Source organism: Ramlibacter rhizophilus (genome assembly GCF_004681965.1).
GTDB classification, from domain to species: Bacteria; Pseudomonadota; Gammaproteobacteria; order Burkholderiales; family Burkholderiaceae_C; genus Ramlibacter; species Ramlibacter rhizophilus.
Genome location: NZ_SMLL01000010.1, coordinates 1 through 52334, shown reverse-complemented (window position 1 = coordinate 52334; position 52334 = coordinate 1). Strand labels below are relative to the sequence as shown.

The following is a 52334-nucleotide window of genomic DNA, read 5'->3' as shown; positions in this document are numbered from 1 at the left end:
GGCGGTACCCGAGCGAAGAGGACGCGGCAGCACTGTACGCCGCGCTGCACGAGCCGCCGCAGGACGCTCCAGCCTGGACACTGGACCTGCTGCACGCCCGGCTGGCACGCCCGCGCAACAAGCTGCAGGTGACGCTGGGCCTGCTGCGCCGGCGCGGCATCGTGCGCGTCGACGCACAGGGGCAGGTACTGCTGCGCGACCGCGGGCTGGCCGAGGACGTGCTGCGCGAGCTGATGACGGCCTACCGCGACAAGCGCGAGCAGGACCGCCAGACGCTGGAGCGCATGGTCTTCTACGCCCAGACCGGCCAGTGCCGCTGGCGCCTGCTGCTGGAGCACCTCGAAGGCGAGAGCGAGATCGAGCACTGCGGCCATTGCGACAATTGCCTGCGCATCCGGCAGTTGCAGGAGCGCGAGGAGGAGGAGGACGCGCACCGGCAAACGCCCGCGGTGCCCGAGCCGCCGCCCGCGCGGCAGCCGATCTTCGCGCCCGGCGAGCTGGTGCAGGTGAAACGCTACGGCCGTGGCGAGGTGCGGCAGGCCAGCACGGCCGAGATCACGGTGGTGTTCGCCGACGGGAGCGTTCGCAGCTTCCAGCCCGACTTCGTGGCCCGGCCGCGTGCCGGCCGCAGCCGGGCCAGCGCCACTGGGTGAACCGCGCCGATCACCGAACCAGCGTGGAGGCGCCGAAGAGGCTGTGGATGAATTCCACCGCCAGTTCGGCCGTGCGATTGCGCACGTCCAGGGCGGGATTGATCTCCATCACGTCCAGCGAGCCGAGCCGGCCGGTGTCGGCGATCATCTCCATGCACAGCTGCATCTCGCGGTAGGTGGGTCCACCGCGCACGCCGGTGCCGACGCCTGGCGCGTCGGCCGGGTCCAGGCAGTCGAGGTCGAAGCTCACGTGCAGGTGCGTGTTCTCGTGCACGTCGTGCAGGGCCTCCGACATCGTGTTGCGCATGCCGTGCTCGTCGATGTGGCGCATGTCGAAGACCTGCAGGCCCAGGGTGTGGATGGCCTGTTTCTCCTCGGCATCGACACTGCGGATGCCGATGAAGTCGATGTCGCCGGCCCCCAGCGCCGCGCGCTCGCCACTCCATCCCACCAAGGGCGCCGGACCGTGCCCGAGCAGGCATGCGACGGGCATGCCGTGCAGGTTGCCGCTGGGGCTGATGGTCTCGGTGTTCACGTCCGTATGGGCGTCCAGCCAGATCACGCGCAGCTCGCGCCCCTGCCGGCGGCAGTGCCAGGCGATCGCGCTGATCGAGCCGATGGCCAGGCAATGGTCTCCGCCCATGAGCAGCGGCAGGTCCCCGCGCCCGAGCGCCTCGTCCACCGCGTCATAGACGAGCCGGTTCCAGGCGACCACCTCCGGCAGGTGGCGCAGCCCGTTGTGCGCCGTCTGGCCGGGGTTGGGAGGCCCGGCCAGGTTGCCGCGGTCGGTGACGCCATAGCCGCGCGAGCGCAGGACCTCCACCACGCCGGCGACCCGAAGTGCATCCGGCCCCATGCTGGCCCCGCGCACGCTCGCGCCGACGTCGGTCGGCGCACCGATGAGGGCGATGCTTCCCTTGCTGGTCATGCAGGCATTGTGCTGCGGGCCCCGCATTTCGTGGGGCCGGGCGCGGCACGCCGTTTGCCCCTGCTGCATCGACACCAACCCCAACCTGGAGCAGACCTGATGCTGGCAATGAACTACCGCGGCCCGTACCGCGTTCGCGCGGCGCAGAAAGCCGAACCCGACATCGAGCACCCCAACGATGCCATCGTGCGCGTCACGCGCACCTGCATCTGCGGCTCGGACCTGCACCTGTACCACGGCCTCGTGCCGGACACGCGCGTGGGCAGCACCTTCGGGCACGAATTCACCGGCGTGGTGGAGGAGGTCGGCTCGTCGGTGCAGAACCTCAAGAAGGGCGACCACGTCCTGGTGCCCTTCAACATCTTCTGCGGCACCTGCTTCTTCTGCCGCAAGGAGCTCTACTCCAACTGCCACAACACCAACCCGGGCTCGACCACCGTGGGCGGCGTCTACGGCTATTCGCACACCGCCGGCGGCTACGACGGCGGCCAGGCCGAGTACGTGCGCGTGCCGCTGGCCGACGTCGGCCCGACCGTCCTTCCCCAGGACCTCGACCTGGACGACGCCGTCCTGCTCACCGACGTGGTGCCCACCGGCTACCAGGCCGCTGAAATGGGCGACATCGACGAGGGCGACACCGTGGTGGTCTTCGGCGCCGGGCCGATCGGCCTCATGGCCGCGCGCTGCGCGTGGCTCTTCGGCGCCGGGCGCGTCATCGTGGTGGACCACGTCGAATACCGTCTCGCCTTCGCCCGTGATTTCGCGCACTGCGAGACGGTGGACTTCAAGGACGTGCGCGACATGGCCATGCACCTCAAGAAGATGACGGGCGACCTGGGGCCTGACGTGGCCATCGACGCCGTCGGCGCCGAGGCCGCGGGCAACGCCATGCAGCGCCTCTCGGGCGTGTCGCTCAAGCTGCAGGGCGGTTCCGCCACCGCGCTGCACTGGGCCGTCAACTCGGTGCGCAAGGGCGGCACGGTCTCGATCGTGGGCGTCTACGGGCCCACCTTCAACGCGGTGCCGATCGGCAATGCCCTGAACAAGGGGCTGACGATGCGGATGAACCAGGCAAGCGTCAAGCGCCACCTGCCGCGGCTGATCGAACACATCCAGGCAGGGCATATCCGACCGAGCGAGATCATCACCCACCGCCTGCCGCTGGAGGACGTGGCCGATGCCTACCACCTCTTCTCCAGCAAGCTGGACAACTGCATCAAGACCGTGCTGATCCCGCCCTCGGTCCGGGCGCATTGAAGGGGAACGCCATGGACACCACGCAGACGCCTTCGAGCCGCTACCACGCGCCGACCGTGGCCGAGCGCACCGACCCTGCCGAGCGACAGCAGCACGGAGACATGTCGCACATCCCCGGCTGGGGCGCGGACCTGGACCGCGCCATGCGGCCGGCGGTGCCCATGGAACGCACGCCGCCGCGCCTGGACAACGTGCACTGGGACTCGCCCGCGCACCAGCAGCCCCGCGTCGAGGTGCTGCATTCGATCGAGCGGCCGGGCCTCACCCCGGTGTTCGGCACCTCGGCGCCGCCCTCCGGCCTGAGCGGGCGGCTGCGCCACATGGCGTATCGCTGGAGCGAGAACGACCTGCGCCACTGGATGACGCTGCTCCTGGCCGACCGCATCAACGTCGGCGAAGGCCTGATCGACGACCTCGCGCACGGCCATGTGCCGAACGTGCTGGCGGAGATGGGCGCGCGCGCCGAGTGGAAGCACAACCGCGCGGGCTTCGTGCGCAAGGCGCTGGTGTTCTCGGCCCTGGTGGCGGCGACGGCCTATCTGTTGCGGGAGCGGCGCGATTGAGCGAGCGCGAGCGTCTCAGGCCGCCGTCACCAGCAGCAGCGCGGCCTCGACCCGCGCAAGTTCGGGGGTGAGGTCATGCAGGTGCACCGGGGGCTGCGGCGGGTGCTGCAGCATGCCGCCTTCGACCGCCTGCAGCACGACACGCGCATCCAGCAGGGCGTGCAGGATGAGCTTCAGTTCGGCGGCGGTGAACTGCGGCGAGACGACCGGGGTCATGGCAGCCAGTCTGCGCCCACGGCCCGGCACGTTGAATAGCCCCCTTGGGCCATTCTGGTGAGCAGCGGTAACGGAACCGGCTCAGCCGGCGAGGCGGCGCAACGTGAACGCCGACTTGCGCTGGCCCACCTGGGTCCCACGCGCATTGGCGATGGCCTCGGCCCGCCAGGGACGCAGTTCTTCGCGCTGGCGCGCGTCCAGCCAGCCGAGCTGGTCCAGCACCGCCACCGTCGCAGCCTGCACGGCGACCGGGCTGCCGTCGGCGATCTTCAGGGCAATGGCCTGGCCGCGGCTGCGGCTGGCCAGCGCCTGCACGCCGTCCGCGCCGCCCTTGCAGATCCAGTCGCCGCGGCCGGCCTGCATGAAGGCCAGGTCGGCGCGGCCGGTGCCGGAGACCAGTTCGGGGTGCCGCACCATGGCCCCGCCGAGCGCGGCGAAGCTGGCGCCGAACTCCGCATCCTGCGTGCCCAAGGCAAGGCGGGCATAGGCGCGCGCCAGGCGCGACAGGGGCATGGCCAGGTTGGGCGCGGAGCAGCCATCGGTCGCAGTCTTGAGCTGCTCGGCCGACAGGCCGGTGACTTGGGCCACGCCCCGGCGGATGGCAAGCTGCAAGGGGTGCCCAGGGGCCAGGTAATTCGCCGTCGGCTGGCCGTGCTGCACGCACCAGAGCAGAAAGCCGGCGTGCTTGCCGCTGCAGTTGTGGTGCCGCTCGTCGACCTGCTCGGGAGGCTGCGCGCCGGGCAGGGTCGCGAACATCGGCACATGGCAGCCGCACTGCAGGGCCTTCACGCCCAGGCCGGCCCGCTGCAGCAGCGTGTCCACCTGCGCCACGTGCATGGGCTCGCCGCTGTGGCTGGCACACAGCAGGGCCAGCTGCTCGCTGGCCAGCGAGAACTGGCGCGCGCCGCCCGATTCGAGCAGCGGCAAGGCCTGGAAAGGCTTGAGAGTGGAGCGGCTGAAGCTCAGCCAGTGCGGGTCGCCGGCACAGGCCAGCAGCTCACCGCGCGCATCGCAGACGGCGACGGCGCCATGGTGCAGGCACTCGAGCGTGCCGCCGCGATAGGTTTCGATGAGGGGAAGCAGGGCCGACATGCCGGCATTGTCGCCGGCTGGCGGGGCGGCCAACCCGACCGAGGGGCGGGGCGACTGGCCGGCTGCGAAGGAAGGAAAACGTTCAGCGACGGTGGCCGCCGCCAGGCGCGCCGGGCGGGCGGCGGTCCGGCAGGTGCCGGAACATGATGCGGCCCTTGTTGAGGTCGTAGGGCGACAGCTCCAGGGTGACGTCATCCCCCGCGATGATGCGGATGTGGTTCTTGCGCATCTTGCCGCCGCTGTACGCGACGAGCTCGTGCCCGTTCTCCAGGATGACGCGGTAGCGCGAGTCCGGCAGCACCTCGGCCACGCGCCCGCGCATTTCAATCAACTCTTCCTTGGCCATGACAACCTTTGCTTGCGTCCCGGCGTCCCGCCGCCGGGCCTCGAAGCTGCGCCCGGGGCACGGCTTCCAAACGATGTGAGATGAACGAGCCGCCGGCCTTGCCCCTACCACAGCGGCTCCCCCTGCCGGCCCAGGGAGGGCCGGAGCGCGAAACCTTCGCTCGAAGCGGGGATTGTAGGCAATTCGAGCCAGCAGCCCGCACTACTTCATCAGGGCGACGGCGGCTGAAAAGGAGAAGAAGGACGCGGCCGTGGTCAGCAGGATGATGCGGGCGATCCGGCCGGTGTCGGCGCCGTAGCGCTCGGCCAGCATGGCCACGTTGCTGGCGCTGGGCAGGGCGGCCACCAGCACCAGCACCCCGAGCGAGAAGGCATCCAGCGGCAGGCCCAGCCAGCGCGCGAGCGCGCCCACGCCCAGCACGAGCAGCGGATGCAGCAGGAGCTTGGCCAGCGCCACCGGCAGGAATTCACGCGCCTGTGGCGCCTGCCGCTCGGCTTCGGCCGCGAGCAGCTGCGAACGCGCCAGTACGGCACCAATGGTGAACAGCGCCACCGGCGAGGCCGCGTCCGCCAGCAGTTCGATCGTGCCCATGATGGGCGCCACCGGCCGCAGCGCGAGCGCCGAAGACAGGCCGCCCAGCAGGATGGCCCAGGGCAGCGGGTTGAGCGCCACGCCCTTGAGCGCCTTGCGCGCGGCCTCGGCGGCGCCGCGCTGGCCGGCACCGTCCAGGCGCGACAGCGCCACGCACACCGAGGTGGTGATGACCATGTCGATCAGGATCGTGGCGATGGTCGGGCCCGCGGCCGCCGCGCCGAGCAGCGCGATCAGCAGGGGCACGCCCATGAAGCCGGTGTTGGGGAATGCGGCGACCAGGGCGCCGAAGGCAGCGTCGTTCCAGACGAGGCCGCGTCCGCGGCTGAAACGCACCGTGATGGCCACCATCAGCAGGGCGCAGGGCAGCCAGACGGCGAGCACGGCCGGATCGAAAAGGCGCGCGATGGGCGTTTCCGCGCCGAAGCGATACAGCATGGCCGGCAGGGCGAAGTACAGCACGAAGCCGTTGAGGCCACCGATGGCCTCCAGCGGCAGCATGCGGCGGCGGGCCGCCACGTAGCCGCACAGGACGAGCGCGAAGAACGGGAAGGTGACCTGCAGGATGTCAAGCACCGCCGTATTGTCGGCGTAACTCAGCGGGACTCTTGCGCAGCGCGAGGAAAGGCGTCGCTATGATTCGCCGCTTTGCGCCGAACCGCTCCGTCTCCATGTCAGGCCTGAACCTCGCGCAGCAGGAAGCGGTCAACTACCTGCACGGTCCCTGCCTGGTGCTCGCCGGCGCCGGCTCCGGCAAGACCCGCGTCATCACCCACAAGATCGCGCGCCTCATCCAGGCGGGCCTTGCGGCCAAGCGCATCGCCGCCATCACCTTCACCAACAAGGCCGCCAGCGAAATGCGCGAGCGGGCCAAGGGCCTGATCGGGCGCGAGGCCAAGGACGTGGTGATCTGCACCTTCCACGCCCTGGGCGTTCGCCTGCTGCGCCAGGACGGCGCCTCGCTGGGCCTCAAACCCCAGTTCTCCATCCTGGACAGCGACGACGTGGTGTCCATCCTCAAGGATGCCGGCGGCACCACCGACGCGGCCACGGCGCGCCAGTGGCAGTGGGCCATCAGCCTGTGGAAGAACATGGGCCTGAACGCCGCCCAGGCCGAGGCGCAGGCCAAGGACGACAACGAGCGCGTCACCGCGCGCATCATGGCGCGCTACGAGGAGCGCCTGGCCGCCTTCCATAGCGTGGACTTCGACGACCTGATCGGCCTGCCGCTCAAGCTGCTGCGGGACCACGAGGACGTGCGCGCGAAATGGCAGCAGGCCATGGGCCACGTGCTGGTGGACGAGTACCAGGACACCAACGCCACGCAGTACGAACTGCTCAAGCTCATGGTGGGAGAGCGCGGGCGCTTCACGGCCGTGGGCGACGACGACCAGTCCATCTACGGCTGGCGCGGCGCCACGCTGGACAACCTGCGCAAGCTGCCGGTGGACTATCCGCAGCTCAAGGTCATCAAGCTGGAGCAGAACTACCGCTCCACCAGCGCCATCCTGCGCGCGGCCAACAACGTCATCCAGCCCAATCCCAAGCTCTTTCCCAAGACGCTCTTTTCCGAGCTGGGCGAGGGCGAGCCGGTGCGCGTGGTGGACTGCGACAACGAGGAGCACGAGGCCGAGCGCGCCGTCGCGAGGTTCCAGTCCATCCGCGCCGCCGGCGCGGGCAAGGACTGGAAGGATTTCGCCGTCCTCTATCGCGCCAACCACCAGGCGCGCGTGTTCGAGCAGGCGCTGCGCAAGGCACAGATCCCCTACAAGGTCTCGGGCGGCCAGAGCTTCTTCGACCGCGCCGAGATCCGCGACCTGTGCGCGTGGCTGCGCCTGTGGGTCAACAACGACGACGACCCCGCCTTCCTTCGCGCCGTGACCACGCCCAAGCGCGGCATCGGCCACCAGACGCTGGCGAGCCTGGGCACCTTCGCCAGCCAGTACAAGCTGAGCCTGTTCGAGTCGCTCTTCTCCTCGTCCCTCGGCTCGGTGCTCAACGCGCGCGCGGTGGGCAGCCTGCACGAGTTCGGCCGCTACGTGAACGACCTGGAGTACCGCGCCCGCCACACCGAAGGCGCGGAGGCGGCCCGGGCCTTCATCACCGACTGGCTCAAGGACATCGGCTACGAGAAGCACCTGTACGACAGCGAGGACAGCGAGAAGCTCGCCGCCTCGCGCTGGACCAACGTGCTGGAGTTCTGCGACTGGATGGCCAAGCGCTGCGGCGGCGAGATCGACGACGCGTCCGGCGCCAACATCGCCAGCGAGAAGAAGACGCTGCTGGAAGTGGCGCAGACCATCTCCCTGCTGTCCACCATCAGCGAGCGCGAGCAGGACCAGAACGTGGTCACGCTCTCCACCCTGCACGCCTCCAAGGGCCTGGAGTGGCCACACGTGGTGCTGGCCGGCTGCAACGAGGGCCTTCTGCCCTTCAAGCTCGATGACGACAACGGCAAGGCCGGCCAGGCCAACGAAGGCATCCTGCAGAAGCTGCAGGAGGAACGCCGCCTCATGTACGTGGGCATCACCCGCGCCCAGCGCTCGCTGGCCGTGAGCTGGGTCAAGCGGCGCAAGAAGGGCCGCGAAGTCGTGGCGGGGGTGCCGAGCCGCTTCATCGCCGAAATGGCCCTGGACAAGGCCACGGTCAAGGAAGACCCGCGCGAGAAGCTCAGGGCGCTGCGGGCGGAGTTCGCGGCGCGCAAGGCGCAGGCGGACGGGGCCGCGGCGGCCGGCGTCTGAAGCACGTCCGTAGACCGCGCCATGACCCGCATCCGCGTCGACAGGCGCCCGCTCTCCTACCGCGGCGCAGGCCTGCCGCGCGGGTACTTCTGCTCGGTGACGCCGCCCTGAGGGGCCGTCCGCCGCTGCCTCCCCTTCTTCCACAGAACGCCGCGCCGCCGCGGCGCCCGTTCCAGATTCCCCCAGGCCGCCCCCGGTGGGCCTGACCCTTGCTTTTCTTCTTTCCAATGCACTTCCAACACATCCGGCAGGACTGGTTCTCCAATAGCCGCAAGGACCTGCTCGCCGGCCTGGTCGTGGCCCTGGCGCTCATCCCCGAGGCCATCGCCTTTTCCATCATCGCGGGGGTGGACCCGGCCGTCGGCCTCTACGCGTCCTTCTCCATCGCCACGATCATCGCCTTCACGGGCGGCCGCCCCGGCATGATCTCCGCGGCCACCGGCGCCATGGCGCTGGTGATGGCCTCGCTGGTCAAGGAGCACGGGCTGCAGTACCTGCTCGCAGCCACCGTGCTCACGGGGGTGCTGCAGATCGCGGCCGGCTGGCTGAAGCTCGGCCGCCTCATGCGCTTCGTTTCGCGCTCAGTGGTCACCGGCTTCGTGAACGCGCTGGCCATCCTCATTTTCCTCGCGCAGCTGCCCGAGCTGACCAACGTCACCTGGCACGTCTATGCCGTGACCGCCGCGGGCCTGGCCATCATCTACGGCCTGCCCCGCATCACACGCGCGGTGCCCTCGCCGCTGGTGGCCATCGTGGTGCTCACCGGCGTCGCCCTGGCCCTGGACCTGGACATCCGCACCGTGGGCGACATGGGTGCGCTGCCCGACAGCCTGCCGGTCTTCCTGCTGCCCGACGTGCCGCTGACCTGGCAGACGCTGCAGATCATCCTGCCCTACTCGCTCACGCTCACCGTGGTCGGGCTGCTGGAGTCGCTCATGACCGCCACCATCGTGGACGACATGACCGACACCCGCAGCGACAAGAACCGCGAATGCGTGGGCCAGGGCGTGGCCAACCTCGCCACCGGCTTCATCGGCGGCATGGCCGGCTGCGCCATGATCGGCCAGTCGGTCATCAACGTGAAATCGGGCGGGCGTGGGCGCCTGTCCACCCTGACGGCCGGCGTGGTGCTGCTGGTGATGGTGGTCTTCCTCGGGGAATGGGTCAGTCGCATCCCGATGGCCGCGCTGGTGGCGGTGATGATCATGGTCTCCATCGGCACCTTCGACTGGAACTCCGTGCGCCGGCTGCGCCAGACGCCGCGCAGCTCCAGCGTGGTGATGCTGGCCACGGTGGCCGTGACGGTGGCCACGCACGACCTCGCGCAGGGCGTGCTCGTGGGCGTGCTGCTCTCGGGCGTGTTCTTCGCGGGCAAGGTGGACCGCCTGCTGCAGGTGCGCGCGCTGGACACCGGCGCCAGCCGTCACTACGAGGTCAGCGGCCAGGTGTTCTTCGCGAGTGCCGAACGCTTCGCGAACGCGTTCGACTTCTCCGAACCGGTGGACGTGGTGAGCATCGACGTGAGCCGGGCGCACCTGTGGGACATCACCGCCGTCGCGGCGCTGGACAAGGTGGTGCTGAAGCTACGCCGCTCGGGCGCACAGGTGCAGGTGCTGGGGCTGAACGAGGCGAGCGCAAGCCTGGTCGCGCGCTTCGGCGTGCACGACAAGCCGCTCGCGCAGCTGGCGCCCGGTCACTGAGCGCCTTGCGGCGCCCACTGCGGCTTCAGACCACGCCCTGCGCCAGCATCGCGTCGGCCACCTTCACGAAGCCCGCCACGTTGGCGCCGTCCACGTAGCTGACGCTGCCGTCGGCACGCGTGCCGTGGCGCACGCACATCGCGTGGATGCTGCGCATGATGGAGTGCAGGCGCGCGTCCACCTCTTCCCGCGGCCAGGACAGGCGCATCGCGTTCTGGCTCATCTCCAGGCCCGAGGTGGCGACTCCGCCCGCGTTGCTGGCCTTGCCCGGCGCGAAGAGCACGCCGGCTTCCTCGAACACCTTCACGGCCTCCAGGGTGGAGGGCATGTTGGCACCCTCGGCCACGCATTTCACGCCATTCTTCACGAGCGTGCGCGCATCGTCCTGGCCCAGCTCGTTCTGGGTGGCGCAGGGCAGCGCAACGTCCACCGGAACGTTCCAGGGACGCAGGTCCGCATGAAACGCCACGCCGGCGCGCTGCGCATAGTCGCTCACGCGGCCATAGAGGTGGTTCTTGACCTCCATGAGCTCGGCCAGCTTGGCCGGCGTGAAGCCCGCTTCGTCGACCACCGTGCCGCTGGAGTCGGACACGGTGACCACCCTGGCACCCAGGGCCATGGCCTTTTCCACCGCGTACTGCGCCACATTGCCCGAGCCGGAGACGCTCACGCGCAGGCCCTCGAAACTCATGCCCTTCTGCCTGAGCATCTCCTCGGCGAAATAGACGGTGCCGTAGCCCGTGGCCTCCGGCCGGATCAGGGAACCCCCGAAGGACAGGCCCTTGCCGGTGAAGACGCAGTCGGCGCGGTTGGTGAGCTTCTTGACCATGCCGGCGATGAAGCCGACCTCGCGCCCGCCGACGCCGATGTCGCCGGCTGGCACGTCCGTGTCGGCGCCCACGTGGCGGAACAGCTCCGTTGCAAAAGCCTGGCAGAAGCGCATCACCTCGCCGGGGCTGCGCCCCTTGGGGTCGAAGTCGGCGCCACCCTTGCCGCCGCCCATGGGCAGCGTGGTCAAGGCGTTCTTGAAGGTCTGCTCGAACGCCAGGAACTTGAGGATGGAGAGATTGACCGAGGGGTGGAAGCGCAGGCCGCCCTTGTACGGGCCAATGGCCATGCTGTGCTGGATGCGATAGCCGCGGTTCACCTCCACCTCGCCCCGGTCGTTGACCCAGGACACGCGGAACATGACGACCCGCTCAGGCTCGATCAGCCGGTCCAGCAGGCCGTGCTCGGCGTATTTCGGATGCTCGGCGATGAAGGGCCAGAGGCTGTCGATGACTTCGGAGACGGCTTGCAGGAATTCCGGCTGGCCCGGGTTGCGATCGGCGACATGGGCCAGGAAGTCGTGGCTGGAGGCGTATTTCATCGTTGGTGGGTTGCTGGGGCGTGGTCGAAAGCACGCGATCTTGCCCTAACCCGGTGCCATCCCGATCCGTTTCCGTGCAGGTGCGCACCATAGATGCCCCATCAGCACCGAATTAGTGCAACGACGGCCGGCCACTCGCGCCATTCAGGAACGCGAAGGGAATGTCGCCAGAAGGTGCTTACGCTGCGCGTCCGTTCCAGCTCATCCGTAAGCGATCCCTCCGATGTTGCTTTCCCCTTTGGCCGCTCCGGCCGCACGACGTCTAGCCCCTTGCCTCCCTTCCGAAAAGAAGGCCGGCACGCCGCCCCGCCGAACGGCCTGTGGCCAGGGCACGGCGTCATCGACCAGCATCAAGCATTTGTTCAGCCGCACGGCGACCATTGCAGCCGCAGGCGCAGCGAATTCCAAGCGCACAAGCGTGTCCCCGGTCGCAACGGCCTCACCCGTGGACCAGGTCTACCATCTCGTAACCCTCGCGAACCAACGTCCGCGCGACGCCGCAGCCGTGGCCGCCTCCATCGACCAGCTCACGGCCTTGCAGCGCCGCCACCCCGACCGGCTGCAGCCGCTGCACGTGCTGTCGGCCGCGGCAGGACTGGGCCTGGGGGCGCTGCCGCCGGCGACCCGCGAGGCCGTGGAGACGCTGGGTGCGCAGATCGTCCGCCTGGGCGAGACCTGCGGCTATCCCTGGGACGAATGCGCCCTGGCCCTGCTCGAACTCGCTCGCCTGGCGCCGCCGCGGCTTTCGCTGGCCGAGCGGATCAATGTCACGCTGGCCTTCAAGCGGCGCTTCGATGCCTTGGGCGAAGCCAGCCAGGGGAAGTTCACGGCGCCCCAGGTCAGCGCGTACAAGGACAAGCTCGGCTCGATCGCGGAACTGGCCCTGGACGATTCCGACCACGCGCTCGAAACGCGTGCGTCCGTGCCGAACACCGCCATCCAGCTTCAGAGGGTGAGCTCGTAGCCGATGGTGATCGGCGCGTGGTCGGAGAACCTTTCCGCCTTGTAGATGGCCTCGGCACGCGCCAGCGCGCCGAGGGCCGGCGTGGCAAGGTGGTAGTCCAGCCGCCAGCCCACGTTCTTGGCATAGGCCTGGCCGCGGTTGCTCCACCACGTGTAGCAGGCCTCGGTGGTGTCCGGCTGCAGGCGCCGGTACACGTCCACGAGGCCGGTATCCGACAGCAGCCTGGACATCCAATCGCGCTCCTCGGGCAGGAAGCCGCTGTTCTTCTGGTTGCCGCGCCAGTTCTTCAGGTCTTCCTTCCGGTGGGCGATGTTGATGTCGCCGCAGAGGATGAACTCGCGCTGTGACTTCAGGCGCGCCAGGTGCGGCTCGAAGCCGGCGAGGAAGCGGAACTTGGCCTGTTGCCGCTCCTCGCCCGAGGAGCCGGAGGGGAAGTAGGCGCTGATGATCGACAGGCGGCGTGCCGGCGTGTCGAAGCGCAATTCCACATAGCGACCCTCGGCGTCGAACTCGCCGCCGTCCCAGCCGACGACCACGTCGCTGGGCTCGCGGCGGCTGTAGATGCCGACACCCGAATAGCCCTTCTTCTCGGCGCAGTGGAAGTGCCCGCGCAAGCCCGCCAGCTCCTCGAAGCGGCCTTCCAGGTCGCAGGCCTGGGCCTTGACCTCCTGCACGCAAATACAATCGGGCCGGCTCTTGGCCAGCCAGGCCTCCAGCCCTTTGCTCGTGGCCGAACGGATGCCGTTCAGGTTGAGGCTGGTGAGCGTGAACAAGGAATCTTTTCCCATGGCGGCAGGTGAGGGCCAGGACGCGCTGGCGCAGGAGTTCGTGCAGTTTGCGGTGGAGGCCGGCGTACTGCGCTTCGGGCAGTTCCGCACCAAGGCGGGCCGCGATTCGCCCTATTTCTTCAACGCCGGGCTCTTCGACGACGGCGCCAAGCTCGGCCGGCTGGCGCAATTCTATGCACGCCGCATCGTGGCTTCGGGCGTCGAGTTCGACATGCTGTTCGGCCCCGCCTACAAGGGCATCCCGCTGGCCGCGGCCGTGGCGATCGAGCTCGCGCGCCTGGGGCGCAACGTGCCCTTCGCCTACAACCGCAAGGAAGCCAAGGACCACGGCGAAGGCGGCACGCTGGTGGGCGCGCCCCTGCGCGGGCGGGTGCTGATCGTGGACGACGTCATGTCGGCGGGCACGGCGGCACGCGAGTCCATCGCCCTCATCCAATCGGCCGGCGCGACGCCCCACGCCATGGCCATCGCGCTGGACCGCCAGGAGAAGGCGACCGAGGACGGCCGCGACGTGGACCACAGCGCCGTGCAATACGTCCGCGACCGGCTGGGGCTGCAGGTCTGTGCGATTGCCAGGCTGGCCGACCTGCTGGACTATCTGCAGCGCCAGGCCGCCGACGCGCTGGGCACGCACCACGCCGCGGTGCTGGCCTACCGCGAACGGTACGGCGTCATCGACTGACCTGCCACGAAGCATGCGCTCCCCAACCTCCGCCGCCCTCATCACCGCTGCCGTCCTGGGCGCCGCGAACACCGCCGGGGCGCAGCAGATCTTCAGCTGCGTGGACGCGCAGGGCCGCACCCTGACCTCGGACCGGCCGATCCTCGAATGCATCGACCGCGAGCAGCGCGTGCTGTCCCCGAACGGCACGGTCAAGCGCCGGCTGCCGCCGTCCTACACGGCGCCGGAACGTGCCGCCCTGGAAGCCAAGGCCCGGGCCGAAGCGGAGGAACGCCAGCGCCAGGCCGACGAGCGCCAGCGCCAGCGGGCCCTGCTGGTGCGCTTTCCCAACCCGGAATCACTGGACCAGGAACGCCTCGCCACGCTCGCCCGCGTCGACGGCATCATCGCGAGCGCCCGTGAGCGGATCGCCGCCCTCGCCGCCGACCGGCGCCGCCTGGAGGCCGAGGCGAATGCAAAAGCCGGCGAGCGCGCGCGCGTCCCCGGCAGCCTGCAGTACGCCCTGGAGGAGAACGAGCGGCAACTGGGCGCGCAGCAGCGTTTCCTGGCCAGCCAGCAGCAGGAGCACCAGCGCCTGCAACAACAGTTCGAGCAGATGCGAAGCCAGTTGCTCGCGCTGTGGCGGCAGCCGGGCGCCAGCACCGACTAGGCGATAGCAGCGCCCCTCAGCCCGCCAGCTTGCTGCGCAGCAGCTCGTTGACCTGCCCGGGGTTCGCCTTGCCCTTGCTCGCCTTCATGACCTGACCCACCAGGGCGTTGAAGGCCTTGTCCTTGCCGGCCTTGAACTGGGCGACGTTGTCGGGGTTGGCGGCGATGACCTCGTCCACGATCTTTTCCAGAGCGCCGCTGTCGTTCATCTGCTTGAGGCCCTTGGCCTCGATCAGCGCATCGACATCGCTGCCCTCGCCCGCCCACAGCCCCTCGAACACCTGGCGCGCGGCGTTGTTGGAGATGGTGCCGTCGGCGATGCGCCCGATCAGCGCAGCCAGCGTGGCGGCATCCACCGGCGCCTCTTCGATGCCGATCTCCTGCGCGTTCAGCCGCCGCGAGACCTCGCCCATGATCCAGTTGCTCGCGAGCTTGGGCTGGCCGCAGGCCTTGGCCGCCTGCTCGAAGTAGCCGGCCATGGCCTTGCTCTGCGTGAGCGTGGTGGCGTCGTACTCGGGCAGGCCGTAGTCGGCCACGAAGCGGACGGCCAAGGCGCGCGGCAGCTCGGGCATGTCGGCGCGCACGCGCTCCACCCACTCGGGCGCGACCAGCAGGGGCGGCAGGTCCGGGTCGGGGAAGTAGCGGTAGTCGGCGGCGTCTTCCTTGGTGCGCATGGCGCGGGTTTCGCCCGTGTCGGGGTCGAAGAGCACCGTGGCCTGCTGGATGGCGCGGCCGTCCTCCAGTTCCTCGATCTGCCAGCGCACCTCGAAATCGATGGCCTGCTGCATGAACTTGAAGCTGTTCAGGTTCTTGATCTCGCGCCGCGTGCCCAGCGGCCCGCCGGGGCGGCGCACCGACACGTTGGCGTCGCAGCGGAAGCTGCCTTCCTGCATGTTGCCGTCGCAGATGCCGATCCAGGTGACGATCTTGTGCAGCTCCCGCGCATAGGCCACGGCCTCGTCGCTGGAGCGGATGTCGGGCTCGGTCACGATCTCCAGCAGCGGCGTGCCGGCGCGATTGAGGTCGATGCCGGACTGGCCGACGAAGTCCTCGTGCAGCGACTTGCCCGCGTCTTCCTCCAGGTGGGCGCGCACCAGGCGCACCGACTTCTTTTCTTCACCCAGGAAGAACTCGACGACGCCGCCCTGCACCACCGGGATCTCGTACTGGCTGATCTGGTAGCCCTTGGGCAGGTCGGGATAGAAGTAGTTCTTGCGCGCGAAGACGCTGCGTGGCGCGATGGCCGCGCCCACGGCCAGGCCGAAGCGGATGGCGCGCTCGACGGCACCCTTGTTCATCACCGGAAGCGTCCCCGGCAGCGCCAGGTCCACGGCACTGGCTTGCGTGTTGGGCTCGGCGCCGAAGGAGGTGGCGGCGCGGCTGAAGATCTTGCTGCGGGTGGACAGCTGGGCGTGCGTCTCGAAGCCGATGACGACTTCCCAGCCCTGGACGAGTTTGGCGGTCATGGCTTCAGAACCCTTCGGGGCGGCGCGCGTGGAAGTCGGTGGCCTGCTGGAAGCGGTGGGCCGCGTTGAGGAGCTTGGCTTCGCCGAAGTAGTTGCCGATCAACTGCAAGCCCACCGGCATGCCGCCCTCGCCGAAGCCGCAGGGAATGCTCATGCCCGGCAGGCCCGCAAGCGAGCCGGGCAAGGTGAAGATGTCGGCCAGGTAGTCGGCCAGCGGGTCGTTGCCGTGCTCGCCGAGCTTCCAGGCCACCGTGGGCGCCACGGGGCCGGCGATGAGGTCGCAATTCGTGAACGCTGCCCGGAAGTCGTCCGCGATCATGCGGCGGATCTTTTGCGCCTGCAGGTAGTAGGCGTCGTAATAGCCGTGCGAGAGCACGTAGGTGCCGATCATGATGCGGCGCTTGACCTCGTCGCCGAAGCCCTCGGCGCGGGTCTTCTTGTACATGTCCAGCAGGTCCGTGTACTCCTTGGCGCGGTGTCCGAACTTCACGCCGTCGAAGCGCGAGAGGTTGGACGAGGCTTCGGCCGGCGCGATGATGTAGTACACCGGGATGGACAGTTCGGTGCGAGGCAGCGAGATGTCCACCAGCCTGGCGCCCAGGCGCTGGTACTCGGCCAGCGCCGCGTCGATGGCGGCGCGCACGTCGACCGCCAAGCCTTCGCCGAAGAACTCGCGCGGCACGCCGATGCGAAGCCCTTCCAGCGAATCGCCCAGCGCGCGGCCGAAGTCCTCCGCCGGCACGTCCAGCGAGGTCGAGTCGCGGTCCGGATCGGGGCCGCAGAGGGCCGAGAGCAGCACCGCGCAATCCTGCGCCGACCGGGCCATCGGCCCCGCCTGGTCGAGGCTGGAGGCGAAGGCCACCATGCCGTAGCGCGAGGCGCGCCCGTAGGTGGGCTTGATGCCGGTGATGCCGCAGAAGGACGCCGGCTGGCGGATGGAGCCGCCCGTGTCCGTGCCGGTGACGGCGGCGGCCAGGCCGGCGGCCACCGCGGCGGCGCTGCCGCCGGAGGATCCGCCCGGAATGCGGCCCGTGTCCCAGGGGTTGCGCACCGGGCCGAACGCCGAGTTCTCGTTGGCCGAGCCCATGGCGAACTCGTCGCAATTGAGCTTGCCCAGCGTGACCGCGCCGGCCTCGGCCAGGCGGGTGACCACGGTGGCGTCGAAGGGCGAGCGGTAGCCGGCCAGCATGCGCGAGCCGGCGGTGGTGGGAAAGTCGCGGGTGACGAAGATGTCCTTGTGCGCGATGGGCACGCCCAGGAGCGGCGCGGTGTCGCCGGCCGCGATGCGGCGGTCGGCCTCGGCGGCCTGCGCCAGGGAGACTTCCGGGTCGGTGGCGAGGAAGGCGCCGAGGTCCTGGTGGCGCGTGATGCGGTCCAGGAAATGCTGCGCAGCCTCCACGGCCGAGACCTCGCGCTTCGCGAGGGCCGCCGCCAGCGCCGTGACGCCAAGGTGGTGCAGTTCGCTCATTCGATCACCTTGGGCACGAGAAAGAGGCCGCGCTCGACGGCCGGGGCGCTGCGCTGGTTGGCCTCGCGCTGGTCGGACTCGCTCACCACGTCCTCGCGCAGGCGCAGCGAGACCTCCTCCAGGGCGTCCAGGGGGTGGGCCAGCGGCTCCACGCCGCTGGTGTCGACCGCACGCATCCGCTCGACGATGTCGAAGAAGCCGTTGATCTGCGCCAGCATGCGGGCCTGCGCGTCGGGATCGAGTTCGAGCCGCGCCAGGTGCGCGATGCGGCCGATGTCTTCGGGGGTCAGTGCCATGGGCAACAAGCCAAGGAAATAGTGCCGTCGCGGCGCAGCGCAGGGCTCGCGCGAAAGGCGGTTGCTGACAGGGGATCAGGTATTATCGGCGCCTTCGGGAGAACCGGCCGAGGCCGCGCTTGGCCACGGCACCCCGGCGATCCCCTGCAACGGCCGCGACAGCGGCCGCTTTCGCAAAATCACGAGGAATTCCCTGATGTTCGGAGCTTTCCGACGCTACTTTTCCACGGACCTGGCCATCGACCTGGGCACGGCCAACACCCTCATTTACGTCCGCGGCAAAGGCATCGTGTTGGACGAGCCCTCGGTGGTGGCGATCCGGCACGAAGGCGGCCCGCAGGGCAAGAAGACCATCCAGGCCGTGGGTCACGAGGCCAAGGCCATGCTGGGCAAGGTGCCCGGCAACATCGAGGCCATCCGGCCCATGAAGGACGGCGTCATCGCCGACTTCACCGTCACCGAGCAGATGCTCAAGCAGTTCATCAAGATGGTCCACCCGCGCTCGGTGCTCAAGCCCAGCCCGCGGATCATCATCTGCGTGCCCTGCGGCTCCACCCAGGTGGAGCGCCGCGCCATCCGCGAGTCGGCCCTGGGCGCCGGCGCCTCGGAGGTGTACCTGATCGAGGAACCCATGGCCGCGGCGATCGGCGCGGGCCTTCCGGTGTCGGAAGCCTCCGGCTCCATGGTGGTGGACATCGGCGGCGGCACCACGGAAGTGGGCGTCATCTCCCTGGGCGGCATGGTCTACAAGGGCAGCGTGCGCGTGGGCGGCGACAAGTTCGACGAGGCCATCATCGGCTACATCCGCCGCAACTACGGCATGCTGATCGGCGAGCCCACCGCCGAAATGATCAAGAAAAGCATCGGCTCGGCCTTCCCCGGCAGCGAGGTCAAGGAGATCGAGGTCAAGGGCCGCAACCTCTCCGAGGGCGTGCCGCGCTCCTTCACCATCTCGTCCAACGAGATCCTGGAAGCCCTGACCGATCCCCTGAACAACATCGTCTCGGCCGTGAAGAACGCGCTGGAGAGCACGCCGCCCGAGCTGGGCGCCGACATCGCCGAGCGCGGCATGATGCTCACCGGCGGCGGCGCGCTGCTGCGCGACCTGGACCGCCTGCTGGCCGAGGAGACCGGCCTGCCCGTGCTGGTGGCCGAGGACCCGCTGACCTGCGTGGTGCGCGGCTGCGGCACCGCCCTGGAGCGCATGGAGCGCCTGGGCTCGATCTTCACCAGCGAGTAAGCCCCCTACCGCGCAAGGACAGCGATGCCGCTCGGTACGCTGGACAGAACCCCCCCGCCGTTCTTCAAGCAGGGCCCCTCGGCCCTGTCCAAGCTGATGGTGTGCAGCGCCCTGGCGCTGTTCCTCATGGTGGCCGACACCCGCTTCAAGGTGACCGGCCCGCTGCGCTCGGCGGTGGCCACCGTGCTCTACCCCGTGCAGTGGGTGGCGATGCGCCCCGTGCTGGCGGTGCAGTACGCCGGCGGCTATTTCCAGTCCTTGCGCAGCGCCCAGGCCGCCGAGACCGAGGCCCGCGCCCGCCTGGCCGAGCAGTCCCTGCGCGCGCACCAGGTCGAGCAGCTCGCACAGGAAAACGAGCGCCTGCGCAAGCTGCTCGAGCTGCGCGAACGCCTCCAGGCGCCCGCCGTGGCCGCCCAGGTCCTCTACGACGCACCCGACCCCTACACCCGCAAGGTGATCATCGACAAGGGCGCGGCGCAGGGCATCGCGCCCGGCTCGCCGGTGATCGACGAAGGCGGCGTGCTCGGCCAGGTGACGCGGGCGCACGGCATGGTCAGCGAGGTCACGCTGGTCACCGACCGCGACCACGCCACACCCATCCTGAATGCCCGCACCGGCGTGCGCGGCGTGGTGTACGGCGAGCCGTCCGGCAGCCAGGTCGGCTCGCTGGAGCTGCGCTTCATGCCTGCGGGCGCCGACGTGAAGGCCGGCGACCTGCTCACCACCAGCGGCATCGACGGGGTCTATCCGGCCGGCCTGCCGGTGGCGCGGATCGACAAGGTCGAGCGCCGCGCGGACACCGCCTTCGCCCGCATCCACGCCACGCCGCTGGCCCTGGCCGCCGGCGCCCGCCACGTGATGGTGCTGCAGCCCACCGCCTCGCTGCTGCCGCCGCGCCCGCCCGCCGACGACCCGGTGCCCGGCGCCAAGGGAGGCCGCCGATGATCATGCGCCCCGGCCAGCAGCTGCTGCTGCCGGCCAATCCCCTGTTCATCTGGAGCAGCCTGCTGGTCGCGCTGCTGGTGAACATGCTGCCGCTCGGGCGCGTGGCCTGGATGCCGGACCTGCTCGCGCTGGTGCTGGTCTTCTGGAGCGTGCACCAGCCTTTGCGCGTGGGGATCGTGACCGCCTTCGTCTTCGGCCTGGCCATGGACGTCCACCAGGCCGGCCTGCTGGGCCAGCATGCGCTGGCCTACACCACGCTCAGTTACTTCGCCATCACCATCCACCGGCGCCTGCTGTGGTTTTCCGTGCCCTCGCAGGCAGTCCAGGTGCTGCCCCTTTTCGCCGCCGCCCACGCCATCGAGCTGGCCCTGCGCCTGCTGGCCGGCGGCATCTTCCCCGGGCCGGAGATCGCGCTCGCGCCCGTGATCGAATCCCTGCTTTGGCCGGTGGTGAGCGTACTGCTGCTGGCCCCGCAGCGAAGGGCGCCGGACCCGGATGAGAATAGGCCGCTGTAGCCGCCCTCCCCTCAGTGACAGAACTCCGCAACATCGAAGCCGACCTTTCGCGGTTCCGCCTGCGCGTGCTGGTGGCCAGCGTGGTGGTGCTGGTGTGCTTCCTGCTGCTGGTGGCGCGGCTGGTCTGGCTGCAGGTGGTGCGGCACGAGCAGTTCAGCGAACGGGCCGAGGCGAACCGCACGGCGGTCGTGCCGGTGGTGCCCAACCGGGGGCTGATCCTGGACCGCAACGGCATCGTGCTGGCGACCAACTACTCGGCCTACACCCTGGAGATCACGCCTTCGCGCCTGCAGGCGCCGCTGGAGGACACGATCAACGCGCTGTCCAGGATCGTAGAGATCCAGCCCCGCGACCGCCGACGTTTCCGCAAGCTGCTGGACGAGTCCAAGAGCTTCGAGTCGCTTCCGATCCGCACCAAGCTGAACGAGGAGGAAGTCGCCCGCTTCACCGCGCAGCGTTTCCGCTTTCCCGGCGTGGACATCCGGGCCCGGCTGTTCCGCAACTACCCCTGGGGTGAGCTGGGCAGCCATGTGATCGGCTACATCGGCCGCATCAACCAGGCCGAGAAGAAGGCCATGGAGGAGTGGGACGAGGAGGTCCAGGCCAACTACCGGGGTACCGAGTACATCGGCAAGCTCGGCGTGGAGCAGAGCCTGGAGCAGCGCCTGCACGGGACCACCGGGGTGGAGGAGCTGGAGACCTCGGCGGGCGGGCGCGCGGTGCGCAAGCTGGCGAGCCTGCCCGCCACGCCCGGCGACACGGTGATGCTCTCCATCGACATCAAGCTGCAGCACCTGGTGGAGCAGATGTTCGGCCCCCGCCGCGGGGCGCTGGTGGCGCTGGACCCCAAGTCGGGCGAGGTGCTGGCCTTCGTCTCCAAGCCCACCTTCGATCCCAACCTCTTCGTCGATGGCATCGACAGCGAGAACTGGCAGGCGCTGAACGAGTCGCTGGACAAGCCCCTGCTCAATCGCGCCCTGCGCGGCACCTACCCGCCGGGCTCGACCTACAAGCCCTTCATGGCGCTGGCAGCCCTGGAGACGGGCAAGCGCACCGCGGGCCAGATCATCCAGGACAACGGCTCCTGGTCCTTCGGCGGCCACGTGTTCCGCAGCCACGGCGACCACGGGCTGGGTCCGGTGGACCTGCACGTGAGCATCGTCAAGTCGAGCAACGTGTACTACTACTCCCTGGCCAACGAGATGGGGGTGGATGCGATGCACGACTTCATGAAGCCGCTGGGCTTCGGCCAGCTCACGGGCATCGACATCCCCGGCGAAGTGCGCGGCATCCTGCCCAGCCAGGAGTGGAAGCGCAACTACTACCGCCGGCCCGAGCAGAAGAAGTGGTTCGCGGGCGAGACCATCTCGCTGGGCATTGGCCAGGGCTACAACAGCTTCACCATGCTGCAGCTCGCGCACGCCACGGCCACGCTGGTCAACGGCGGCATCAAGCACAAGCCGCGACTGGTGATCGCCACCCAGGACCCGGTGAGCCACCAGACCGAGCCGCTGCCGCTGGAGCCGGGCGTGAACCTCAACTACAAGCCGCAGCACGTGGAAGCGGTGCGCCGGGCCATGGTCGGGGTGACCCAGGGCGGCACCTCCACGCGGGTGTTCGCCGGCTCGCCCTACCTCAGCGGCGGCAAGACCGGCACGGCGCAGGCGGTCACCATCGGCCAGCGGCAGAAGTACGACGCGGCCAAGCTGGAGGAGCACCAGCGCGATCACTCGCTCTACATCGCCTTCGCGCCGGCCGACGACCCGAAGATCGCGGTGGCGGTGGTCGTGGAGAACGCCGGCTTCGGCGCCGCGGCTGCCGCGCCGATCGCGCGGCGTGTCTTCGACTACTGGCTCGCCGGCCTCTACCCGAGCGAGGAGGATCTCGCCGCCGTGCAGAAGGGACAGGCCGCGGCGCCGGTAGGCAAGCAGCGCCCTGCCGCCGAGGTGGCCTGGCCACCGGGAGCGGCGGCGGCGGAAGCCGCTGCGGCAGCCGCGAGGACGCCCGCACCCACCGCCGCGGCTGCAACGACGGCGCCGCGCAGCGCCCTTGTCCCTACCGCCGCACGGCGCGCGCCCCGGCAGCCGGCACGCTGAAGCCTTCTCAAGGCAGCGCGGCCAGCAGCCAGCGTCCCACCTGCTCGGGCATGAAGCGCACGTGGCCGCGCGGCTGGCCGCTCGGGAATCCCACGTGGCCGCCCTCGGCGGGCTGCCAGAGCGTCACCCAGGCGCCGGCCTCCTGCGCCCGCGGCAGGCTGGCGGCGGGCACGAAGGGGTCGTTGCCCGCATTGAGCGCCAGCGCCGGAATGCGGATGCGTTGCAGGTGCGGCTTGGCCGAGGCGCGGGCGTAGTAGTCGTCGGTGTCCCGGAAGCCGTGCAGGGGCGCGGTGAAGATGTTGTCGAAGGCGTACAGGTCGCGCGCGGCCAGCAGCGCCTCGCGGTCGAACAGGCCCGGGTGCTGCGCCAGCTTCTTCAGCGCCTTGGGCTTCATGCTGCGCAGGAACATGCCCGTGTACACCAGCCGGTTGAAGCCGCGCCCGATGGCCCGACCCCCGGCGGCGAGATCCAGCGGCGAGCACACCGCCGCGACCGCGCGGACGACCTGCCGCGCCTGGTCGCCCGCCTCGGCCGCCCAGCGCAGCAGCGCGTTGCCGCCCAGCGAAATGCCGACCGCCAGCACGGGGCCCGGGTGCGCCTGCCGCAGCCCCGCCAGGATCCAGCCGACCTCCTCGTAGTCGCCCGAGTGGTAGGCCCGCGGACCCAGGTTGATCTCGCCGCTGCAGCCGCGAAAGTGCGGCACCGCGAAATGCAGGCCCTGGCTGCGCGCGAAGTCGGCGAAGGCCTCGGCATAGTGGCTGCGCGAAGAGCCCTCCAGGCCGTGGAACAGCACCAGCAGCGGCGCCTCCGGCGGCGGCCGGTGGCCGGCGGACTCCAGCCAGTCGAGGTCGATGAAGTCGGCATCGGGCGTGGTCCAGCGCTCGCGCCGGTACACGACGGGGCCGTCCCAGGTGCGACGGCCGAAGAGCGCCGGCCAGATGGTCTGCAGGTTGCCGCCGGGAAGCCACCACGGTGCGCGGTAGTCCAGGCGCGAGGCACCGTTGCGTGCGGGCAAGGCCATCCCCACGCCGGACGCCTGTCCACCCGCCATGCAGCGGCTCCTCAGTGCAGCACGGAGGGCCGGTCCGACACCTCCTGCAGTTCGCCGGCCGTGCCGGGGCTGGCATGGTGGGCCACGAGCCGCCAGCCCTGCGCGGTCTTGAGATAGACGTTGGTGGCGATCACCCAGGCCTGGCGCGGGCCGGCCGGTGTCTGCACCTCCACCCGCTCGACCAGGTGATGCACGCAGCTGCCCACGGACTCCAGTTTGCGCACCTGCTGCGGATGGGCGCTGATGCTGCCGTTGGCGAACATGGCCTCGAAGGTGGCGCGGATGGCCACGGGCCCGACCACGCGTGGCCCACCGGGGTGCACGCAAACGATCTCGTCCTCGTCGGCCCAGCAGGCCATGAGCTGGTCGATGTCCCCGTGCTGCAGGGCGTCGTAGAACGCCGCCTCCACGTCGTCGGCATTGCCTTCGAGGTTGGCGGCCTGGAGCTTGTTTCGGGTCATGGCCGGCCGATTGTGCCGGCAACGGCGCCCCGGGCCGGCGTCGCTGTGCTACTGTTTTCGCCCCGATCCGCTTCCCGAGAGTTCGTCGCATGAAACGCTGGTTTGCCCTCCTCGTGGCCGTCCTCGCCCTGAGCGGCTGCGGCTACAACGATTTCCAACGCCTGGACGAGCAGACCAAGTCCGCCTGGAGCGAGGTCCTCAACCAGTACCAGCGCCGCGCCGACCTCGTACCCAACCTGGTGGAGACCGTCAAGGGCGAGGCGAACTTCGAGCAGGAGACGCTCAGCCGCGTGATCGAGGCGCGCTCGCGCGCCACCAGCATGCAGGTCACGCCCGAGACGCTGAACAACCCGCAGGCCTTCGAGCGCTTCCAGCAGGCGCAGGGCGAACTGTCCTCCGCGCTCAGCCGCCTGATGGCGGTGAGCGAACGCTACCCCGACCTGAAGGCCAACCAGGGCTTCCGCGACCTGCGCATCCAGCTGGAGGGCACCGAGAACCGCATCACCGTGGCACGCAACCGCTACATCCAGGCGGTGCAGCAGTACAACGTGCTGGCACGCAGCTTTCCGACCAACCTCACGGCCATGGTCTTCAGCTACGACCCCAAGCCCACCTTCGCGGTGCAGAACGAGGCGCAGATCGCCACACCGCCGCGCGTGGACTTCGGCACCGGGGCGCCCCCGGCCAATCCGAACGCCACCACGCGCTGAGGGCTCGCGGGGCATGCTGTCCGCCGCGCGCCGCTGGCCAGCGTTCATCGCGCTGGTCCTCGCGCTGCTGGGCCTGTGGGTGCCGGCCGGCGTCCTGCGTGCGCAGGAGCTCCAGCCCGTTCCGGCACTCACGGCCCGGGTCATCGACCAGACCGGCACGCTGGCGCCCGAGGCGCGCTCGGCGCTGGATGCACAGCTCGCGCAGCTGGAGCGGGAGACCGGCGCGCAGGTGGTGGTGCTCATGGTGCCGGGCACCGCACCCGAAGACATCTTCAGCTACGCCAACCGGGTGGCCAACGACTGGAAGATCGGCCGCCGCGAGGTGGGCGACGGCGTTCTGATCGTCGTCGCCAAGGACGACCGGCGGGTGCGCATCGAAGTGGCCAAGACGCTGGAAGGTGCCATCCCCGACCTGCGGGCGCGGCAGATCATCGAGGAGGCGATCACGCCGCGTTTTCGCCAGGGCGACTTCGCGGGCGGCCTGCAGGCGGCCATCGAGCGCATCGGCGCGCTGGTGCGCGGCGAGGCTCTGCCGCCGCCGCGCAGCGAGGGCCGGGGCGTTCCGGGTGATCCCGGCTTCGACTTCTTCGAGCTGCTGATCCTGCTGTTCATCGCCGTGCCGGTGGCTGGCGGCCTGCTGCGCCGCCTATTCGGTCGGCCGCTGGGATCCGTGCTCGCCGGTGGCGCCGTGGGCTTCCTGGCCTTCGTGGTCACGACAAGTTTCGTGATTGCCGTGCTGGCTGGGCTCGTCGGCCTCTTCGTCGCGCTCATCGGCGGCATGGGCGGCGGGCTCGGGGGCCGGGGCATCGGGCGGCACCGCGGCTGGGGCGGGGCTCCGCCGGTTACGGGCGGCTGGGGCAGCGGTCACCACGGCAGCTGGGGCGGCGGCGGCTTCGGCGGCGGCTTCGGCGGCGGCTTCGGTTCGGGCGGCGGGGGCGACTTCGGCGGTGGCGGCGCCTCGGGAGACTGGTGATGGGAAAGCTCATTCGTCGCATCGGGCGCCTCATGCGCCACCGCTGGCAGGACGACACGACCCTGCGGCGGGCCATGTCGCCCGAGCTACTGCAGCGCCTGGAGCAGCGCGTCGCAGCCAGCGAGCGGCGGCACACGGGCGAGATCCGCATCTACGTGGAAGGGGGTCTGCCCAACAGCTACATCTGGCGTGATGCCTCGGCGCGTGAGCGCGCGATTTCCATCTTCGGCAAGCTGCGCGTGTGGGACACCGAGGACGACAACGGGGTGCTGATCTACCTGCTGCTGGCCGAGCACGCGATCGAGATCGTGGCCGACCGGGGCCTGGCGCGGCACGTGGATGCGGCGCGCTGGCAGCAGGTGGTGGGCCGCATGCGCGAAGCGTTCCGCGCCGGGCGCTTCGAGGACGGGCTCACGCAGGCGCTGGAGGAAGTGTCGGCGCTGCTGGTGGAACACTTCCCCGCCGAGCCGGGCCGCGCGAGCCCCAACGAATTGCCGGACGCGCCGGTGCTGGGGTGATGGGTGGCGCGTGGGCGCTCGTCGCTGCGCTCCCGCGCCCAAGGGGCGCACACAAAAGAGCCCCGCTCTTTCGAGCGGGGCGCTCGTCGCTGCGCTCCCGGCGCCCAGGGGCGGTACGTAAAAAAGCCCCGCTCTTTCGAGCGGGGCGCTCGTCGCTGCGCTCCCGGCGCCCAGGGGCGGTACATAAAAAAGCCCCGCTCTTTCGAGCGGGGCTAGTGCGCGGGTTTTTAGCGCGTTCTTGTTGCGGGGGGCCGGTCAGCGCTTCTGGCGGTACTTGCGCAGGGCGGCGATCTGGGCGGCCATGACGGCGAGTTCGGACTGGGCCTTGGCCAGGTCGATGTCGCTCTTGGCGTTCTTCAAGGCTTCTTCGGCGGCGCGGCGCGATTCGTTGGCCTTTTCCTCGTCGAGGTCCTTGCCGCGGATGGCGGTGTCGGACAGCACGGTGACGGTGTTGGGCTGCACTTCGAGCACGCCGCCGGCGACGAAGACGAACTCCTCGGTGCCGTCGGCCTTCTCGATGCGCACCGAGCCGGGCCGGATGCGGGTGATCAGGGGCGTGTGCCGGGGGTAGATGCCCAGCTCGCCGGCTTCACCCGGCAGCGCCACGAAGCGGGCCTCGCCGGAGAAGATGGACTCCTCGGCGCTGACCACGTCCACGTGGATGGTGTGGGTGCTGTCCACCATGGCTTAGCCCGCCAGCTTCTTGGCCTTCTCGAAGGCTTCGTCGATGGTGCCGACCATGTAGAAGGCCTGCTCGGGCAGGTGGTCGCATTCGCCGGCGGTGATCATCTTGAAGCCGCGGATGGTCTCGGCCAGCGGCACGTACTTGCCGGGCGAGCCGGTGAAGACCTCGGCCACGTGGAAGGGCTGCGAGAGGAAACGCTGGATCTTGCGCGCGCGGGCCACGGCCAGCTTGTCTTCCGGCGCCAGTTCGTCCATGCCCAGGATGGCGATGATGTCGCGCAGCTCCTTGTAGCGCTGCAGCGTGCCCTGCACGGCGCGGGCCACGGCGTAGTGCTCCTCACCGACGACCAGCGGGTCGAGCTGGCGGCTGGTGGAGTCCAGCGGGTCCACGGCGGGGTAGATGCCCAGGGCCGCGATGTCACGCGAGAGCACCACGGTGGAGTCCAGGTGGGCGAAGGTGGTGGCGGGCGAGGGGTCGGTCAGGTCGTCCGCGGGCACGTACACGGCCTGGATGGACGTGATGGAGCCGACCTTGGTGGAGGTGATGCGCTCCTGCAGGCGGCCCATTTCCTCGGCCAGCGTGGGCTGGTAGCCCACGGCGGAGGGCATGCGGCCCAGCAGCGCAGACACTTCCGTGCCGGCCAGGGTGTAGCGGTAGATGTTGTCCACGAAGAACAGCACGTCGCGGCCTTCGTCGCGGAAGGACTCGGCGATGGTCAGGCCCGTCAGCGCCACGCGCAGGCGGTTGCCGGGAGGCTCGTTCATCTGGCCGTAGACCATGGCCACTTTCGATTCGGCCAGGTTGTCCAGCTTCACGACGCCCGAGTCGGCCATCTCGTGATAGAAGTCGTTGCCCTCGCGGGTGCGCTCACCGACGCCCGCGAACACCGACAGGCCCGAGTGCGCCTTGGCGATGTTGTTGATCAACTCCATCATGTTCACGGTCTTGCCCACGCCGGCACCACCGAACAGGCCCACCTTGCCGCCCTTGGCGAAGGGGCACACCAGGTCAATCACCTTGATACCCGTCTCCAGCAGCTCCTGCGAGGGCGAGAGCTCCTCGTAGGAAGGCGCCTTGCGGTGGATGGAGGCGGTGAGGGCGTTGTCCACCGGACCACGCTCGTCGATGGGGTTGCCCAGCACGTCCATGATGCGGCCCAGCGTGGCCTTGCCCACCGGCACCGTGATGGGGTTCTCGGTGTTGTAGACCATGTTGCCGCGGCGCAGGCCGTCGGACGAGCCCAGCGCGATGGTGCGCACGACGCCGTCACCCAGCTGCTGCTGCACTTCGAGGGTCAGCGCGGTGCCTTCCATCTTGAGCGCGTCGTAGACCTTGGGCATCCGGTCGCGCGGAAACTCGACGTCCACGACGGCGCCGATGCACTGGACGATCTTTCCCTCGACGCGTCCGTTCACTTGAAGATTTTCTTGGGCCATGTCTTGCTCCAATCTCGATTTCTTTAAACAGCCGCGGCGCCCGCGACGATCTCCGAAAGCTCTTTCGTGATCGCGGCCTGGCGCGTCTTGTTGTAGACCAGCTTGAGTTCGGCGATGACGTTGCCGGCGTTGTCGGTGGCCGCCTTCATGGCCACCATGCGCGCGGACTGCTCCGACGCCATGTTCTCGGCCACGGCCTGGTAGACCAAGGCTTCCACGTAGCGCAGGAGCAGGTCGTCGATGACGGTCTGGGCGTCCGGCTCGTAGATGTAGTCCCAGGAGTGCTGGCCTTCGTCGGCCTGCATGCGCTCGGAGGTGAGCGGCAGCAGCTGCTCGACCACCGGCTCCTGCTTCATCGTGTTGATGAACCGGGTGTAGCACAGGTACACGGCGTTGAGCTTGCCCTCGGCGTACTGGTCCAGCAGCACCTTCACCGGGCCGATCAGCTTGTCCAGGTGCGGCGTGTCACCCAGCTGTGTGACGTGCGAGACCACCTTGGCGCCGATGCGGTTCAGGAACCCCAGGCCCTTGTTGCCGATGGCGACCGCCTGCGTGTCCACGCCGGCGCCCTGCAGCTCGCGCAGCTTGCCGGTGACGGCGCGCAGCACGTTGGTGTTCATGCCGCCGCACAGGCCCTTGTCCGTGGTGACGACGATGAAGCCGGCAGCCTTGGACTCGTTGGCCTGCATGAAGGGGTGCGTGTACTCCGGGTTCGCCTTGCCGAGGTTCACCGCGATGTTGCGCACCTTGTCGCTATAGGGCCGGGCCGCACGCATGCGGTCCTGCGCCTTGCGCATCTTGGAGGCGGCGACCATTTCCATGGCCTTGGTGATCTTCTTGGTGTTCTCCACCGATTTGATCTTGCCGCGAATCTCTTTTCCTGCAGCCATGCGACTCCCCTGCGCCTTACGCGAAGGTCTTCTTGAAGGCCTGGATGGCGGATGCCAGTTCGCCTTCGGCGTCCTTGTCCATGGCCTTGTCGTTCTCCAGCTTGGCGAGCAGGGCGGCGTGCTTGTCCTTCAGGTAGGAATGCAGGCCGGATTCGAAGGCCAGGACCTTCTTGACGTCCACGTCGTCGAAGTAGCCCTTGTTCACGGCGTACAGCGACGCGGCCATCAGCGAGATGGGCAGCGGGCTGTACTGCGGCTGCTTGAGCAGTTCGGTCACGCGGGCGCCGCGGTCCAGCTGCTTGCGGGTGGCTTCGTCGAGGTCCGAGGCGAACTGGGCGAAGGCCGCGAGTTCGCGGTACTGCGCCAGGTCGGTACGGATGCCGCCGGAGAGGCTCTTGATCAGCTTGGTCTGGGCCGCGCCACCGACGCGCGACACCGAGATACCCGCGTTGATGGCGGGCCGGATGCCGGCGTTGAAGAGGCTGGTTTCCAGGAAGATCTGGCCGTCGGTGATCGAGATCACGTTGGTCGGAACGAAGGCGGACACGTCGCCGGCCTGAGTCTCGATGATGGGCAGCGCGGTGAGCGAGCCGGTCTTGCCCTTGACTTCACCCTTGGTGAAGGCTTCGACATAGTCGGCGTTTACGCGGGCGGCGCGCTCCAGCAGGCGGCTGTGGAGATAGAACACGTCGCCGGGATAGGCTTCACGGCCCGGCGGGCGGCGCAGCAGCAGCGAGACCTGGCGGTAGGCGACGGCCTGCTTGGACAGGTCGTCATAGATGATGAGCGCGTCCTGGCCGCGGTCGCGGAAGTACTCGCCCATCGTGCAGCCCGAATAGGCCGAGACGTACTGCATGGCAGCCGACTCGGAGGCCGAGGCGGCCACGACGATGGTGTAGTCCATCGCGCCGGCCTGCTCCAGCGAGCGGACGATGTTCTTGATCGTGGACGCCTTCTGCCCGATGGCGACGTACACGCAGGTCATGTTCTGACCCTTCTGGTTGATGATCGCGTCGACGGCCACGGCGGACTTGCCGGTCTGGCGGTCGCCGATGATCAGCTCGCGCTGGCCACGGCCGATGGGGACCATGGAGTCGATGGACTTGAGGCCCGTCTGCACCGGCTGGTCCACCGATTTACGGGCGATAACGCCGGGCGCGACCTTCTCGATGACGTCCGTGAGCTTGGCGTTGATGGGGCCCTTGCCGTCGATGGGCTGGCCCAGGGCGTTGACCACGCGGCCGATGAGTTCGGGGCCGACGGGCACTTCCAGGATGCGGCCCGTGCACTTGACGGTGTCGCCTTCGGAGATGTGCTCGTACTCGCCCAGGATCACGGAGCCGACGGAGTCACGCTCGAGGTTCAGCGCCAGGCCGTAGGTCGGCTGGCCGCCGGGCGTGGGCGGGAATTCCAGCATCTCGCCGGCCATGGCATCGGACAGGCCGTGGATGCGGACGATGCCGTCGGTCACGGAGATGACGGTGCCCTGGTTGCGGATGTCGGCGCTGGCACCCAGGCCCTCGATCCGGCTCTTGATCAGTTCGGAGATTTCAGCGGGATTGAGTTGCATGACTCTTTCCTTTGGTAAGGGTTGCGGGCTGCGAGCGGCACGTGGCGGCCCGTGGGATCAGGCCGTGAGGGCGGCTTTCATCTGTTCGAGGCGGGCCTTGACCGAGGTGTCGAGCACCTCGTCGCCGACCACCACGCGGATGCCGCCGATGAGCGAAGGATCTTCCTGGACCTGCAGGTTCAGGCGGCGGCCGAAGCGCTTTTCAAGCGCCGCGCCGATGCCGGCCAGCGCATCGCCCGAGATGGGGAAGGCGCTGAACACGATGGCATCGCGGCTGCCGCCCTGCGCGTTGCACAGGGCGCGGTACTGCGCGGCGATCTCGGGCAGGGCCGCAAGGCGGCCGTTCTCGACGACCGTGCGCAGAAAGTTCTGCGCGTGCACGGGCAACTGGACCTTGGCCACACCCGTGATCACGTCCAGCACCTGCTGGTCGCTGACCTTCGGGTTCGCCGCGAAATCCAGCAGCTGCGGGCTGCCGGCGACCGAGGCCAGGGCATCCAGCCACTGGCCCGTGGCCTCACGGTCGTTCGCAGAAGCCTGGAACAGCGCCTCGGCGTACGGCCGGGCGATGGTGGCGAGTTCAGCCATGGCGGGTCCTTCGCGTTACAGCTCGTTCTTGAGGCGGTCCAGCAGGTCCGCGTGGACGCTGGCATTGACCTCGCGGCGCAGGATCTGCTCAGCGCCCTTGACGGCGAGTGCAGCCACCTGGGCGCGCAGGGCCTCGCGGGCACGCACCGCCTGCTGCTCGGCCTCGGCCTGGGCGGCGGCGATGATCTTGTTGCCTTCATCGTTGGCGCGGGCCTTGGCTTCCTCGACGATGGCCTGGGCGCGACGCTCGGCGTCGGCACGCAGGGCCGCGGTCTCGTTGCGGGCGCGGCCGAGTTCTTCCTCGACGCGACGGTCGGCGGCAGCGAGGTCGGCCTTGGCCTTGTCAGCGGCGGCCAGACCCTCGGCGATCTTGCGGGCGCGCTCGTCCAGCGCCTTGGTGATCGGCGGCCAGATGAAACGCATCGTGAACCACACAAGGATCGCAAAGACGATCGCTTGCAGGATCAGGGTCGCGTTGATGTTCACGGAACGGTCCTTTCCGTCGTGACCGGGCGTGCGCCGATCAGGCCAGAACGAAGGGGTTGGCGAAGGCGAACAGCAGGGCGATGGCCACGCCGATCAGGAAGGCCGCGTCGATCAGGCCGGCCAGAATGAACATCTTGGTCTGCAGCTCGTTCATCAGCTCAGGCTGGCGGGCGGAGGACTCGAGGTACTTGCCGCCCATGAGCGCGATGCCGATCGAGGCGCCGATCGCGCCGAGGCCGACGATGATGCCGCAAGCCAGCGCGACGAGACCGAGGATGTTTTCCATGATTGCTCCTGTTTAGAAAGTGGAAAAGGAAAGGGAAAGGGAAACTCGCGGATCCGATCAGTGCGCGTCGTGGGCCTGGCCGACGTAGATGAGCGTCAGCATCATGAAGATGAAGGCCTGCAACGTGATGATCAGGATGTGGAACAGCGTCCAGACGGTGCCCGCGACCACGTGCCCGATGGCCAGGCCGATGCCCGTAGCCGAGAGCGTGAACGCGCCACCCATCAGCGCGATGAGCATGAACACCAGCTCGCCCGCGAACATGTTGCCGAACAGTCGCATGCCGTGCGAGACCGTCTTGGCGACGAACTCGATGATCTGCATGAGGAAGTTGAACGGCCACAGCAGCGGGTGGGCACCGAAAGGCGCGGTGAAGAGCTCATGCGTCCAGCCGCCGAGTCCCTTGATCTTGATGTTGTAGAAGAAGCACAGGAGCAGCACGCTGACCGACAGGCCCAGCGTCGTGGACAGGTCGGCCGTGGGCACGACCCGCATGTAATCCTTGAAGCCGAGCGCGGGGCCGGCGGCATGCCAGGCCTGGGGAATCAGGTCCACGGGCAGCATGTCCATGAAGTTCATCAGGAAGATCCAGACGAACACGGTGAGCGCCAGCGGCGAGACGAGCTTGCGGCTCTTTTCGTTGTGGATGACGCCCTTGGCCTGGGTCTCCACCATCTCGGCCAGGATCTCGACCGCGGCCTGGAACCGTCCCGGCACGCCCGAGGTGGCACGGCGGGCGCCGCGCCAGAGGATGAAGCAGCCGATCACCCCCAGCACCAGCGAATAGAACACCGAGTCCAGGTTGAAGACGCTGAAGTCGATGATGCTGGTCTGCGTGACGCTCTCGAACTGGAAGTTCTTCTGCAGATGCTGCAGGTGGTGCTGGATGTACTCGCCTGCGGTCGGTGCGTTTTCGGCAGCCATGAGTCGTCTAGTTCCAAGTTCTTCGTTGCGGGCGCCGCGCGAACGCGAACGCCACCCAGTACATCTTTGTCGCCAGGATCACCCCGGCCAGCAGCGCCAGCCAGTTCAGATCCGGCACCAGCTTCGGCGCGGCGGCGAGCAGCGCCACCGACAAGCCGACCTTCACCAGCTCCCATGCCAGCACGCCGGCGCCGGCGGCGCGGCCCAGGGCACGCGCATACAAGGCCGCCGGAATCGCGATCGCCCAGGCCCCGTAGAGCACAGACGCCGCGATGCCCCAGCGGCCCGACACACCCCCGGCAACGCCTGCCACGAGCAGTCCGATGCCAAGTTGCGCCGCCACGATCCGCCAGGGCGACAGCCGCGGCAGTCGCTCCCGAAGCCGCTGCGCCTCCAGGGGCGAAAGCGGAACGAATTCAGGCTCGCCCTGCGCGTCGGGCCCGAAATCGGACCCGGCCTCAGGCTCATGGGCATCCCGGTCACCGGGGCGCGCGGGCAGCTGTCTCATCTGGTCTTCTCGTGAGGCGCTCTGCCGCGCAGCAGGGCCCTGAATTTCACAAAGCCTCCGATTATAGGGAGAAACCCCGGCGGTTCCGCCAGCTCAGCGGTCCTTGCTCATGCAGCATCCCCCTGCCCGCGCGCGGACCCTCGCCGCGCGCCACAATGCCGAAGCCATGAGCCGTCACGCGTCCCGCCATCCCCACCGCAACTCCGAGAGAAGCCTGTGGCGCCGCATGCGGCACTCGCTGGGCAAGCGCATGCCGGAGCGCGACGTCCTCGCGGGACATCCCATGCTGCGCCCGCTCGCCCGCCACGTGCTCGCGCCGTGGCTGTGGCACCTGCAGCACGAATCCGTGGCGCGCGGCGTCGCCATCGGCTTCTTCTGGGCCTTCGTGATGCCGCTCGGACAGATCCCCATCGCGGTGGCCCACTGCATCTGGTGGCGGGCCAACATCCCGCTGTCCGTCGCCGCCACGCTGATCACCAACCCGCTCACGCTGGGCTTCTGGCTGTGGCTGTCCTACCGCATCGGAACCCTGTTCGTGAGCGCGCCGCCGCTGGTCATGCCGCGCCAGGGCACGAGCCTTCTGACCTGGATGCAGGACGTGGGCACGCCGGTGGTCCTGGGCATGGGCCTGCTCGCGGTGATGTTCTCCCTGGGCTCCTATGCCCTGATCAAGCTGGCGTGGCGGCTGCGGGTCGTGCTGCACCTGCGCCAGCGGCGCCTGCGTCGCCGAGGCCGCGACCTGTGAAAGCCACGGACCTGCCGCCGCTGCCCTGTTTCCTGGACGGGGAGTTCACGGTGCTGTCCGAAGCACGCGTGAGCGTGATGGACCGCGGCTTCATCTTCGGCGACGGCGTGTACGAGGTGGTGCCGCTCTATGGAGGCCGGCCGTTCCGGTTCGCCGAGCACATGGCGCGCCTGCGGCGCAGCCTGGCCGCCGTCCGGATCCCCAGCCCCCTCCCGCCGGAGGAATGGCTGTCGGTCATCGAGCGGCTGGCACGCTCCCTTCCGGACGAGCGCGACCTGCTTGCCTACCTGCAGGTGACCCGGGGTGTCGCATTGCGCGACCACGCCATGCCCAAGGACATCGAGCCGACCGTGTTCGCCATGGTGAGCCGCTTCAACCCGGTGCCCGAGCCCGCCCGCCGCGACGGCGTGCGCTGCGTCACCGCAGCGGACTTCCGCTGGGAGAAGGCCAACATCAAGAGCACGAGCCTGCTGGGCTCCGTCATGGCGCGGCAGATCAGCGTGGACGCCGGCGCGGCCGAGACGATCATGTTCCGCCATGGCTACCTGAGCGAGGCGGCCGCCTCCAACGTATGGATCGTGCGGGGCGGCACCGTGATGGGCCCGCCGCCCGACCACCTGCTGCTCGAAGGCATCCGCTACGGCCTCATCGAATCGCTGTGCCGCGAGGCCGGCATCGCCTTCGAGCTGCGGCGCATCAGCCTCTCGGAGGTGTTCCGCGCCGACGAGGTTTTCCTGTCCTCCGCCACGCGCGAGGTACTGGCCGTCACGCGGCTGGACGGGCAGGCCATTGGAAGCGGGCGGCCCGGCCCCATCTACGACAAGCTGTACGCGCTCTACCAGCGCGCCAAGCAGTCCGGCACACCTTCATGACTACGCCCACCTCCCCGAACACGCGCACCGATTCGCTGATCGAGTACCCCTGCCGTTTCCCCATCAAGGTGATGGGCGCCAAGGTGGAAGGCTTCGTCGAGGCCATCACCATGGTGGCCGGCCACTTCGACCCGCAGTTCGACCCCGCCAGCGTGGAGCTGCGGGACAGCCGCGGCGGCAACTACCTGGGCATCACCATCACGGTGACGGCCACCAGCCGCGAGCAGCTGGACGAGCTCTATCGCACCTTGTCCACGCATCCGCTGGTCAAGGTCGTGCTCTGACGATGCAGCGGCGCCTGCTCGGCCGCGTCGAGTACCTGCCGACCTACGAGGCCATGCAGGCCTTCACGGCGTCCCGCGACGAGGCCACGCCCGACGAGCTCTGGCTGTGCGAGCACCCGCCCGTCTATACCCAGGGGCTGGCCGGGCGCGCCGAGCACGTGCTGGCCGCGGGCGCCATCCCGGTGGTGCAGACCAACCGGGGCGGACAGGTCACGTTCCACGGTCCCGGCCAGGTGGTGGCCTATCCCCTGGTGGACCTGCGCCGCGCGGGCTACTTCGTCAAGGAATTCGTCTATCGCATCGAAGAGGCCGTGCTGCGCACCCTGGCCCACTACGGCGTGACCGGCCACCGCGTGGCCGGCGCGCCGGGCATCTACGTGCGCCTGGACGATCCGTTCTCGCACCAGGCCCTGGCCGGGCCGGCCCACCCTCACGACCCGTTCCGCGGCCTGGGCAAGATCGCCGCGCTGGGCGTGAAGGTCAGCCGCCACTGCAGCTACCACGGCGTGGCGCTGAACGTGGCCATGGACCTGGAACCCTTCTCGCGCATCGACCCGTGCGGCTACGCCGGCCTGCGGACGGTCGACCTTTCTACAATCGGCGTCTCCACCCCCTGGCACGAGGCGGCGCACCTGCTGGGCCAGAAGCTCGAGGGTTTGCTCGCCGCCTGAACTCCTCCGCCCATGAGCTCGAACCCTGTCGTCCGCGAGGCCCAAGGCCTCGATACCTACAACCCCTCGGCCAAGCAGAAGGCCGCGGCCAAGCTGTCGCGCATTCCGGTGAAGGTCGAGCAGGCCGAGGTGCTGAAGAAGCCCGACTGGATCCGCGTGCGCGCGGGCTCGCCCACCACGCGCTTCTACGAGATCAAGCAGATCCTGCGCGAAAGCCACCTGCACACGGTGTGCGAGGAAGCGTCCTGCCCCAACATCGGCGAATGCTTCGGCAAGGGCACGGCCACCTTCATGATCATGGGCGACAAGTGCACGCGCCGCTGCCCCTTCTGCGACGTGGGCCATGGCCGGCCCGACCCCCTGGATGCGCAGGAGCCCGAGAACCTGGCCCGCACCATCGCCCGGCTCGGCCTCAAGTACGTGGTCATCACCAGCGTGGACCGGGACGACCTGCGCGACGGCGGCAGCCAGCATTTCGTCGACTGCATCCGGCGCACGCGAGAGCTTTCGCCGGCCACCACCATCGAGATCCTGGTGCCGGACTTCCGCGGCCGCGACGACCGCGCGCTGGAGATCCTGCGGGCCGCGCCGCCGGACGTGATGAACCACAACCTGGAGACCGTGCCGCGCCTGTACCGCGAGGCGCGCCCGGGCTCCGACTACGCCTTCAGCCTGCAGCTGCTGCGCAAGTTCAAGGCCCTGCATCCGCAGGTGCCGACCAAGAGCGGCCTGATGGTCGGCCTGGGCGAGACCGACGAGGAGATCCTGCAGGTCATGCGTGACATGCGGGCCCACGACATCGACATGCTCACCATCGGCCAATACCTGGCCCCGAGCAGCTCGCACCTCCCGGTGCGGCGCTACGTGCACCCGGACACCTTCAAGATGTTCGAGCAGGAGGCCTACGCCATGGGCTTCAGCCATGCCGCCGTGGGCGCCATGGTCCGCTCGAGCTACCACGCGGACCAGCAGGCCCACGCGGCGGGCGTGGCCTGAGCCGCGCCGCGGCCCCGCGCCAGGCATGCTGTCCGGGCCCAACCTGCATGCGCTGGGCGCCATCGCGCTGTGGTCGCTGCTGGCCACGCTGGGCCTGCAGCTTGCGCACCTGCCCCCTTTTCTCCTGACCGGCATCGCCCTGGTGATCGGCAGCGTGCCGACCTGGCCACTGCTGCGGCACTGGCGCGTGCCCCTGCGCACGCTGGCCCTGGGCGTCTATGGCCTGTTCGGCTTCCACTTCCTGCTGTTCATCGCCCTGCGCACCGCGCCGCCGGTGGAGGCCAACCTCGTCAATTACCTCTGGCCCCTGCTGATCGTGGTGCTTTCGCCGCTGTTCCTGCCCGGCATGCGGCTGCGGCTCGCGCACGGGGTGGCCGCCGTACTGGGATTCACCGGCGCGGCCATCGCCATCCTGGGCGGTGCGGGCACGGTGGCGGGCGCCTGGTCCTGGGGCTACGTGCCGGCGCTGGGCTCGGCGTTCATCTGGGCCAGCTACTCGCTGGCCACCCGGCGCGTGCCGCCGTTCCCGACGGCCGCCGTGGGCCTCTTCGGCCTGGTCTCGGGACTGCTGTCCCTGGCCTGCCATGCCGTGCTGGAAGCGCCGGCCACACTCACCCCGCGCGACGGCCTGCTGCTGGCCCTGATGGGGCTGGGCCCGCTCGGCGCGGCCTTCCTCCTGTGGGACAAGGCGCTGAAGTCGGGCGACGCCCGGCAGATCGGCATCCTGAGCTACCTCACGCCACTGGCCTCCACCGCCTGCCTGCTGCTGGCCACCGGGCGCAGCCCGAGCGCCTCGGTGGCGCTGGCGGCCATCCTGGTGATTGGTGCGGCCGTGCTCGGAACACGCGCGAGCCGCCCCGAGGCGGCCGGTGCGCAGCCCGGCGCGGCCTGACCCGACAGATTCAGTCCAGCAGCTGCGACGGCTCCTCGGCTTCCAGCACGCGCTGCGCCCAGGGCGCGAGCCGCGCCGCATCCGAGCGCAGCACTTCCTGCTTGACCGCCAGGATCTGCGCCGGGTGCATGGAGAAGCTGCGCAGGCCCAGGCCCAGCAGCAGGCGGGTCAGCGCCGTGTCGCCCGCCATCTCGCCGCAGACGCTGACCGGCTTGCCCTGCGCCGCGCCCTCGGCGATGGTCTGCGCCACCAGGCGCAGCACCGCCGGGTGGCAGGGGTCGTACAGATGCGCCACCGACTCGTCCGCGCGGTCGATGGCGAGGGTGTACTGCGTCAGGTCGTTGGTGCCGATGGAGAGGAAGTCGAAGTACTTGAGGAAGGTCTTGAGCGTGAGGGCCGCCGCCGGGATCTCGATCATGGCGCCGATGTCCACCGGCCCGTGGGCGACGCCGCGGCCGTCGAGCTCGGAGCGGGCGTAGTCGATCAGCGAGAGGGTCTGCCGTATCTCGCTCACGTGCGCGAGCATCGGGATCAGCATGTTCACCTTGCCGTAGGCGGCCGCGCGCAGGATGGCGCGCAGCTGGGTGAGGAACATGGCCGGCTCGGCCAGGCTCCAGCGGATGGCGCGCAGGCCCAGCGCCGGATTGAGGTGGGCCGCGTCGCGGCGCGTGTCGTCCAGCGGCTTGTCGGCCCCCACGTCGATGGTGCGGATGGTCACCGGCAGGCCCTGCATGCCGTCCACCGCGCGCCGGTAGGCCAGGTACTGCTCCTCCTCGTCCGGCAGGTGGCCCTGCCGGCCCATGAACATGAATTCGCTGCGGAACAGGCCGACACCGACCGCGCCGGCGGCCAGCGCGCCGGCAGCGTCCTCGGGCTGCTCGATGTTGGCCAGCAGCTCGATCTTCTGCCCGTCCAGCGTCACGGCCGGCGTGTGGCGCAGGCGGGAGAGGCGCCCGCGCTCCAGTTCGGCCTGGCGCTGCTTGAACCCGTACTCGGCCAGGATGATGGGCGAGGGATCGACGATCACCACGCCGGCGTCGCCGTCGATGATGACCCAGTCGTCCTGGCGCACCAGGTGACTGGCGCTGCGCGAACCCACCACCGCGGGAATGTCCATGCTGCGCGCGACGATGGCGGTGTGCGAGTTGCGGCCGCCCACATCGGTGACGAAGCCGGCGAAGACGCTCTGCTTGAACTGCAGCATGTCGGCCGGCGACAGGTCGTGCGCGATCAGCACCAGCGGCACGTCCACCGTGCCTTCGAGCAGCAGGTCCTGCTGGCGGCCCTGCGAGGCGCGACGCGGCGGCGCCGCCACTGGCGAGGCCACGCCTTTCATGTAGCGGAGCACGCGTTCGGCCACCTGCTCCAGGTCCGCCTTGCGCTCGCGCAGGTACTCGTCCTCCATCTCGTCGAACTGGCGCGAGAGGGCTTCGAGCTGCGTGGTGAGGGCCCACTCGGCGTTGTAGAGGCGCTCGGTGATCCAGTGCCGCACGCCGTCGATGAGGTCCTGGTCCTGCAGCAGCATGAGGTGCACGTCAAGGAGCGCGGTGAGCTCGTGCGGAGCCTCCTTCGGCCCCATGGCCACGATGGTCTGCTGCAGCCGCCGGATCTCGTCGGCCACGGCATCGCGCGCGCTGCGCAGGCGGGCGATCTCCTCCTCCACCTGCGAGGCCTCAATGAAGTAGTGCGCCACGTCGACGCGGCCGGCCATGATCACGGCGCGCCCGATGGCAATGCCGCGTGCGACCGGAAGTCCGTGGATGGCGAAGGTCATGGGGCGGTCCGCTTCATTCGCCTTCGCCGAACTTGTCGTGGATGAGCGCCAGCAGCGCGTCCATGGCCTCCTGCTCGCGCGGACCGTCGGTTTCCACCGTCACCTCGCTGCCCAGGCCGGCCGCCAGCATCATCACGCCCATGATGCTCTTGGCGTTGACCCGCCGCTCGCCCTTGGCGAGCCAGACCTCGCAGGGATAGGCACCCGCCAGTTTGGTGAGCTTGGCCGAGGCGCGCGCATGCAGTCCGAGCTTATTGCTGATGCTGGTCGTGTTCTTGATCATGTTTTCGAAGCGTCTGGTTCTGCGGCGCCACGTTGGCCACCTGCATCACGCCTTGCGTCCCCCCGGTCACGGCCCGGGCCACCAGGGCCTCGAGCGGCTCGTGCCGGTAGCTCACGCTGCGCAGCAGCATGGGGAGGTTCACGCCGGTGACCAGGCGCGATCGCGCGCCGTCCACCAGCTTCTGGGCCACGTTGCTGGGGGTGGCGCCGAAGATGTCGGTGAGCACGAGAACGCCGCGAACCTGGGGCACGTGCATCAGCTGCTCCAGCGCGATGCGCGCCGTCGCCAGCGTTTCTTCCGGGGACAGGTTGGGTTGCACGTCGATCGCCGCCACCTGCGCCGCGCAGTCGGGAAAGACGTGCAGCGCGCACTCGCGCAGCGCGTGCGCGAGCGGCGCGTGCGCAATGATCAGGATGGCGTTCATTGGCGGGGATTATCTGGTGCGCGGCGGACGAAGAACACCCAGGCGCCGATGCTGCAGGCGAGGAAGACCGCCAGTGCGGCGCGAAAGCGACTCACCTCGGACAGGCCGAGCCGCTCGAAGCCGTCGATCAGCAGGCCCACGCCCCACTGCACCGCGAACACGCCGGCGAAGATGACCAGGTTGTAGGCCGACAGCGCCCGTCCGGCCAGCGCCGGCGCAAACGCCATCCCGACCGCCGGCTGGGCCAGCGAGAGGAAGGTGGAAGTCACGCAGAAGAACGCCCAGGCGCCGGCTCCGGCGGCGGGCCCGGCCGTGATGATGGCACCCATCGCCACGAAGCTCAGCGGCATGCCCCAGGTGATGAGCCGGTCCGTGTTCCAGCCGCTGGCGGCCAGGCGCGGATTGAACAAACCCCAGCTCCAGAAGGCCACGAGCATGGACACGTTGATGACGAACAGCCCGCTCGCGGACTCCAGCGGCTCGTGGCCCGCCACCCGCACCAGCCACGGCCCGATCCAGAGCGTCTGCATGGCCAGCATGCCGCCGTAGCTGAAGAAACCGACGGGCGCCATGCGGCGGAAATAGGGGTGACGCCAGACTTCGCGGTAGCTGCCCTGCGCCGGCGCCGCGCCACGCTCGGACCAGCGCGGCACGCGCAGCGCGATCAGGACCATGCAGACCACGAGCAGCGCCGCCAGCACCCAGAACACCGGCCGCCAGCCCACCCGGGGCACCAGCCACTGCACCGGCAGCGTGGAGGCCACCATGCCGAGCGAGCCCGTCATCAGCATCCAGGAGTTGGCGCGCAGCTGCATCTGGGGCGACAGCCAGCGGCGGAAGCCGGTCAGGGGCGCCATGAGGCAGGCGCCCAGGCCCACGCCGCACAGCACACGGGCCGCCAGCAGGTAGGTGAAATCCGAGGCCAGGGAAAACGCAAGGCAGCCGACCGCGGCGACGCCGAGGAAGCCGACCAGGACGTTGCGCGGACCGTGCGCGTCGAGCCAGCGGCCCAGCGGCAGCTGCGTCGCGGCGAAGCCGATGAAGTAGCCGCCCCCCAGCAGTCCGAGGTCGCGTGCGTGCAGCTCGAACTCGGCGGTGAGGGTCGGAGCCAGGGTCGCCGTCACGGCACGGACGAGGGCGGCGAAGAAATACGTGAACGCGAAGACCAGGAAGACCAGGACCGCGTCGCGGCGGGACAGCACCATATCTCGGCATTATCGAAGCGCGGGCTGCATGACAATGCCGGGCATGAACTCCCTGGATGGCATTCGCGTTCTGGACCTGTCACGGGTCCTCGCCGGTCCCTGGTGCACGCAGACCCTGGCCGATCTCGGCGCCGACGTGATCAAGATCGAGCGCCCCGGCGCGGGCGACGACACCCGCGCCTGGGGCCCGCCCTTCATGCCCGACGCGCAGGGCCAGGACACCCGCGAGGCGGCCTACTTCCTCGGCACCAACCGCAACAAGCGCTCGCTCACCTGCGACATCGCGGCGCCCGAAGGCCAGGCGCTGGTGCGCGAGCTGGTGGCGCGCTGCGACGTCTTCGTGGAGAACTTCAAGGTCGGCGACATGCAGCGCTACGGCCTGGACTGGGCGTCGCTGCGGTCCGTCAACCCGCGCCTGGTGTATTGCAGCATCACCGGCTTCGGCCAGACCGGCCCCTACCGGGAGCGCGCGGGCTACGACTACGCGGTGCAGGGCATGGGTGGCCTCATGAGCATCACGGGCGAGCGTGACGACCTGGGCGGCGGGCCGCAGAAGGTCGGCGTCGCGGTGGCCGACCTCTTCACCGGGCTGAACGCCACGGTCGCCATCCTCGCGGCCCTGCGGCACGCGGAGCGCACGGGCGAAGGACAGCACCTGGACATGGCGCTGCTGGACTCGCAGGTGGCCATGCTCGCCAACCTGGGCGCCAATTACCTGGTCAGCGGCAAGGTGCCCGGACGGGCCGGCAACGCGCACCAGAACATCGTCCCCTACCAGGTGTTCGAGGTGGCGCCGCAGGCCGACGGCTCGCCCGACCACATCATCCTGGCCGTGGGCAACGACGGCCAGTTCGGGCGCTTCTGCGAGCTGGCCGGCTGCCCGGAACTGGCGCGCGATCCGAGCTATGCGCGCAATGAGGACCGCGTGCGCCACCGCGCCACGCTGGTGCCGCAGCTGGCCACCGTCATGAAGCAGCGCGCCAAGGCCGACTGGCTGGCGGCACTGGAGCAGGCCAAGGTGCCCTGCGGGGCCATCAACAACCTGGCCGAGGTGTTCGACGATCCGCACGTGAACGCCCGCGGCATGGTGGACGCCTGGACGCATCCGCTGCAGCCCGGGCTGCGCCTGGTGGCCAGCCCGCTCAAGCTCGGTGCGACACCGGTGCGCAAGGACCGTCCTCCGCCCCTGCTGGGCCAGCACACCACCGAGGTATTGCGGGAGGTGCTGGGCTGGGAGCGCGGACGCATCGATGAACTCAAGGAACGCAAGGTGATCTGAATGGCGCAATACGTCCTGGTCCATGGCGCCTGGCACGGTGGCTGGTGCTGGCAACGCGTGGTGCAGCCGCTGGCGGCGGCCGGTCACCGCGTGCATGCCCCCACGCTCACCGGCCTGGGCGAGCGCAGCCACCTGCTGTCCTCCGCCATCACGCTGGAGACCCACATCGCCGACGTGATGGGCGTGATCGAGGCCGAGGAGCTGCAGGACGTGATCCTCGTCGTGCACTCCTACGCCGGCATGCTGGGCACGGCCGTGGCCGACCGCATGACCGCCCGGCTGCGGCGCCTGGTCTATGTCGATGCGGTGGTGCCGCGTCCCGGCGAGAGCTGGAGCAGCACGCATGCCGGCACCACGCGCGCGGCGCGCATCGCCTCGGCCGAGGCCTCGCCGGACTATGCCTTCGCGCCGCCCGATCCCCAGGTGTACGGGCTGTCCGGGGCGGACGCGCAGTGGCTCCAGCGGCGGCAGACGCCGCACCCCGGCCACACCTACACCGCCCCGCTCGCCTTCGACGCGGCGCGCGTGGGCCGCGTGCCGCGCACCTTCGTGAACTGCACCGCCCCGGCGCTGGCTACCATCGACGCGATCCGTCCGCGCGTGGTCGATGCGTCGTTCTGGAGCGGGCACTGGCTGCCGGGCTCGGACGTGGTCGAACTGAAGACGGGGCACGACCCCATGGTCAGCGCGCCCGCGCCCTTGTGCGAACTGCTCACACGCTACGCATGAGCGTGGGATTGACGTAGAGTTCGCGGCGAGGACGAGGAGCCGGGACGTGAACAACCCAACGATCAACCCCCCTGCGGCAGTCGCCGAGACTTCGGCCCCCAGCGGGCCCTTGGTGGCCGAGCTTATCGGCATCAGCCTGGCCGATCCGGTGACGCATCTGCGCGAGCTGGTGCAGGCCCTGCGGGCGCAATTGCCGCCGCAGTCGCGGCAGTTCGCCGAACTGGAGCTGTGCGCGCGGCAGCTGCACCGCGTGAGCGTGCAGAGCCAGCAGCTGGCGCGCGTCATGAAGGGGCGACTGCGGCAGTCGCACGAGCGGCTGTCGCTGCACGCCATCGTGCTGGACATCCTGGTGCAGGCCCACGGCGGCTTCAAGCAGCAGGGCATCCAGGTGCGGCAGCACCTGCGGCCGGTGGACGTGATCGTCGATCCGGGACTGCTGGTCGCTCTGGTGGAGACCCTGGTGGACTGGGGTGCCCAGCTGGGCCGTGAGCTGCAGGTGCGGCTGGAAGTGAAGAACTGGCCCGCGCACGCACTCCTGAGCCTGCGCGTGCTGGACCTGCGCACCGACGCCCACGGCGCCCTGCCCCTGGACAACCTGGCCTGGCAGCTCGTGGTCGAGACCGCCCGGTTGATGAACGTCACGGTCCGGCGCGAACTGGGCCAGGACGCCGCCCAGGCCAGCCTGGAGTTCTCGCGCACCGTGCGCCAGCTCTCGGGCATCACCGCCCTTGACGCGGAGCGACAGACCGGCGCGGACAGCTCGCAGCTGCAGTCGCAGTCAAGCCAATTGGCCGGACTGCGCGTGTTGCTCGTCAGCGACGACGTTCGCCTTCAACGCGAGGTCAAGTCGGTGTGCACCGAACTCGACCTGCGGCTCGAGGTGGCACTCACCGCCGCGCAGGGGTTCGAGATGAGTGAACTATCGCAGCCTTCCATGATCATTCTGGACGAGAGCCTGCGGACCGATTTCTTCGACGACTACCTGCAGCGGCTGATGCGCGAGCGCCTGCACTTCCACGCGGTGGAGGTCGCCGCCACCACCCACACGGGCTTCGAGATTTCCTCCTGGGACCAGACGACCGCGAGCCGCATCGGCCGCGACACCGTGAAGGAACAGCTCAAGACCGTGATCCTGCTTGAGCTCGGTCGCTGAAGCGGCCGACCGGAAGCCAGCGAGACAGAAAGAACACATCCATGAACAAGCGAATGCTGGGAGCTGCTGCCGTCGCGGTCGTCCTGGCCGCATCGGCCGGCGTGTACTTCGCCACCGGCCAGACCCCTGCGCCGGCCTCGCGCTTCGTGCTGCTGGACGGCTCCACCCAGACCACCGCCGACCTCAAGGGCAAGGTGACGCTGGTCAATTTCTGGGCCACCAGCTGCACCACCTGCGTGGCGGAAATGCCCGAGATCGCCTCCACCTACGAGAAGTACAAGGGCCGCGGCTACGAGACGGTGGCCGTTGCGATGAGCTACGACCCGCCGGCCTACGTGGTGAATTTCGCGCAGACGCGCAAGCTGCCCTTCAAAGTCGCCATCGACAACACGGGGGCCGTGGCCAAGGCCTGGGGCGACGTGCAACTCACGCCCACCAGCTTCCTGGTCAACAAGCGCGGCGAGATCGTCAAGCGCTATGTCGGCGCGCCGAATTTCGAGGAACTGCACCGGCTCATCGAAGAGCTGCTCGCCCAGGCCTGAAGGCAGGACGGCTTTGCGCACCGGGCGTGCGGCGATACACTGGCCCGTCCATCACTACGACCAGCCTTCGGTGGACGCAGTCCAGCTACCCCGGATCGACATCCTGCCGCCCGCGTCGCGCGACGATATCCACGCCGCTCGTGAACTCATCAGCGAGTACGCCGCGGACCTCGGCGTGGACCTGTGTTTCCAGCAGATCGACGAAGAGCTCGCAACCCTGCCGGGCGAATATGCGCCGCCGCGTGGCGCGCTGCTCCTGGCCTGCGTGGACGGCTCGCTCGCCGGCTGCTGCGCGCTCCGGCCGCTCGACAACTCGGACTATCCGAACGCTGCCGAGATGAAGCGCCTTTATGTGCGAAAGGCCTTTCGCGGCTTCGGCTTGGGCCGCCAGCTCGCCGAGGCGACCCTCGACGCGGCCCGGCAGCTCGGCTACGCCTGCGTACTGCTGGACACGCTCAGCGACATGGAGGCCGCCCGTGCCCTGTACGAGGACCTGGGCTTCGAGGACATCGCCCCCTACTATCACAACCCCATTGCGGGGGCGCACTACCTCAAGGTCGATCTCTGAAGAAGGGCTGAACGCGCCGTGCGGCGCGTTCGCTCGCGCTCAGGCCCGCGCCTGGGCCAGCAGCGTGTCGGCGTCGCTCACCTCGAACTTGCCCGGAGCCTCCACGTTGAGGGTCACCACGCGGCCGTCGCGCACCAGCATGGAGTAACGCCCGCTGCGCAGGCCCATGCCGCGCGCGGTGAGGTCCAGCGTCAGCCCGCAGGCCTTGGCGAACTCGGCCGATCCGTCGCCCAGCATGCGGACCTTGCCCTCGGTCTTCTGGTCACGCGCCCAGGCGCCCATCACGAAGGCGTCGTTCACGCTCACGCACCAGATCTCGTCCACGCCGGCCTGGCGCAGCGCATCGAAATGGCCGATGTAGCCGGGCACGTGCTTGGCCGAACAGGTCGGCGTGAAGGCACCCGGAAGGCCGAACAGGGCGATGGTCTTGCCGGCCGACGCCTTGGCCACGTCGACCGGGTTCGGGCCGATGCTGCAACCATTGCCTTCGACTTCCACGTACTCCTGCAGGGTGACGTTCGGGAGCGGATCTCCGATCTTGATCATGGGCTGGGTTTCCTGGTTGAGAAAGAAAAACGGCCCACATTGTGGGCCGTTTCGGGACAGGCTTGCCGGGGCGGGGAAATCAGACCGCGGCGGCCTTCTGGACCAGGCGCGTGGCGACCCAGTTCTTGGTCTTGGAGATCGGGCGGCTCTCGGTGATCTCGATCAGGTCACCGACGTGGAACTCGCCGTTCTCGTCGTGCGCGTGGTACTTGCTCGACTTGGCAACGATCTTGCCGTACAGCTCGTGCTTCACACGACGCTCGACCAGCACCGTCACGGTCTTGGCGCGCTTGTCGCTCACGACCTTGCCGACCAGGGTGCGCTTGAGGGAGGGTTTGGCTTCCGTCATGGTCACTCCTTACTTGGCCTCGGTCTCGGCGCGCTTCTGGGCCAGCAGGGTCTTGGCGCGCGCGATGTCGCGGCGCGTCACGCGCAGCGATGCCGTGTTGTTCAACTGTTGCGTGGCTTTCTGCATGCGCAGGCCGAAGTGGGCCTTCTGCAATTGCTTGACTTCGGCTTCCAGGCCGGCCACGTCTTTCTGGCGCAGTTCAGCAGTTTTCATCTTGTTCACTCCTGAATCAGGCGCCGATGGTGCGCGCGACGAACGTCGTGCGCAGCGGCAGCTTGGCCGCGGCCAGCTTGAAGGCTTCGCGGGCGAGTTCCTCGGGCACGCCGACGATCTCGTACAGCACCTTGCCCGGCTGGATCTCGGCCACGTAGTACTCCGGGTTGCCCTTGCCGTTGCCCATGCGGACCTCGGCCGGCTTCTGGGAGATGGGCTTGTCCGGGAACACGCGGATCCAGATGCGGCCACCACGCTTGACGTGGCGGGAGATCGCGCGACGCGCGGCCTCGATCTGGCGGGCCGTCAGACGGCCACGGTCCGTGGACTTCAGGCCGAAGTCACCGAAGGCCACCGAGTTGCCCCGGGTGGCGATGCCGGTGTTGCGGCCCTTCTGCTCTTTGCGGTATTTGCGGCGAGCGGGTTGCAGCATGTTTACTCTCCTTTGCCGTCGGGAGCGGGAGCACCCGGCGCGGCGACTTTGCGGACGCGCTTAACGGCAGATTTCGGTGCCTCGGCACCTGCGGTTGCTTCTTGCGGCTTGTCGCTGCCATCGGCGGGGGCCACGTTGCCCGCGCCGGCGGCGCTGCGACGCGGACCGCCACGGCGGTCGCCACCCGGACGATCACCCGGCCGGCCATCACGACGCGGGCCGCGCGGACGGCGCTCCTCGCCCTCGGGGCGCGGCGTGCTGTCCAGCGAAGGCGCGTCGCTGCGACCCAGCGTGTCACCCTTGTACACCCACACCTTGACGCCGATGACGCCGTAGGTGGTCTTGGCCTCGGAGAAGCCGTAGTCGATGTCGGCGCGCAGCGTGTGCAGCGGCACGCGACCTTCGCGGTACCACTCGGTGCGCGCGATCTCGATGCCGTTCAGGCGGCCGGCGGACATGATCTTGATGCCCTGGGCGCCCAGGCGCATGGCGTTCTGCATCGCGCGCTTCATGGCGCGGCGGAACATGATGCGCTTCTCGAGCTGCTGGGTGATGCTGTCGGCGATCAGCTGGGCATCGACTTCGGGCTTGCGCACTTCCTCGATGTTCACCGCCACCGGCACGCCCAGGCGCGTGGAGAGTTCCTTCTTCAGGTTCTCGATGTCCTCGCCCTTCTTGCCGATCACCACGCCCGGACGCGCCGAGTAGATGGTGATGCGGGCGCTCTTGGCCGGGCGCTCGATCAGCACGCGCGAGACCGCGGCGTTCTTCAGGCGCTTCTTGAGGTACTCGCGAACCTGGATGTCCTCGGCCAGCATGCCCGCGAAGTCGCGGTTGCTGGCATACCAGCGGCTGGCCCAGTTGCGGCTGACCGCCAGGCGGAAGCCGGTCGGATGGATTTTCTGTCCCATGTTCTTCCTGAGCCTTAGTTGCCGACGGTCACGTACACATGGCACGTGGGCTTGCTGATGCGGTTGCCCCGACCCTTGGCCCGCGCGGTGAAGCGCTTGAGCGTGGCGCCCTGCTCGACGTAGATGGTCTTGACCTTCAGCTCGTCGATGTCGGCACCGTCGTTGTGCTCGGCGTTGGCGATGGCCGACTCGAGCACCTTGCGCACGATGCCGGCGGCCTTCTTCTGGGTGAAGTTCAGGATGTTCAGGGCCTGGTCCACCTTCTTGCCGCGGATCATGTCCGCGACCAGGCGACCCTTGTCGACCGACAGACGGACGCCCCGAAGGACTGCACGTGTTTCCATGGTCTTTCCTTACTTCTTCTGGACTTTCTTGTCCGCGGGGTGACCCTTGAAGGTGCGCGTCAGGGCGAATTCGCCCAGCTTGTGGCCCACCATCTGGTCGGTGATGTAGACCGGCACGTGCTGCTTGCCGTTGTGCACGGCGATCGTCAGCCCGATGAACTCGGGCAGGATCATGGAGCGGCGCGACCAGGTCTTGATCGGCTTCTTGTCCTTGGTCGTCACGGCCTTGTCGGCCTTGTCGACAAGGTGCTGGTCAACGAAGGGACCTTTTTTGAGAGAACGAGCCATTGTTTCAGCCCCTTACTTCTTGCGACGCGACACGACGAAGACCTGCGTGCGCTTGTTGTTGCGGGTGCGGTAGCCCTTGGTGAGGTTGCCCCACGGGTCCACGGGCGCGCGGCCCTCGCCGGTGCGGCCCTCGCCGCCGCCGTGCGGGTGGTCGATCGGGTTCATGGCCACGCCGCGGACGGTCGGGCGGATACCCATGTGGCGCTTCACGCCGGCCTTGCCGAGCTGGCGCAGGCTGTGCTCCTCGTTGGCAACCTCGCCGATGGTGGCGCGGCACTCGATGTGGATGCGGCGCACCTCACCCGAACGCATGCGGACCTGGGCGTAGGTGCCTTCGCGCGCCAGCAGCGTCGCCGAAGCGCCGGCCGAGCGGGCGATCTGCGCGCCCTTGCCGGGCTGCAGCTCGATGCAGTGGATGGTCGAGCCCACCGGGATGTTGCGGATCGGCAGCGTGTTGCCGGCGCGGATGGGCGCCTCCGAACCGGAGACGATCTGCGCGCCCACTTCCAGGCCGCGCGGGGCGATCACGTAGCGACGCTCGCCGTCGGCATAGCACACCAGGGCGATGTGGGCCGTGCGGTTCGGGTCGTACTCGATGCGCTCCACCTTGGCGGGGATGCCATCCTTGTTGCGGCGGAAGTCCACCACGCGGTAGTGGTGCTTGTGGCCACCGCCCTTGTGGCGGGTGGTGATGCGGCCGTTGTTGTTGCGGCCGGACTTCTGGTGCTGGGGCTCCAGCAGCGGCGCGAAGCCTTCACCCTTGTACAGGTGGTCGCGCGTGACCTTGACCACGGCGCGCTGGCCGGGCGAGGTCGGTTTCATCTTGACGACGGCCATGGCTTACGCAGCCTCCCCAGAGAGATTGAGCTCCTGACCGGGCTTGAGCAGCACGTAGGCCTTGCGAACGTTGTCGCGGCGGCCCACCGAGCGGCCGAAGCGCTTGGTCTTGCCTTTGGTGTTGACCACGGAGACGCCCTTGACCTCGACCTTGAACATCAGTTCAACGGCGGCCTTGATCTCCGGCTTGGTCGCGTTCTGCAGCACCTTGAAGGTCACGGCGTTGGTCTTGTCCGCCACATGCGTCGCCTTCTCGGAGACGATGGGGGCGACCAGCACCTGCATCAGGCGGCCTTCATCGAACTTGCGTTCGGCGGGGGTGGGGTTCACACGGCTCATGCGAACATCTCCTTGAGCTTGTCGATGGCACCCTTGGTGACCAGCACCTTCTTGTAGTGCACCAGCGACAGCGGGTCGGCGTAACGGGGCTCGACGACGAGCACGTTCACCAGGTTGCGCGAGGCGAGGTACAGGTTCTCGTCCACCTCTTCGGCGATGACCAGGACGGAGTCCAGGTTCATGGCCTTGAACTTGGCGGCGAGCTGCTTGGTCTTGGGCGAATCCACCTTGAGGGACTCGACCACGGCCAGCCGGCCTTCACGGGCCAGCTGCGAGAAGATGGACGCCATGCCGGCGCGGTACATCTTCTTGTTGATCTTCTGGGTGAAGTTCTCTTCCGGGCTGTTCGGGAAGATGCGACCGCCGCCGCGCCACAGCGGCGAGGAGGTCATGCCGGCGCGCGCGCGGCCGGTGCCCTTCTGCTTGAACGGCTTCTTGGTCGAGTGCTTGACCTGCTCGCGGTCCTTCTGGGCGCGCGTGCCCTGGCGGGCGTTGGCCTGGTAGGCGACGACGATCTGGTGGACCAGGTCTTCGTTGTACTCGCGGCCGAAGACGGTCTCGGGCGCGTCGTAGGTGGACGCGGCCTGGCCCTGGTCGTTCAGGAGTTCGAGTTGCATCACTGGGCTCCCTTCGCCTTGGCCTTGACGGCCGGACGCACGGTCAGGAAACCGCCCTTGGCGCCAGGGGTGGCGCCCTTGATGAGCAGCAGCTGCATGGACTTGTCCTTGCCGGCGGCGGCGAACTTCTCTTCGATGCGGATCACTTCCAGGTTCTGGGTGGTGACGGTCACGTCGCCGAGGTGGCCGGACATCTTCTTGCCCGGGAACACGCGGCCCGGGTCCTGGGCCATGGAGATGGAGCCCGGGACGTTGTGCGAACGGCTGTTGCCGTGCGAGGCGCGCTGCGAGGCGAAGTTGTGGCGCTTGATCGTTCCGGCGAAGCCCTTGCCGATCGAGGTGCCCTGCACGTCGACCTTCTGGCCCACCGAGAACAGGTCCGCCACGGCAACGACGGCGCCCGCCGTGTACTTGGCGGCCGTCTCGGGGGTGACGCGGAATTCCTGGATGATCTCACCGGCTTCGACACCTGCCTTGGCGAGGTGGCCGGATTGCGGCTTGGTCACGCGCGAGGCCTTGCGCGAGCCGAAGGTGACCTGCAGGGCCACGTAGCCGTCGTTCTCTTCGGTCTTGACCTGGGTCACGCGGTTGTCGGACACATCCACCACCGTGACGGGCACTGCGTCCCCGTCGTCGGTGAAGAGGCGCATCATGCCCACCTTGCGGCCCAGCAACCCGAGGGAGTTGCTCAGACTCATGTTATTGCTCCAGAAGGTTCACCGCGGCCGCTTCAATTGGCTGCCGCGTTGCGATGTGAACTTGGGTTGAAAAATCTCGGGAACCACGCGCCCCGCAACCGGGGCCGCATCCAAAACGCGCACCCCTTCGAAAAAGGGCGCGCAATTTCGGCCGAGCCGGCGATTATAGGGCGCCTGCCTCAGGCCGCGCAAGGCCTTGGGCCCCAAGAGGCGCGGGCGCCGCTCCTGCAAGAACAAGGGCCTCCCGAAGGAGGCCCTTGTCATGGCGGTCACAAGCGGCTTATTGCAGCTTGATCTCGACGTCCACGCCCGCGGGCAGGTCGAGCTTCATCAGCGCGTCCACGGTCTTGTCCGTGGGATCGACGATGTCCATCAGGCGCTGGTGCGTGCGGATCTCGAACTGGTCGCGCGAGGACTTGTTCACGTGCGGCGAACGCAGGATGTCGAAGCGCTTCATGCGGGTCGGCAGGGGCACGGGGCCCTTGACGATCGCGCCGGTGCGCTTGGCGGTGTCGACGATCTGCTGGGTCGAGTCGTCGATCAGCTTGTAGTCGAAGGCCTTGAGGCGGATGCGGATCTTCTGCTGGGCCATTTGATTACTCCAGGATCTTGGCAACGACGCCGGCGCCGACGGTCTTGCCACCTTCGCGGATGGCAAAGCGCAGGCCTTCTTCCATGGCGATCGGGTTGAT

The 52334-nt window shown here is 68.9% G+C and carries 64 protein-coding genes (1 of these 64 running past the window's edge); 26 read left to right on the top strand and 38 right to left on the bottom strand.

The annotated features are described in order from the left end of the window. Positions 1-653, top strand: the end of a protein-coding gene (locus EZ242_RS21655; protein ID WP_135287285.1) for a RecQ family ATP-dependent DNA helicase. It extends 1081 nt beyond the left edge of the window; only the last 653 of its 1734 coding nucleotides appear in the window; its start codon lies off the left edge, out of view; it ends in the stop codon at positions 651-653. Between the two features lie 10 nt (positions 654-663). Here the strand turns inward: EZ242_RS21655 and rocF are convergent, their stop codons facing one another. Then, the gene (gene rocF, locus EZ242_RS21650) at positions 664-1581 is read right to left on the bottom strand and encodes an arginase (RefSeq protein ID WP_135287284.1); all 918 of its coding nucleotides are present in this window, start codon (positions 1579-1581) and stop codon (positions 664-666) included. Positions 1582-1680: 99 nt separating this feature from the next. On the opposite strand from rocF, the gene EZ242_RS21645 reads away from it, so the two are divergent. Together EZ242_RS21645 and EZ242_RS21640 are read left to right on the top strand one after the other, a co-directional pair. After that, entirely contained in the window at positions 1681-2838 is a 1158-nt protein-coding gene (locus EZ242_RS21645) for a zinc-dependent alcohol dehydrogenase (RefSeq protein WP_135287283.1), read from the top strand. 11 nt (positions 2839-2849) lie between these two features. Next, on the top strand, positions 2850-3401 hold the full coding sequence (locus tag EZ242_RS21640) for a hypothetical protein (protein WP_135287282.1): 552 nt from the start codon (positions 2850-2852) through the stop codon (positions 3399-3401). 15 nt (positions 3402-3416) lie between these two features. On the opposite strand, the gene EZ242_RS21635 is transcribed toward EZ242_RS21640, so the two are convergent. The 4 genes from EZ242_RS21635 to EZ242_RS21620 form a co-directional block, all read right to left on the bottom strand. Next, positions 3417-3617, bottom strand: a complete 201-nt coding sequence (locus tag EZ242_RS21635) for a hypothetical protein (protein ID WP_135287281.1) — start codon at positions 3615-3617, stop codon at positions 3417-3419. Between the two features lie 81 nt (positions 3618-3698). Then, positions 3699-4709, bottom strand: a complete 1011-nt coding sequence (locus EZ242_RS21630) for an asparaginase (protein ID WP_135287280.1) — start codon at positions 4707-4709, stop codon at positions 3699-3701. Between the two features lie 82 nt (positions 4710-4791). Continuing rightward, positions 4792-5055 carry a translation initiation factor IF-1 gene (gene infA, locus EZ242_RS21625; protein ID WP_135287279.1) on the bottom strand — a complete coding sequence of 88 codons (264 nt, stop codon included), beginning with the start codon at positions 5053-5055 and terminating at the stop codon, positions 4792-4794. Positions 5056-5256: 201 nt separating this feature from the next. Beyond that, positions 5257-6222, bottom strand: a complete 966-nt coding sequence (locus EZ242_RS21620; protein WP_135287278.1) for an AEC family transporter — start codon at positions 6220-6222, stop codon at positions 5257-5259. Positions 6223-6317: 95 nt separating this feature from the next. On the opposite strand from EZ242_RS21620, the gene EZ242_RS21615 reads away from it, so the two are divergent. Together EZ242_RS21615 and EZ242_RS21610 are read left to right on the top strand one after the other, a co-directional pair. Then, complete coding sequence (locus EZ242_RS21615) at positions 6318-8387, top strand: ATP-dependent helicase (RefSeq protein WP_135287277.1); 2070 nt, start codon at positions 6318-6320, stop codon at positions 8385-8387. Positions 8388-8614: 227 nt separating this feature from the next. After that, positions 8615-10087: a SulP family inorganic anion transporter gene (locus EZ242_RS21610; protein WP_135287276.1), complete on the top strand. Its 1473-nt coding sequence runs from the start codon at positions 8615-8617 to the stop codon at positions 10085-10087. A gap of 25 nt (positions 10088-10112) precedes the next feature. On the opposite strand, the gene gdhA is transcribed toward EZ242_RS21610, so the two are convergent. Next, complete coding sequence (gdhA, locus tag EZ242_RS21605) at positions 10113-11456, bottom strand: NADP-specific glutamate dehydrogenase (RefSeq protein WP_135287275.1); 1344 nt, start codon at positions 11454-11456, stop codon at positions 10113-10115. A gap of 418 nt (positions 11457-11874) precedes the next feature. Here gdhA and EZ242_RS21600 point away from each other — a divergent pair, with 418 nt between their 5' ends. After that, positions 11875-12420: a ferredoxin reductase domain-containing protein gene (locus tag EZ242_RS21600; RefSeq protein ID WP_135287274.1), complete on the top strand. Its 546-nt coding sequence runs from the start codon at positions 11875-11877 to the stop codon at positions 12418-12420. Here the strand turns inward: EZ242_RS21600 and EZ242_RS21595 are convergent. Further along, positions 12402-13193, bottom strand: a complete 792-nt coding sequence (locus tag EZ242_RS21595; RefSeq protein WP_135287318.1) for an exodeoxyribonuclease III — start codon at positions 13191-13193, stop codon at positions 12402-12404. The two genes, EZ242_RS21600 and EZ242_RS21595, sit on opposite strands and share 19 nt — an antisense overlap. A gap of 13 nt (positions 13194-13206) precedes the next feature. Here EZ242_RS21595 and pyrE point away from each other — a divergent pair, with 13 nt between their 5' ends. Together pyrE and EZ242_RS21585 are read left to right on the top strand one after the other, a co-directional pair. Then, a complete protein-coding gene (gene pyrE / locus EZ242_RS21590) occupies positions 13207-13890 on the top strand; it encodes an orotate phosphoribosyltransferase (RefSeq protein ID WP_135287273.1) in 684 nt (227 codons plus the stop codon). A 13-nt stretch (positions 13891-13903) separates the two neighbouring features. Further along, positions 13904-14539 (top strand): DUF4124 domain-containing protein, encoded by a 636-nt coding sequence (locus EZ242_RS21585; RefSeq protein ID WP_135287272.1) that lies wholly within the window; start codon positions 13904-13906, stop codon positions 14537-14539. A gap of 16 nt (positions 14540-14555) precedes the next feature. Here EZ242_RS21585 and gatB read toward each other — a convergent pair whose 3' ends face one another. From gatB to gatC, 3 genes are read right to left on the bottom strand one after another with little or no spacing between them, the layout of a single operon-like run. Beyond that, positions 14556-16004, bottom strand: coding sequence for an Asp-tRNA(Asn)/Glu-tRNA(Gln) amidotransferase subunit GatB (gene gatB, locus EZ242_RS21580; protein WP_135287271.1), 1449 nt, complete (start codon positions 16002-16004; stop codon positions 14556-14558). 4 nt (positions 16005-16008) lie between these two features. Beyond that, positions 16009-17472, bottom strand: coding sequence for an Asp-tRNA(Asn)/Glu-tRNA(Gln) amidotransferase subunit GatA (gene gatA, locus EZ242_RS21575; protein ID WP_135287270.1), 1464 nt, complete (start codon positions 17470-17472; stop codon positions 16009-16011). Then, entirely contained in the window at positions 17469-17768 is a 300-nt protein-coding gene (gene gatC / locus EZ242_RS21570) for an Asp-tRNA(Asn)/Glu-tRNA(Gln) amidotransferase subunit GatC (RefSeq protein ID WP_135287269.1), read from the bottom strand. The genes gatA and gatC overlap by 4 nt, the downstream gene beginning before the upstream one ends. 196 nt (positions 17769-17964) lie before the next feature. On the opposite strand from gatC, the gene EZ242_RS21565 reads away from it, so the two are divergent. The 4 genes from EZ242_RS21565 to mrdA are packed head-to-tail and all read left to right on the top strand — an operon-like array spanning position 17965 to position 22564. Beyond that, entirely contained in the window at positions 17965-19008 is a 1044-nt protein-coding gene (locus EZ242_RS21565; protein WP_135287268.1) for a rod shape-determining protein, read from the top strand. 24 nt (positions 19009-19032) lie between these two features. Further along, the gene (gene mreC / locus EZ242_RS21560; RefSeq protein WP_135287267.1) at positions 19033-19953 is read left to right on the top strand and encodes a rod shape-determining protein MreC; all 921 of its coding nucleotides are present in this window, start codon (positions 19033-19035) and stop codon (positions 19951-19953) included. Further along, positions 19950-20468 carry a rod shape-determining protein MreD gene (gene mreD / locus EZ242_RS21555; RefSeq protein WP_135287266.1) on the top strand — a complete coding sequence of 173 codons (519 nt, stop codon included), beginning with the start codon at positions 19950-19952 and terminating at the stop codon, positions 20466-20468. The genes mreC and mreD overlap by 4 nt, the downstream gene beginning before the upstream one ends. Positions 20469-20482: 14 nt before the next feature. Then, complete coding sequence (gene mrdA / locus EZ242_RS21550; RefSeq protein WP_135287265.1) at positions 20483-22564, top strand: penicillin-binding protein 2; 2082 nt, start codon at positions 20483-20485, stop codon at positions 22562-22564. Between the two features lie 7 nt (positions 22565-22571). Here the strand turns inward: mrdA and EZ242_RS21545 are convergent, their stop codons facing one another. After that, complete coding sequence (locus EZ242_RS21545; RefSeq protein ID WP_135287317.1) at positions 22572-23585, bottom strand: YheT family hydrolase; 1014 nt, start codon at positions 23583-23585, stop codon at positions 22572-22574. 41 nt (positions 23586-23626) lie between these two features. Next, on the bottom strand, positions 23627-24076 hold the full coding sequence (locus EZ242_RS21540; RefSeq protein WP_135287264.1) for a YybH family protein: 450 nt from the start codon (positions 24074-24076) through the stop codon (positions 23627-23629). 89 nt (positions 24077-24165) lie between these two features. Here EZ242_RS21540 and EZ242_RS21535 point away from each other — a divergent pair, with 89 nt between their 5' ends. The 3 genes from EZ242_RS21535 to EZ242_RS21525 are packed head-to-tail and all read left to right on the top strand — an operon-like array spanning position 24166 to position 26277. Next, positions 24166-24786, top strand: coding sequence for a LemA family protein (locus EZ242_RS21535; RefSeq protein ID WP_135287263.1), 621 nt, complete (start codon positions 24166-24168; stop codon positions 24784-24786). 13 nt (positions 24787-24799) lie between these two features. Then, positions 24800-25759, top strand: coding sequence for a TPM domain-containing protein (locus tag EZ242_RS21530; RefSeq protein ID WP_135287262.1), 960 nt, complete (start codon positions 24800-24802; stop codon positions 25757-25759). Then, positions 25759-26277 carry a TPM domain-containing protein gene (locus EZ242_RS21525; protein ID WP_135287261.1) on the top strand — a complete coding sequence of 173 codons (519 nt, stop codon included), beginning with the start codon at positions 25759-25761 and terminating at the stop codon, positions 26275-26277. Before EZ242_RS21530 ends, EZ242_RS21525 begins: the two co-directional genes overlap by 1 nt. Before the next feature lie 255 nt (positions 26278-26532). Here EZ242_RS21525 and EZ242_RS21520 read toward each other — a convergent pair whose 3' ends face one another. From EZ242_RS21520 to EZ242_RS21480, 9 genes are read right to left on the bottom strand one after another with little or no spacing between them, the layout of a single operon-like run. Beyond that, positions 26533-26961, bottom strand: a complete 429-nt coding sequence (locus tag EZ242_RS21520) for a F0F1 ATP synthase subunit epsilon (RefSeq protein ID WP_135287260.1) — start codon at positions 26959-26961, stop codon at positions 26533-26535. 3 nt (positions 26962-26964) lie between these two features. Beyond that, the gene (atpD, locus tag EZ242_RS21515) at positions 26965-28398 is read right to left on the bottom strand and encodes a F0F1 ATP synthase subunit beta (protein WP_135287259.1); all 1434 of its coding nucleotides are present in this window, start codon (positions 28396-28398) and stop codon (positions 26965-26967) included. A gap of 23 nt (positions 28399-28421) precedes the next feature. Continuing rightward, positions 28422-29288: a F0F1 ATP synthase subunit gamma gene (gene atpG, locus EZ242_RS21510; protein ID WP_135287258.1), complete on the bottom strand. Its 867-nt coding sequence runs from the start codon at positions 29286-29288 to the stop codon at positions 28422-28424. Between the two features lie 16 nt (positions 29289-29304). Further along, entirely contained in the window at positions 29305-30858 is a 1554-nt protein-coding gene (atpA, locus tag EZ242_RS21505; protein WP_135287257.1) for a F0F1 ATP synthase subunit alpha, read from the bottom strand. A 57-nt stretch (positions 30859-30915) separates the two neighbouring features. Beyond that, positions 30916-31446, bottom strand: coding sequence for a F0F1 ATP synthase subunit delta (locus EZ242_RS21500; protein ID WP_135287256.1), 531 nt, complete (start codon positions 31444-31446; stop codon positions 30916-30918). 15 nt (positions 31447-31461) lie between these two features. Next, a complete protein-coding gene (locus tag EZ242_RS21495; RefSeq protein WP_135287255.1) occupies positions 31462-31932 on the bottom strand; it encodes a F0F1 ATP synthase subunit B in 471 nt (156 codons plus the stop codon). Positions 31933-31969: 37 nt separating this feature from the next. Next, positions 31970-32218, bottom strand: a complete 249-nt coding sequence (atpE, locus tag EZ242_RS21490) for a F0F1 ATP synthase subunit C (RefSeq protein ID WP_135287254.1) — start codon at positions 32216-32218, stop codon at positions 31970-31972. A 57-nt stretch (positions 32219-32275) separates the two neighbouring features. Further along, a complete protein-coding gene (atpB, locus tag EZ242_RS21485; protein ID WP_135287253.1) occupies positions 32276-33142 on the bottom strand; it encodes a F0F1 ATP synthase subunit A in 867 nt (288 codons plus the stop codon). 7 nt (positions 33143-33149) lie between these two features. Then, positions 33150-33650, bottom strand: a complete 501-nt coding sequence (locus EZ242_RS21480) for an ATP synthase subunit I (RefSeq protein WP_135287252.1) — start codon at positions 33648-33650, stop codon at positions 33150-33152. Between the two features lie 166 nt (positions 33651-33816). Here EZ242_RS21480 and EZ242_RS21475 point away from each other — a divergent pair, with 166 nt between their 5' ends. From EZ242_RS21475 to EZ242_RS21450, 6 genes are read left to right on the top strand one after another with little or no spacing between them, the layout of a single operon-like run. After that, the gene (locus EZ242_RS21475; RefSeq protein WP_240787198.1) at positions 33817-34395 is read left to right on the top strand and encodes a DUF2062 domain-containing protein; all 579 of its coding nucleotides are present in this window, start codon (positions 33817-33819) and stop codon (positions 34393-34395) included. After that, positions 34392-35267, top strand: a complete 876-nt coding sequence (locus EZ242_RS21470) for a D-amino acid aminotransferase (RefSeq protein ID WP_420821265.1) — start codon at positions 34392-34394, stop codon at positions 35265-35267. The genes EZ242_RS21475 and EZ242_RS21470 overlap by 4 nt, the downstream gene beginning before the upstream one ends. Then, positions 35264-35551, top strand: coding sequence for a YbeD family protein (locus EZ242_RS21465; protein ID WP_135287251.1), 288 nt, complete (start codon positions 35264-35266; stop codon positions 35549-35551). The genes EZ242_RS21470 and EZ242_RS21465 overlap by 4 nt, the downstream gene beginning before the upstream one ends. A 2-nt stretch (positions 35552-35553) precedes the next feature. After that, positions 35554-36222 (top strand): lipoyl(octanoyl) transferase LipB, encoded by a 669-nt coding sequence (gene lipB, locus EZ242_RS21460; protein ID WP_135287250.1) that lies wholly within the window; start codon positions 35554-35556, stop codon positions 36220-36222. A 12-nt stretch (positions 36223-36234) separates the two neighbouring features. Continuing rightward, positions 36235-37218, top strand: coding sequence for a lipoyl synthase (gene lipA / locus EZ242_RS21455; protein ID WP_135287249.1), 984 nt, complete (start codon positions 36235-36237; stop codon positions 37216-37218). A 25-nt stretch (positions 37219-37243) separates the two neighbouring features. After that, entirely contained in the window at positions 37244-38110 is an 867-nt protein-coding gene (locus EZ242_RS21450) for a DMT family transporter (protein ID WP_135287248.1), read from the top strand. Positions 38111-38120: 10 nt separating this feature from the next. Here EZ242_RS21450 and ptsP read toward each other — a convergent pair whose 3' ends face one another. Genes ptsP through EZ242_RS21430 form a run of 4 tightly spaced genes read right to left on the bottom strand, consistent with a single transcriptional unit; the run spans position 38121 to position 41796 of the window. Beyond that, entirely contained in the window at positions 38121-39884 is a 1764-nt protein-coding gene (ptsP, locus tag EZ242_RS21445) for a phosphoenolpyruvate--protein phosphotransferase (RefSeq protein WP_135287247.1), read from the bottom strand. A gap of 13 nt (positions 39885-39897) precedes the next feature. Continuing rightward, positions 39898-40167 (bottom strand): HPr family phosphocarrier protein, encoded by a 270-nt coding sequence (locus tag EZ242_RS21440; protein WP_135287246.1) that lies wholly within the window; start codon positions 40165-40167, stop codon positions 39898-39900. Then, positions 40136-40591 carry a PTS sugar transporter subunit IIA gene (locus EZ242_RS21435; RefSeq protein ID WP_135287245.1) on the bottom strand — a complete coding sequence of 152 codons (456 nt, stop codon included), beginning with the start codon at positions 40589-40591 and terminating at the stop codon, positions 40136-40138. Before EZ242_RS21435 ends, EZ242_RS21440 begins: the two co-directional genes overlap by 32 nt. Beyond that, the gene (locus EZ242_RS21430; protein ID WP_135287244.1) at positions 40588-41796 is read right to left on the bottom strand and encodes an MFS transporter; all 1209 of its coding nucleotides are present in this window, start codon (positions 41794-41796) and stop codon (positions 40588-40590) included. Before EZ242_RS21430 ends, EZ242_RS21435 begins: the two co-directional genes overlap by 4 nt. Positions 41797-41839: 43 nt before the next feature. Between EZ242_RS21430 and EZ242_RS21425 the strand changes: the two genes are divergently transcribed. The 5 genes from EZ242_RS21425 (at position 41840) to EZ242_RS21405 (ending at position 46067) form a co-directional block, all read left to right on the top strand. Next, positions 41840-43075: a CaiB/BaiF CoA transferase family protein gene (locus EZ242_RS21425; protein WP_135287243.1), complete on the top strand. Its 1236-nt coding sequence runs from the start codon at positions 41840-41842 to the stop codon at positions 43073-43075. Next, on the top strand, positions 43076-43804 hold the full coding sequence (locus tag EZ242_RS21420; RefSeq protein ID WP_135287242.1) for an alpha/beta fold hydrolase: 729 nt from the start codon (positions 43076-43078) through the stop codon (positions 43802-43804). It begins immediately after the preceding gene. A gap of 46 nt (positions 43805-43850) precedes the next feature. Beyond that, positions 43851-44957 (top strand): ATP-binding protein, encoded by a 1107-nt coding sequence (locus EZ242_RS21415; RefSeq protein WP_135287241.1) that lies wholly within the window; start codon positions 43851-43853, stop codon positions 44955-44957. Between the two features lie 41 nt (positions 44958-44998). Continuing rightward, a complete protein-coding gene (locus tag EZ242_RS21410) occupies positions 44999-45499 on the top strand; it encodes a TlpA disulfide reductase family protein (RefSeq protein WP_135287240.1) in 501 nt (166 codons plus the stop codon). A gap of 94 nt (positions 45500-45593) precedes the next feature. Continuing rightward, positions 45594-46067: a GNAT family N-acetyltransferase gene (locus EZ242_RS21405; RefSeq protein ID WP_420821266.1), complete on the top strand. Its 474-nt coding sequence runs from the start codon at positions 45594-45596 to the stop codon at positions 46065-46067. Between the two features lie 39 nt (positions 46068-46106). Here EZ242_RS21405 and EZ242_RS21400 read toward each other — a convergent pair whose 3' ends face one another. The 13 genes from EZ242_RS21400 to EZ242_RS21340 form a co-directional block, all read right to left on the bottom strand. Beyond that, the gene (locus EZ242_RS21400) at positions 46107-46613 is read right to left on the bottom strand and encodes a peroxiredoxin (protein WP_135287238.1); all 507 of its coding nucleotides are present in this window, start codon (positions 46611-46613) and stop codon (positions 46107-46109) included. A 79-nt stretch (positions 46614-46692) separates the two neighbouring features. Beyond that, complete coding sequence (gene rpsQ / locus EZ242_RS21395; RefSeq protein WP_135287237.1) at positions 46693-46962, bottom strand: 30S ribosomal protein S17; 270 nt, start codon at positions 46960-46962, stop codon at positions 46693-46695. A 9-nt stretch (positions 46963-46971) separates the two neighbouring features. Further along, the gene (gene rpmC, locus EZ242_RS21390) at positions 46972-47175 is read right to left on the bottom strand and encodes a 50S ribosomal protein L29 (RefSeq protein ID WP_135287236.1); all 204 of its coding nucleotides are present in this window, start codon (positions 47173-47175) and stop codon (positions 46972-46974) included. 16 nt (positions 47176-47191) lie between these two features. After that, positions 47192-47608 carry a 50S ribosomal protein L16 gene (gene rplP, locus EZ242_RS21385; RefSeq protein ID WP_135287235.1) on the bottom strand — a complete coding sequence of 139 codons (417 nt, stop codon included), beginning with the start codon at positions 47606-47608 and terminating at the stop codon, positions 47192-47194. 2 nt (positions 47609-47610) lie between these two features. Then, complete coding sequence (rpsC, locus tag EZ242_RS21380; protein WP_135287234.1) at positions 47611-48519, bottom strand: 30S ribosomal protein S3; 909 nt, start codon at positions 48517-48519, stop codon at positions 47611-47613. A 14-nt stretch (positions 48520-48533) separates the two neighbouring features. Beyond that, positions 48534-48863: a 50S ribosomal protein L22 gene (gene rplV, locus EZ242_RS21375; protein WP_135287233.1), complete on the bottom strand. Its 330-nt coding sequence runs from the start codon at positions 48861-48863 to the stop codon at positions 48534-48536. Positions 48864-48872: 9 nt separating this feature from the next. Next, positions 48873-49151: a 30S ribosomal protein S19 gene (rpsS, locus tag EZ242_RS21370; protein WP_135287232.1), complete on the bottom strand. Its 279-nt coding sequence runs from the start codon at positions 49149-49151 to the stop codon at positions 48873-48875. Positions 49152-49163: 12 nt separating this feature from the next. Beyond that, the gene (gene rplB / locus EZ242_RS21365) at positions 49164-49988 is read right to left on the bottom strand and encodes a 50S ribosomal protein L2 (protein ID WP_135287231.1); all 825 of its coding nucleotides are present in this window, start codon (positions 49986-49988) and stop codon (positions 49164-49166) included. Positions 49989-49991: 3 nt separating this feature from the next. Then, a complete protein-coding gene (gene rplW / locus EZ242_RS21360; RefSeq protein WP_135287230.1) occupies positions 49992-50327 on the bottom strand; it encodes a 50S ribosomal protein L23 in 336 nt (111 codons plus the stop codon). After that, the gene (gene rplD / locus EZ242_RS21355; RefSeq protein WP_135287229.1) at positions 50324-50944 is read right to left on the bottom strand and encodes a 50S ribosomal protein L4; all 621 of its coding nucleotides are present in this window, start codon (positions 50942-50944) and stop codon (positions 50324-50326) included. The genes rplW and rplD overlap by 4 nt, the downstream gene beginning before the upstream one ends. Next, complete coding sequence (gene rplC / locus EZ242_RS21350) at positions 50944-51642, bottom strand: 50S ribosomal protein L3 (protein WP_135287228.1); 699 nt, start codon at positions 51640-51642, stop codon at positions 50944-50946. The genes rplD and rplC overlap by 1 nt, the downstream gene beginning before the upstream one ends. 280 nt (positions 51643-51922) lie before the next feature. Continuing rightward, a complete protein-coding gene (rpsJ, locus tag EZ242_RS21345) occupies positions 51923-52234 on the bottom strand; it encodes a 30S ribosomal protein S10 (protein WP_135287227.1) in 312 nt (103 codons plus the stop codon). A 4-nt stretch (positions 52235-52238) separates the two neighbouring features. Continuing rightward, positions 52239-52334: EF-Tu C-terminal domain-related protein (locus EZ242_RS21340; RefSeq protein WP_476705496.1), on the bottom strand; the 96-nt coding region annotated here is incomplete at its 5' end.

Excerpts from the sequence above, each read along its gene's own strand:
- rocF (WP_135287284.1), bottom strand. The coding sequence starts at position 1,581 with ATGACCAGCAAGGGAAGCATCGCCCTCATCGGTGCGCCGACCGACGTC.
- EZ242_RS21645 (WP_135287283.1), top strand. The coding sequence starts at position 1,681 with ATGCTGGCAATGAACTACCGCGGCCCGTACCGCGTTCGCGCGGCGCAG.
- EZ242_RS21640 (WP_135287282.1), top strand. The coding sequence starts at position 2,850 with ATGGACACCACGCAGACGCCTTCGAGCCGCTACCACGCGCCGACCGTG.
- EZ242_RS21635 (WP_135287281.1), bottom strand. The coding sequence starts at position 3,617 with ATGACCCCGGTCGTCTCGCCGCAGTTCACCGCCGCCGAACTGAAGCTC.
- EZ242_RS21630 (WP_135287280.1), bottom strand. The coding sequence starts at position 4,709 with ATGTCGGCCCTGCTTCCCCTCATCGAAACCTATCGCGGCGGCACGCTC.
- infA (WP_135287279.1), bottom strand. The coding sequence starts at position 5,055 with ATGGCCAAGGAAGAGTTGATTGAAATGCGCGGGCGCGTGGCCGAGGTG.
- EZ242_RS21615 (WP_135287277.1), top strand. The coding sequence starts at position 6,318 with ATGTCAGGCCTGAACCTCGCGCAGCAGGAAGCGGTCAACTACCTGCAC.
- EZ242_RS21610 (WP_135287276.1), top strand. The coding sequence starts at position 8,615 with ATGCACTTCCAACACATCCGGCAGGACTGGTTCTCCAATAGCCGCAAG.
- gdhA (WP_135287275.1), bottom strand. The coding sequence starts at position 11,456 with ATGAAATACGCCTCCAGCCACGACTTCCTGGCCCATGTCGCCGATCGC.
- pyrE (WP_135287273.1), top strand. The coding sequence starts at position 13,207 with ATGGCGGCAGGTGAGGGCCAGGACGCGCTGGCGCAGGAGTTCGTGCAG.
- EZ242_RS21585 (WP_135287272.1), top strand. The coding sequence starts at position 13,904 with ATGCGCTCCCCAACCTCCGCCGCCCTCATCACCGCTGCCGTCCTGGGC.
- gatB (WP_135287271.1), bottom strand. The coding sequence starts at position 16,004 with ATGACCGCCAAACTCGTCCAGGGCTGGGAAGTCGTCATCGGCTTCGAG.
- gatA (WP_135287270.1), bottom strand. The coding sequence starts at position 17,472 with ATGAGCGAACTGCACCACCTTGGCGTCACGGCGCTGGCGGCGGCCCTC.
- gatC (WP_135287269.1), bottom strand. The coding sequence starts at position 17,768 with ATGGCACTGACCCCCGAAGACATCGGCCGCATCGCGCACCTGGCGCGG.
- EZ242_RS21565 (WP_135287268.1), top strand. The coding sequence starts at position 17,965 with ATGTTCGGAGCTTTCCGACGCTACTTTTCCACGGACCTGGCCATCGAC.
- mreC (WP_135287267.1), top strand. The coding sequence starts at position 19,033 with ATGCCGCTCGGTACGCTGGACAGAACCCCCCCGCCGTTCTTCAAGCAG.
- mreD (WP_135287266.1), top strand. The coding sequence starts at position 19,950 with ATGATCATGCGCCCCGGCCAGCAGCTGCTGCTGCCGGCCAATCCCCTG.
- EZ242_RS21545 (WP_135287317.1), bottom strand. The coding sequence starts at position 23,585 with ATGGCCTTGCCCGCACGCAACGGTGCCTCGCGCCTGGACTACCGCGCA.
- EZ242_RS21540 (WP_135287264.1), bottom strand. The coding sequence starts at position 24,076 with ATGACCCGAAACAAGCTCCAGGCCGCCAACCTCGAAGGCAATGCCGAC.
- EZ242_RS21535 (WP_135287263.1), top strand. The coding sequence starts at position 24,166 with ATGAAACGCTGGTTTGCCCTCCTCGTGGCCGTCCTCGCCCTGAGCGGC.
- EZ242_RS21530 (WP_135287262.1), top strand. The coding sequence starts at position 24,800 with ATGCTGTCCGCCGCGCGCCGCTGGCCAGCGTTCATCGCGCTGGTCCTC.
- EZ242_RS21525 (WP_135287261.1), top strand. The coding sequence starts at position 25,759 with ATGGGAAAGCTCATTCGTCGCATCGGGCGCCTCATGCGCCACCGCTGG.
- EZ242_RS21520 (WP_135287260.1), bottom strand. The coding sequence starts at position 26,961 with ATGGTGGACAGCACCCACACCATCCACGTGGACGTGGTCAGCGCCGAG.
- atpD (WP_135287259.1), bottom strand. The coding sequence starts at position 28,398 with ATGGCCCAAGAAAATCTTCAAGTGAACGGACGCGTCGAGGGAAAGATC.
- atpG (WP_135287258.1), bottom strand. The coding sequence starts at position 29,288 with ATGGCTGCAGGAAAAGAGATTCGCGGCAAGATCAAATCGGTGGAGAAC.
- atpA (WP_135287257.1), bottom strand. The coding sequence starts at position 30,858 with ATGCAACTCAATCCCGCTGAAATCTCCGAACTGATCAAGAGCCGGATC.
- EZ242_RS21500 (WP_135287256.1), bottom strand. The coding sequence starts at position 31,446 with ATGGCTGAACTCGCCACCATCGCCCGGCCGTACGCCGAGGCGCTGTTC.
- atpE (WP_135287254.1), bottom strand. The coding sequence starts at position 32,218 with ATGGAAAACATCCTCGGTCTCGTCGCGCTGGCTTGCGGCATCATCGTC.
- atpB (WP_135287253.1), bottom strand. The coding sequence starts at position 33,142 with ATGGCTGCCGAAAACGCACCGACCGCAGGCGAGTACATCCAGCACCAC.
- EZ242_RS21480 (WP_135287252.1), bottom strand. The coding sequence starts at position 33,650 with ATGAGACAGCTGCCCGCGCGCCCCGGTGACCGGGATGCCCATGAGCCT.
- EZ242_RS21475 (WP_240787198.1), top strand. The coding sequence starts at position 33,817 with ATGAGCCGTCACGCGTCCCGCCATCCCCACCGCAACTCCGAGAGAAGC.
- EZ242_RS21465 (WP_135287251.1), top strand. The coding sequence starts at position 35,264 with ATGACTACGCCCACCTCCCCGAACACGCGCACCGATTCGCTGATCGAG.
- lipB (WP_135287250.1), top strand. The coding sequence starts at position 35,554 with ATGCAGCGGCGCCTGCTCGGCCGCGTCGAGTACCTGCCGACCTACGAG.
- lipA (WP_135287249.1), top strand. The coding sequence starts at position 36,235 with ATGAGCTCGAACCCTGTCGTCCGCGAGGCCCAAGGCCTCGATACCTAC.
- EZ242_RS21450 (WP_135287248.1), top strand. The coding sequence starts at position 37,244 with ATGCTGTCCGGGCCCAACCTGCATGCGCTGGGCGCCATCGCGCTGTGG.
- ptsP (WP_135287247.1), bottom strand. The coding sequence starts at position 39,884 with ATGACCTTCGCCATCCACGGACTTCCGGTCGCACGCGGCATTGCCATC.
- EZ242_RS21440 (WP_135287246.1), bottom strand. The coding sequence starts at position 40,167 with ATGATCAAGAACACGACCAGCATCAGCAATAAGCTCGGACTGCATGCG.
- EZ242_RS21435 (WP_135287245.1), bottom strand. The coding sequence starts at position 40,591 with ATGAACGCCATCCTGATCATTGCGCACGCGCCGCTCGCGCACGCGCTG.
- EZ242_RS21430 (WP_135287244.1), bottom strand. The coding sequence starts at position 41,796 with ATGGTGCTGTCCCGCCGCGACGCGGTCCTGGTCTTCCTGGTCTTCGCG.
- EZ242_RS21425 (WP_135287243.1), top strand. The coding sequence starts at position 41,840 with ATGAACTCCCTGGATGGCATTCGCGTTCTGGACCTGTCACGGGTCCTC.
- EZ242_RS21420 (WP_135287242.1), top strand. The coding sequence starts at position 43,076 with ATGGCGCAATACGTCCTGGTCCATGGCGCCTGGCACGGTGGCTGGTGC.
- EZ242_RS21410 (WP_135287240.1), top strand. The coding sequence starts at position 44,999 with ATGAACAAGCGAATGCTGGGAGCTGCTGCCGTCGCGGTCGTCCTGGCC.
- EZ242_RS21400 (WP_135287238.1), bottom strand. The coding sequence starts at position 46,613 with ATGATCAAGATCGGAGATCCGCTCCCGAACGTCACCCTGCAGGAGTAC.
- rpsQ (WP_135287237.1), bottom strand. The coding sequence starts at position 46,962 with ATGACGGAAGCCAAACCCTCCCTCAAGCGCACCCTGGTCGGCAAGGTC.
- rpmC (WP_135287236.1), bottom strand. The coding sequence starts at position 47,175 with ATGAAAACTGCTGAACTGCGCCAGAAAGACGTGGCCGGCCTGGAAGCC.
- rplP (WP_135287235.1), bottom strand. The coding sequence starts at position 47,608 with ATGCTGCAACCCGCTCGCCGCAAATACCGCAAAGAGCAGAAGGGCCGC.
- rpsC (WP_135287234.1), bottom strand. The coding sequence starts at position 48,519 with ATGGGACAGAAAATCCATCCGACCGGCTTCCGCCTGGCGGTCAGCCGC.
- rplV (WP_135287233.1), bottom strand. The coding sequence starts at position 48,863 with ATGGAAACACGTGCAGTCCTTCGGGGCGTCCGTCTGTCGGTCGACAAG.
- rpsS (WP_135287232.1), bottom strand. The coding sequence starts at position 49,151 with ATGGCTCGTTCTCTCAAAAAAGGTCCCTTCGTTGACCAGCACCTTGTC.
- rplB (WP_135287231.1), bottom strand. The coding sequence starts at position 49,988 with ATGGCCGTCGTCAAGATGAAACCGACCTCGCCCGGCCAGCGCGCCGTG.
- rplW (WP_135287230.1), bottom strand. The coding sequence starts at position 50,327 with ATGAGCCGTGTGAACCCCACCCCCGCCGAACGCAAGTTCGATGAAGGC.
- rplD (WP_135287229.1), bottom strand. The coding sequence starts at position 50,944 with ATGCAACTCGAACTCCTGAACGACCAGGGCCAGGCCGCGTCCACCTAC.
- rplC (WP_135287228.1), bottom strand. The coding sequence starts at position 51,642 with ATGAGTCTGAGCAACTCCCTCGGGTTGCTGGGCCGCAAGGTGGGCATG.
- rpsJ (WP_135287227.1), bottom strand. The coding sequence starts at position 52,234 with ATGGCCCAGCAGAAGATCCGCATCCGCCTCAAGGCCTTCGACTACAAG.